Origin of the sequence: Paractinoplanes globisporus DSM 43857 (assembly GCF_000379645.1) — a bacterium.
GTDB classification, from domain to species: domain Bacteria; phylum Actinomycetota; class Actinomycetes; order Mycobacteriales; family Micromonosporaceae; genus Actinoplanes; species Actinoplanes globisporus.
In genome coordinates, this window is record NZ_KB903350.1 from 146734 (window position 1) to 203791 (window position 57058).

The window sequence follows — 57058 nt, forward strand, 5'->3', positions numbered from 1 at the left end:
CGCACCGACGCGTACGCGGTCACGCCCGCGACGAACAGGCCGCCGGCCCGGATCCAGTCGAGCGCGAGGGGTTTGCGGGTGAGGTGGTCGGCCGGCACCAGCACATAGTCGGCGTGCGAGGACCGCCAGTCGGACCAGCCGAGCACCTCGTCGTCGATGCCGAACTCGGTGACCGAGGCGCCGACCTCGACCACCCGGCCGGCGAAGTCGCTGCCCTGGCCCGAGGGGAAGGTCGCCGGCCAGCGGTCGTGCAGGAGCCCGGAGCGGATGGCCATCTCGCCGGGGTTGATGCCGGCCGCGACCACCTCGACGAGGATCTGGTCGGCGGCCGGCCGTGGACGCTCGACGTCCTCGATGCGAAGGACGTCCACGTCACCGTACTGATCGAAACGAACCGCGCGTGTCATGCCTTTCGTTGTATCCCGCTCGGGGCCGATCCAGGCCGTCTCGTCGGTCACAACTTCAAGCTTTGCGCACATTCAGCCCTTGAGCAGGGCCGCGACCTCGGCGGCGATCTCCTCGGGCTCGCGGCCGTCGGTCGCCACCGTGTGCGTGGCCACCTCGGCGTACAGCGGGCGGCGCTGGTCGAGCAGGTATTTCAGGGTGGCGCGCGGGTTGATGGCCAGCAGCGGGCGGCCCGCGCCCAGCCCGACCCGCTTCACCGCGTCGGAGAGCTCGACCGACAGGTAGACGACCGTGTGCCCCTTGAGCAGCTCGCGGGTGCCCTCGTGCAGGATCGCCCCGCCGCCGAGGGCGAGGATGCCGTCGTAGTCCTGAAGGGCCGCCGCGATCGTCTCCCGTTCGAGCAGGCGGAACGCGTCCTCGCCGTCGTCGAAGAAGATCTCGGGGATCGGCTTGCCGGCTTTAGCCTCGATGATCGTGTCGGCGTCCCGGAACGGCAGGCCGAGGAGCCCGGCGACCGCCTCGCCGATCGTCGACTTGCCGGCGCCGGGCGCGCCCACGAACACCGCCACCGGCGCCATCAGCGGATCACCAGCGAGTCGAGGTAACCGGCCAGGTTGCGGCGGATCTCGGCGACCGAGTCGCCGCCGAACTTCTCGACCGCGGCCTCGGCCAGCACCAGGGCGACCATCGCCTCGGCGACGACGGCGCCGGCCGGAACGGCGCAGACGTCCGAGCGCTGGTTGATCGCGGTGGCCGGCTCGCCGGTGACCACGTCGATCGTCTGCAGGGCCCGGTTGAGCGACGAGATCGGCTTGAGCGCGGCGCGGACCCGCAGCGGCTCGCCGTTGGTGATGCCACCCTCGAGTCCGCCGGCGCGGTCGGTGACCCGCCGGACGCCGTCGGCCGTCGGGATGATCTCGTCGTGGGCCACCGAGCCGCGCGAGCGGGCCTGGGTGAAGCCGTCGCCGATCTCCACGCCCTTGACCGACTGGATGCTCATCAGCGCGGCGGCGAGGCGGCCGTCGAGCTTGCGGTCCCACTGGACGTGCGACCCGAGGCCCGGCGGAACGCCGTAGGCCAGCACCTCGACGATGCCGCCCAGCGTGTCGGCGTCCTTCTTGGCCGCGTCGACCTCGGCCACCATCCGCGCGCTCGCCTCGGGGTCGAGGCAGCGCAGCGGGTCGGCGTCGATGCGCTCGGCGTCTTCCGGCGTGGGGATCAGGCCCGTTTTCGCCGCCACCGAGCCGAGCTCGATCACGTGCGACACGATCTCGATGCCGAGCGCCTGCTTGATCAGCGCTTTCGCCACCACGCCGACGGCGACGCGGGCCGCCGTCTCCCGCGCGCTGGCCCGCTCGAGAATCGGGCGCGCGTCGGTGTGCCCGTACTTCTGCATGCCGGCCAGATCGGCGTGGCCCGGGCGCGGCCGGGTCAGCGGCGCGTTGCGGGCCTGGGAGGCCAGTTCCTCGGGGTCGACCGGGTCGGCCGCCATCACCGTCTGCCATTTCGGCCACTCGGAGTTGGCGACCCGGATCGCCACCGGGCTACCGAGCGTCAGCCCATGGCGGAGACCGCCGATGATCTCGACCACGTCCTGCTCGAAGGACATGCGGGCGCCTCGGCCGTAGCCGAGCCGCCGCCGGGCGAGGTCGCGGCCGATCGCGGCACTCGTCACCTCGACGCCGGCGGGCACGCCCTCGAGCATCGCGACGAGCGCCGGTCCATGGGATTCACCTGCAGTAAGCCAGCGCAGCACGGCTCAAATTCTGGCACGCCGTCGCCGCCGCCCGTCGCGCCCCCGCCGCCGTCCCGCCCTCCGGACAGTGCGAGGCCCTCCGGCGCCGGGGTTTCACCTGGCGGAAGCGGACGCAGACAAGATCGAAAAAGCGACGGTACGGTCCCGGCGTGGCGGACGAGGGCACCCGGGAACGCGGCGGCGGGCCCCGACCCGGACCCTGCTGGTCGCGGCGCAGTGCGGGCAGGTTTTCGCGGGCCCGCGGTGCTGGCGCCGATGGCGGGCCTGGGCGCGATCGGAACGGGCGTGCCGATGGCGGTCGTGATCCTCGTGTGCGCGGCGGCCGGCCTGCTGACGGTCGCCCTGCTCACCGGCGGCCGGCGGCCTCGACTCACCGGCGGCCGGCGGCCTCGACTCACCGGCGGCCGGCGGCCTCGACTCACCGGCGGCTGGCGGCCTCGAACAGAGCCGACCGCATAGCCGCCTCGGGCGCCGGCGTAACGCCGGTGAACTGCTCGAACTGGCTCAGCGCCTGACTCAGGAGCAGGTCGAGGCCGGAGACGACGGGCACGCCGGCGGCGGTCGCGGACGCGGCCAGCGGCGTGGGCCACGGGTCGTAGATCGCGTCGAAGAGCACGGTGCCCGGACGCCAGACGACCACCTCGGCCAGGTGGTCGGCGGCGCCCTTCGGGACCGTGGAGATCACCGCGTCGGCTTCGAGGAGGGACGCCGCCTCGGACCAGTCGGCGCCGAGCAGCTTCAAACCGAGCGCGTCGGCCGCCGGGAGGAGCTCGTCGCGGGCCGAGGGCCGGCGGGTCACCACGGTCACCTCGGTCGTGCCCAGCGCGGCGGCCGCGCCGAGGGCCGCCCGGCAGGTTCCCCCGCCGCCGAGCACGGTGACCGACGGCGACGACCCGAGGCCGGCGTCGCTCAGGACACGGACCATGCCGGGAACATCCGTGTTGTCGGCATGCCACCCATCGTCACGGCGTACGAGAGTGTTGGCCGCACCCGTCGCCCGGGCGACGGGCGTCGCCGTCGTCGCGAGGCGCAGCGCCTCCTCCTTGAGGGGCATGGTCAGCGAGAGACCGGCCCACGAGGCGTCGAGGCCGTTCAGCCGGCCCGCGAGCTCGGCCGCCGCGCACTCGATCGCCACATAGCTCCACCCGTCGAGGCCGGCGGCCGCGAACCCGGCGTTGTGGATCACCGGGGAGAGCGAGTGCGCGATCGGTTTGCCGAGCACGGCGGCCCGGCGGCGAGGTGTGCCGGTGTCGGCGGCGGACGTCACCGACACACCCTAGCCGGTCGGGCTCAGCAGAGCGGAACGCCGTTCCTGCAGGCCTGCGCGATGTTCTTCTGGTGCTGCTGGTAGTCGTTCGTGAAGACCGAGTGGCCCTGCTTGTCGATCGCCACGAAGTAGAGCCAGTTGGCCGACGGGGGCTGCATCGCGCCCTTCAGCGCCGCCTCACCCGGGTTGTCGATCGGCCCGAGCGGCAGCCCCTTCTTGCTCTTGGTGTTGTACGGGTTCTTCGGGTCGTCGATCTCGGCGGCGGTGAGCGCACCGGAGTACTTGGCCGCCTTGCCGTTGAGCTCGAGCCAGTAGTTGGCGGTCACGTCGAACTCGAGCGGCATGTGCGCCTTGTACGCCCGGTTGTACGCGACCCGCGCGATCTTCGGATAGTCCTCGGGGACACCGGCCTCGGCCTGGGTCAGCGAGGCCACGATCAGCGCCTCGTACGGCGACACGGACAGGTTGTTCTGCACCGTGTCGGCGAAGTTCATGTCCCCGGTGACCGAGAGGAACCGGTTAACCATGACCTCGAGGATCTGCGCGGCGTTCAGCTTCGGGTCGAACTCGTACGTGTCGGGGAACAGGAAGCCCTCGATGCTCGCGGTCGCCGCCGGCTTGCCGTCGCGCCGCTTGAACCAGTAGTCGGGCACGCCCAGGTCGGTGGGCTTCTTCGCGGCGTCCTGGAAGTCCTTGACCGGGATGTTCGTCGCCTTCGACAGCGTGGCGTAGATCTGCAGGGCGGTCTGCCCCTCGGTGATGGTGACGCCCGAGGTGATCCGCGACTTCGGGTCGAGCAGCAGGTTCACCGCGTTCTCCGCGGACATCTGCTTCTTCAGCTTGTACGTCCCGGACTGGATGTTCTTGCCGCGGGGGTTGGCGTTGGCGGCGTTCACGAACGCTTTCGTGGACTTCACGACATCGGAGTCGACCAGGGTGTTGCCGATGTCCGTGAGCGTCGAGTTCTTGGCGATCGCCACCTGAACCGGTTCGGTGCCGGGGCCGCTGTAGTCGGCCGCGACGAAGAAGTCCTTGACCTTGCTGTAGCCGAAATAAACTCCGCCACCGAGCACGGCCAACAGGACGAAAGCCATCAAAAACGCGACGCCGGACTTACCCGAGCCCTTCTTTCCACCGCGGTTTCCCCGCCGGTGGCGAGGCCTACCGCGTTCGGCGTGCTCGTCGAACGCCAGGTCCAGCTCGTCGATCATCTCTGCCTCCGCTGCGCGTCCAGCCAGCTCTGCAGGATCTCCACCGCGGCCGCCTGGTCGACGACCGCCCGCTGCCGCTTTCCCCGGACGCCACGCTCGGCGAGCCGTCGAGTTGCGACCACGGTCGACATCCTTTCGTCCGCCAGGACGATCGGCACCGTGCCGACCGCCTCCGCCAGTCGCCCAGCGTACGCACGAATGTCGATGGCGGCAGGGCCCTCGGCGCCGTTGAGGCGCACGGGAAGCCCCACCACGATCCCGACCGCCTCGTGTTCCCCCACGAGACGAACGAGCTCGGCTATATCGCCAGGCACGGCGTTGGGTGCCGCGCCCATGTCACGGGACACCGTGACCAGGGGGGTGGCCAGGATCCCGTCAGGGTCACTTATGGCGACCCCGACGCGCACCTTACCTACATCAACGCCCAGCCGCCTACCCCGCGGCTCCGCGCTCATCCGGCCACCCCCTGTAGTCACCTCTCATCCAGCGGCGTCGATCACAGCCTTCTCCACCGCTGCGAGCAGCGCCGGAACCTGGTCGGCGGGCACCCCGCCACCCTGCGCGAGATCGGCGTTTCCGCCGCCTCGGCCGGAAAGTGCGCCCTTGACCAGATCGGCTGCGGACAGCCCCCGGCTCTTCGCCGAGCCGTTGATCGCCACGATCAGCGACGCCTTGCCGTTGGCCCGGGACGCGACCGCCACCACCGCCGGACGGGCGGAGTCGATCTTGCCGCGGATCTCCTGGGCCAGGGTACGCACGTCGTTGCCGGCCGCGCCCTCGGGTGCCTCGGTGCCGACGTACGCGACGCCGCGGAGGTCGCGGGCCTGGCCGGCGAGCGCGCCCGCCCCACCGAGCACCATCTGGGCCCGCATCTTCTCGAGCTCCTTCTCGGCGTCGCGCAGCGCGGTCACGGTCTGCTCGACCCGGTCGGCGACCTGGTCGCCGGGCACCCGGAACAGCTCGGCGAGCCGGGACACCAGCAGGTGCTCCTTGGCCAGGAAGCCGAACGCGTCGATGCCGACGAGCGCCTCGACCCGGCGCACGCCGGAGCCGATCGACGACTCGCTGAGGATCTTCACGAGGCCCAGCTGGCCGGAGCGGGCGACGTGCGTGCCGCCGCAGAGCTCACGCGCATAGTCGCCGACTTCAACCACACGGACCTCATCGCCGTACTTCTCCCCGAAGAGAGCCATCGCGCCCAGCCGGCGCGCTTCCTCCTGGGAGGTGATGAACGCGTGCACCTCGAGGTCGCGGAGCAGCACCTCGTTCACCTGCTGCTCGACGTCGTGCAGCACCGCCGGCGAGACGGCCCCCGGCGTGTTGAAGTCGAACCGCAGGCGGCCGGGCGCGTTGAGCGAGCCCGCCTGGGTCGCCGACTCGCCGAGGAAGTGCCGCATGGTCTGGTGGATCAGGTGGGTCGCGGTGTGCGAGCGCGAGATCGCCTTCCGCCGGGTCACGTCGATCTCGGCCTCGGCCGACTCCCCCGCGCGGATCTCGCCCCGGATGACCCGGGCCTTGTGCACGATCAGGCCGGGGAGCGGCTGCTGGACGTCGACGATCTCGAGCTGACCGCCGCCGACCCGGACGACGCCGCTGTCGGCCTGCTGGCCACCGCCCTCGGCGTAGAACGGGGTGGCGTCGAGGACCAGCTCGACGTAGTCGCCCTCGCCGGCCACCTCGAGCCGCGCACCGTCGCCGCCGAGCAGCGCCCGCACCCGCGACTCCCGGGAGATCTCCTGGTAGCCGGTGAACTCGACCGGGCCGCCCGCGTCCAGGGCGCCGCGGTAGGCGCTGAGGTCGGCGTGGCCGGTCTTGCGCGCGGCGGCGTCCGCCTTCGCGCGGGCCCGCTGGTCGGCCATGAGCCGCCGGAAGCCGTCCTGGTCGACGTCGAGGCCCTGCTCGGCCGCGATCTCCAGGGTCAGGTCGATCGGGAATCCGTAGGTGTCGTGCAGCTGGAACGCCTGCGCGCCCGGCAGCGCCTTCCCGCCCGCCTTCTTGACGTCGGTGATCGCCGTGTCGAGGATCGTCGTGCCCGCCCGCAGCGTGGAGAGGAACGAGTCCTCCTCCGCGTACGCGTACTCGGAGATGCGGCCGAACTCCTCGGCCAGCTCCGGGTAGGACGGCGCCATGCAGTCGCGGGCCACCGGCAGCAGCTCGGGCAGCGCCGGCGCCTGCCAGCCGAGGAGGCGGATCGACCGGATCGCCCGGCGCATGATCCGGCGAAGAACGTAGCCGCGCCCCTCGTTGCTCGGGGTGACGCCGTCGCCGATCAACATCAGCGCCGTGCGCACGTGGTCGGCGATCACCCGCAGGCGTACGTCGTCCGGGTGGCTTTCCGAGGCCGCGTGCCCGGAGTGGACGCCGTACTTCTTCCCGGTCATCTCCGCCGCGCGGGCGAGAATGGGGCGTACCTCGTCGATCTCGTAGAGGTTGTCGACACCCTGCAGGATCGACGCGATCCGCTCGAGGCCCATGCCGGTGTCGATGTTCTGTTTCGGGAGGTCACCGACGATCGTGAAGTCCTCCTTCGACTTCACGTCCGTGATCTCGTGCTGCATGAAGACCAGGTTCCAGAATTCGAGGTACCGGTCCTCGTCGACCTCGGGGCCGCCCTCCCGGCCGTACTCCGGTCCGCGGTCGTAGTACAGCTCCGAGCACGGGCCGGCCGGGCCGGGGATGCCCATCGACCAGAAGTTGTCCTTCTTCCCGCGCCGGACGATCCGCTCGGCGGGCAGGCCGGTCTGCTTCCAGATCTCGATGGCCTCGTCGTCGTCCAGGTAGACGGTCGCCCAGATCTTCTCCGGGTCGAGCCCGAAGCCACCCTCCGACTGCGGCTTGGTGGACAGCTCCCAGGCCAGCGGGATGGCGCCGGCCTTGAAGTAGTCGCCGAACGAGAAGTTGCCGTTCATCTGGAAGAACGTGCCGTGCCGGGACGTCTTGCCGACCTCGTCGATGTCCGGCGTCCGGATGCATTTCTGCACGCTGGCCGCACGTGAATACGGTGGGGTGCGCTGCCCGAGGAAGAACGGGACGAACTGCACCATGCCGGCGTTGATGAACAGCAGGTTGGGGTCGTCGATGGCCGGCAGCGGGGCACTCGGGACCACCGTGTGCCCGTTGGCCTCGAAATGCGCGAGAAAGCGCCGCTTGACTTCCGCCGTCTTCATCGGTTCCCCTCCTGGCCATCCTGATTTGATTCAGCATGCCCATCCTCGAACAGCTCACCCTCGGCGAACGCCTGGTGAATCTGCTCCTCCCGCTCGGTCATCCCCTCGCGGACGTCATCCACGAAGCTACGCACGGACTCGACCAGGCCGCCAGCGGATTGCGACAGCGAGGTGGCGATGCCCGACGGGGTGAACTCGTTCGCCTTCTTGGTCATCTTGCGAACGACGAGGGCGCCGACGGCCAGGCCGACGCCCAGCCACAGCAGGCGCTTCATTTTTTCCCCTTATGTGGTTAGCGCCGGGCCTTGCGGCGCTGCTTGATCGTCTCGCGGACCTCGCGGTCCTCCTCGGCGCGCCGCCGGTTGTTCACGGCCTTGCGCACGCCGTACCCGAACGAGGCCACCTTGACCAGCGGGCTCGCGGCGGCCGCGGCGACGACGGTGGACAGGTTCGCCACGTTCGCGGTGACGTGCGCCGCGTGCTCGGTGATCGTGTCGACCTTGGCGAGCTGAATGTTGACACCGTCCAATGAGACCTGCACCTGACCGAGCGTGGTGTTCACATTCTCCACCGTCTCGTTGACGTTGGAGAGCAGCGGTCCGGTGCGGTCGGTCAGGTCGTTGATCGCCCGGGTGGCGGCGTCGACGGTGCGGCCGAGCTTGAGGATCGGCACGGCGAGCACGATGACGAGCATCAGGAAGGCGCCCGCGGCGATCAGTCCAGCGATTTCCCCGGCGTCCATCTGGCGGCTCTCCTCTACGGGTGGCAGGTCAACGTGCAGACCTTACCGGCCGTGACCCTCGCCCGCTTCACGACGCCGCGGGTGTCGGCTCCAAGAGCGGATCGTTGGAGAGAACCGGGTCCGGCGTCTCACCGACCAGCGGCTTGCCCCGCTGCGGATCCGGCTTGCCGCGAGTGTCGGTGATGGCGTTCTGCACGTGGATGCTGACCGTCGAGCCCTCGCACTTCTTCGGCTCCGCGGTGGCCGCCGAGGACGGCAGCTGCGCCGTCGGATCCTGCGCCGCCACCTGGTCCACGGCGCACTCCGGCTGCCGCACCCACAGGTCCAGAGTGAACTCGTCCCGCTTCCAGCAGGTGTAGGTGCCCTGGTCCTTGGTGATCGGCGTCTCCGGGCACTCGCTGACCTTCCACGACTTCCAGCCGGCCGCCTGCAGCGCGGTGGTGTAGGTCGCGGTGGTGTCCTGGAACGACTTCGACGACTGCGCGATGCGCTCCCGGAACCGGCAGTCGAGGAAGCACCACCGGCTGCCGCTGCCGTTGTCGTGCACGTCCTGAGCCGCCCACGCGGGCACCCCGAGCGAGTCGAGCGAGCCGAACACGGGGTCCTTGCTGGCCGACCGCAACCCGAACAGCACCGGCATGACGACCAGCACGACGACGGCCAGGGAGACCAGCGTCACCATCCGCAGCCGCCGCTGCGTGCGCAACTTCTCGCGCAGCTCGTTGCCGGCGCCGCGCAAGCCCGCGACGTTCTCGCCGGCTGCGGCTTTCGCCGCGCCGGCCCTCGCACCGACTACTTCACCCCTTGGAGGTACGCCGGGAGCACCCGTCCGCGGGTCGCCGGGCCGATCCGGGCCGGGCGCGAGCGTTCCCTTACCGGCGGGCGCACCCAGGGCCGCGGCCCCGACCGAAACCGCGCCCACCGAGGCAGACCCCACGGAGGCAGCACCCACCGAAGCAGCGCCCACCGAAGCGGCACCGACCGAGGCGGAACCGACGGAAGCGGCACCAACTGAGGCGGAACCCACCGAGGCGGCGCCGACGGAAGCGGCACCGACCGAGGCGGAACCGACCGAGGCTGAGCCCACTGAGGCCGCGCCGATCGAGGCCGCACCGACCGAAGCGGCGCCGACGGAAGCCGCGCCCACCGAGGCAGCACCCTTCGCGGCGCTGCCCAGGGAAGAAGCGCCGGCCGGACCCGACCCGGGTCCCGACGCACCGTTACGCCCGGGTCCCGGCGGCGTGCCACGCCCACCGGGCGTCGGACCCGACTGCGCCGCACCGACCCGGCCCGGCAACGGCTGGCCGTGCTGCCCCGAGAGAGGCTGACCGGGAAGGGGCTGACTGTGCTGCCCGCCGCCCGGCTCGCCCGACACCGGACGTCCGGGGAGCGGCTGACTCGGCCCACCCGACACCGGCCGGCCCGGCAGGGGCTGACTGTGCTGCGGTCCCCCGAGCGGCGGACGCCCCGGCGAGACGGGCCCGGGCGGCATTCCACCAGGCGGCATCCCACCGGGCGGCATCCCACCAGGCGGAGTTGCACCGGGCCGCATTCCGACCGGACCGGAAGGCATGTCATCGAAGTCGGAACGCATCCCCGGCCGCATGCCGATCGGGCCGGAAGGCATGTCATCCACATCGGGACGCATCCCCGGCCGCATGCCGATCGGGCCCGAAGGCATGTCATCCACATCGGGACGCATCCCCGGGCGCATGCCAACCGGGCCCGAAGGCATGTCATCGACGTCGGGGCGCATCCCGGGGCGCATGCCAACCGGGCCGGAGGGCATGTCGTCCACGTCGGGGCGCATTCCGCCCGGACCGGGCCGGCCCTTGGGGCCGCGCCGCATGCCGTCGGGGCCCGGCGGCATGCCGGGCTCGCCGGGGCCGGGCTGCATCGCGCCCGTGGCCGGGCCGTTGCGCGGCCCACGCCCGCCGCGCTGGGCGTTGATCGGGCCGGTGCCCTCGCCGGGCCGCTGCGCCGCTCCGCCGGCCATGGCACCCGCTCGACCGGGGACCGCCGGGGTGCGAGCACCCTGCCGACCCGGCACCACCGGCGGAGTGACCTTGGCGGCCGCCCGCACCGGGCCCGTCGGCGCCGGACCGCCCACAACGGGGGCCGCGCCCATGCCCGGACCGCCTACGGCGCCGGGTCCGCCCGAGCGTCCGGATCCACCGGCGCCGCGAGCACCACCGGGACCGCCCGGGCCACCGGGGCCACCGGCGTCGCCCTGTGCGGGCACGTTGCGGCCGCCGCGGCCGCGTGGGCCTCGGGTGTTACCGCCGTCGGCGAGATCCTGCGGGCGGCGACGGCCGGTCGAGCCGCCGTCGTCGGGCGAGCCGTGGCGGCCCGTGCCCTCGCCCGCGGGGTCGCCGCCGCGCCGGCCGGTGCCGTCGCCGCGACGGCCCTGGGCGCTGCCGTGCCGGCCCGTCGTCTCGCTGTCCTGATATCCCGGAGTACCGGGGAAGTCACCCGCGACGCCGCCATGCCGACCGGTGGACTCGCCACCGTTCGTAAAATCCGGCCCACCGCCTGGGCCGTCGGCTGCGCGCCGTCCAAGGGGGTCGCCACCGTGCCGCCCGGTGTTGTCAAAGCCGGAACCATCGCCGCCGTGCCGCCCGGTCGAGTCCCCACCCGGGTAGTCGCCGCCATGCCGCCCCGTCGACTCGCCGCCCGAATAGGCGGGAGCATCGCCGCGCCGCCCATTGACGTCGCCACCGTGCCGCCCGCTGACATCCCCGGGCCGCCCATTGCCCTCGCCGCCGAACCGCCCGCCGGAATCCCCGCCAAGCCGACGACTGGGATCGCCGTCGAACCGCCCGCCGGAATCTCCGCCGAGCCGGCCACTGGGATCGCTGCCGGGCCGTCCGTTGGGATCGCCGCCGGGCCGTCCGTTGGCGTCGCCGCCGTGACGGCCAGTGGACTCGCCACCGTGGCGGCCGGTGGATTCGCCGCCACCCGGGTAGCCCGGGCCGCCGCCGGGGAAGCTGGGGCTCGGGCCGCCGAAACGCCCGCCCGCGGGCGGGCCGGAAGGCAAGCCGGACGGGGGTCCGGCCGGTGGCCCGGCGGGCGAGGCAGGCATCGGCGCACCAGGCCCCGCCGGCCGGCCGCCGGTCGTCGGGCCGTCGGTGCGGAAGCGGTCACGCGGCCCCGCCGACGACGTGGGCCGGGAGGCCGGAGACACCGGCCGCGACGCCGGGGAGACCGGGCGCGACATCGGCACCTCGGGCGCGTTGCCGGAGAGCGGCACCGGCGGGATAGGCCCGGAGGTCATCGGGTCGAGCGGGCGGCGTCCGTCGTCCTCGGCGCCGGCGCCGTGCCGGGTCGAGTAGGCGGCCTGGTCACCCCGCCCGCGTGCCTGCGTCGGGATCTGCGGCGGCCCGGCCGGACCGCCACGGCGCGACCCCGGCGACACGGGCGCGGCGCCCATCGGCCCGGGCTGCTGCGGGTACTGCCCAGGGGACACCGGCGCGGACTGCGGGTAATCGCCGGCGGCACCCGCCGGCCTGCCCTGCGGGTACTGGCCGGGTGAAACGGGCGCGGCACCCGTCGGGCCCTGACCCATCCGTCCCGGCGGAGGCTGCTGCGCGGGCGACACCGGCGACGTTGCCTGCCGCGGCACGGGGTTGGTGCGTCCGGTGCGTCCGCCGGGCGCGCTCACCGGCCCGGGAGCGGGCCGGGAATCGTCCCAGCCGCCCTCCTGGCGGCCGGGTGCGACGCGCGGCTCGTCCCAGCCGCCCGCGGACCCGCCGTCTTGCCGGCCGGGTGCGGGCCGGGAATCGTCGAATCGTCCCGCCGGCGGCTGCACCGGGCCGGACCGGGCCGCCGGGTGCGCTCCGCTCGGAGACTGCCAGCCGGGCTGGGCGGCGTCGCGACGACCGGGCGCGGGGTGCGTACCGCTCGGCGACTGCCAACCGGGCTGGGCGGCATCACGGCGACCGGGCGCCGGCTGAGCGGCGTGACCACCGGGCGCGGCGTCGCGACGGCCGGGCGCCGGCTGCGCGCCGCTCGGGGCCTGCCAGCCGGGGGCGGGGTGTGCCCCACTCGGCGACTGCCAGCCGGGCTGGGCGGCGTCACGGCGACCGGTCGCGGGCTGGGCGCCGCTCGGGTCCTGCCAGCCGGGCGCGCCGCCGCCGATCGGCATCTCCTCGTCGGGGAAGTCGTCGGGGCCGGGCGCCACCCGGCCGCTCTTGCTGGGGCGGGTCTCGCCGGCGAGGGTGCCGGGGCCGATCGCGGCGCGCTGCTCCTTCGCGGTGCGCAGGTCGTCGAGCCAGCCGGTCTCCTCCTGCGGGACCTCCTCGGGCGCCGCCGCGGCCGCCGGCTCCGGGCGGCCTCGACCGAACCGGCGGCCCTTGCGGGCTCCGGTGTCGCTGCGCAGGTCGGCCTCGTCGTCGGGCCGTTCGGCACCGCGCGATTTCACGGCTGTTCCTCTCCGGCGGTCTCGCCGCTGTCGACTGCACTGCCCTCGGCCTTGTCGGCCGTCCCGCTTCCGGGCCCCACCGGTGGCGCGTCCGGCGAAGCGTCGTTGTCTGCCGAAGCCGTCGGCGCCGGCGACGAATCCGGGGCGTCCGGCTGCGGGTCATCACCGACCGCAGCCGGTGCGTCACCTGCTGAAACCGCTGGCTGCGGCGTTGGGCCGGTGCTAACCGAAGAGCGTGACGCATCGGCGCCAGATGCACCACCCGCCGCGCGGTCGGGTATCGGCGGCGGAGGTTCGGCGGGGGTAGCGGGCCGCGCCGGGGCCGGCAGCCCGCGCACTATCCGGCGCAGGCGCGGGACCCGCTCGCTTACTGCGCGTTCGGCGCCGTGATCGGTGGGCTGGTAGTAGTCGGCGCCGGTCAGGTCGTCGGGAATGTACTGCTGCGTGACGACGCCGCGCGGGTCGTCATGGGGGTATTTGTACCCGCGACCGTGACCAAGACCACGCGCGCCGGGGTAGTGCGCATCGCGCAAATGGGCAGGGACCGATCCCCCACGGCCGGCCCGCACGTCGGCCATCGCCGCGCCGAGCGCCGTCGTGACCGCGTTGGATTTGGGCGCGGTGGCCATGTGCACCACGGCCTGGGCGAGGTTGAGCTGGCACTCGGGCAGGCCGATGAGCTGCACCGCCTGCGCCGCGGCGCTCGCCACCACCAGGGCCTGCGGGTCGGCCATGCCGACGTCCTCGCTCGCGAAGATGACGATCCGCCGGGCGATGAACCGCGGGTCTTCCCCGGCGACCAGCATGCGGGCCAGCCAATGCAGCGCCGCGTCGGGGTCGCTGCCGCGCATGCTCTTGATGAAGGCGCTGATCACGTCGTAGTGCGCGTCGCCGTCCCGGTCGTAGCGCACGGCCGCCACGTCGACCGCCTTTTCCGCGGTCGCCAGGTCGATCTCGGCGTTTCCCTGCGCCTGTGCGGACGACGCCGCGGCCTCGAGGGCGGTCAGCGCTTTGCGGACGTCGCCGGACGCGAGGCGTACGAGATGGTCCTCGGCCTCGGCGGAAAGCGTGACGGCACCGCCCAGCCCTCGCTCGTCGATAAGTGCGCGGCGCACCAGGCGCCGGACGTCGTCGTCACCGAGCGCCTGCAGCGTGAGCAGCACACAGCGCGAGAGCAGCGGTGAGATGACCGAGAAGTACGGATTTTCGGTGGTCGCGGCGAGCAGCGTGACCGTGCGGTCCTCGACGGCGGCGAGAAGCGAGTCCTGCTGGGTCTTGCTGAAGCGGTGAACCTCGTCGATGAACAGGACCGTCGGCGGGCCGCCGTGACGACGCTCGCGCCGGGCCGTGTCGATGACCGCGCGGACGTCCTTGACCCCGGCCGAGAGGGCGGACATGGCGACGAACTTGCGGTCGGTGGCGGCGGCGACCAGGTGCGCGATGGTGGTCTTGCCGGTGCCGGGCGGGCCCCACAGGATCACCGACATCGGGCTCGAGCCGGTGACCAGCTGGCGCAGCGGGCTGCCGGGCGCGAGCAGATGCTCCTGGCCGACCAGCTCGTCGAGGCTGGCGGGACGCATGCGGACGGGCAACGGCGAATCGGCGGCCGGCGGGGTGAAACCCGAGGCCGGCGACGCGGCGTGCACGCCACCGGGCTGAGCCAGCGAGAAGAGCCCGTCCGTTTCCATCGGCAACGACAGTACCGGCCCGCCCAGCGATGCCCGAAATGCACCGAAGGACGGGCCGAAACGGTCAGCCCCGGCCGGGGCGACGGCCGTAGAAGCGGCGGCCCGAACCCGTGCCGGTACGCGGGCCACTGCCGATCCCGGCCAGGTAGAGCGCGATGAGCAGCAGGCCGAGCAGCGTCAGGGTCTGGAAGTTGAGCAGGTCGTGCGCGCCCAGGTCGGTGTCGAACAGGTCCAGCAGAAGCGCGATACCGAAAACGATCGCGGCGGCAATTGCGAGCATCAGATCCTCCGGGGGTGAGAGCCATCTGACGTGCAGTTACCCCGGAACAGGGCAACGTCAAACTCCACCGTGGAGCTACGCGAGAGCGTTTACCGCCTTGGCGACCACCAGCGCCGCGGTCACGAGCGAGATCGCCGACTCGAGCGCCATGATCACCTTGGCCAGGCGGGTCATGGGCAGCGTGTCCGTCGGGCTGAACGCGGTCGCGTTCGTGAACGCCACGTACAGGTAATCGGTGAAGTTCGGCTCCCAGTCCTTGGGCGCCAGGTCCGGCGAGGTCATCGGCGGGAAGAGGAAGTCCGGGTACGGGTCGGTGCCGTGCGCCCGGGCGACCGGCCCCCCGCGATCCAGCTCCCAGAACCAGATCGCGAAGGTCAGCACGTTCATCAGGTAGATACCGGAGCCCACGCCGAGCAACTGGGCGGCGTTGCCGGTGTCGTAGCCGGTGACGATGTCGCGGATGAGCATCGCCACCGACCACGCCGTGCCCAGGCTGATCACGGCGATCTGGCCGAGCGCCACCATCCGCAGCACCCCGGTGTCCCGCTTCATCCGGCCCGGATCGGCCGCGACCAGCACGGCGATGAGCAGGAACTCGATGGCCGGGAGCAGCCAGCGCGGGCCGAAGGTGAGCCGGTCGGGCAGGAACCACTGCAGCGCGATCAGCGCGGCGACGGCCAGCGCGACCGGCAGGCGGCGTTCGGCTTCGGTGTGCCGCCGCCAGGCCGGTCGCTTGTCCTCGTTTTGCTGGCCCTCGCTGATCTCGGGTGCTCTTAGTTCGAGTGCTCGACGGGAGCGGCCTGGCCGCCGGTGCCGGCGGGGCCCGCCGTGGCCTTGGGCTTGGCGTCGATGCCGGCCTCGAGCCGCTGCTGGGCGGTGATCGGGGTGGGCGCGGTGGTCAGCGGGTCGTAGCCGCCGCGGGTCTTCGGGAACGCGATGACCTCGCGGATCGAGTCGTTGCCCGACAGCAGCATGCAGGTGCGGTCCCAGCCGAGCGCGATGCCGGCGTGCGGCGGCGGGCCGTACTTGAATGCCTCGAGCAGGAAGCCGAACTTGTCCTGCGCCTCCTCGGGCGTGATGCCGAGCAGGTCGAAGACGCGGCTCTGCACGTCGGCGCGGTGGATACGGACGCTGCCGCCGCCGATCTCGTTGCCGTTGCAGACGATGTCGTACGCGTAGGCGAGGGCCTCGTCGGGCGCGGACTCGAAGTTGTCGATCCAGTCCGCGTTCGGCGAGGTGAAGGGGTGGTGGACCGCCGTCCAGCCGCCCTCCTCCGTCTTTTCGAACATGGGCGCGTCGACGACCCAGCAGAAGGCCCAGGCGCTCTCGTCGATCAGGCCGGACCGCTTGGCGATCTCGATGCGGGCGGCGCCGAGCAGCTCCTGCGCCTCACGACGCTCGGATGCCGCCGCGAAGAAGATCGCGTCGCCCGGCTTGGCCCCGACCGCGTCGGCCAATCCCGACAAATGCTCATTTGACAGGTTCTTCGCGACCGGCCCGCGCGGCTCGCCAGTCTCGGAGTCGAGCACGACGTAGGCCAGACCGCGGGCGCCCCGAGCCTTGGCCCAGTCCTGCCAGCCGTCCAGCTCCTTGCGGGTCTGCGACGCGCCGCCCGGCATGACCACGGCGCCGACGTAGCCACCGGCGTCGATCGCGCCCGCGAAGACGCGGAACTCGGTGCCCGCAAGGTATGACGTCAACTCGACCAGCTCGACGCCGTACCGCAAATCGGGTTTGTCGGATCCGTACCGGTTCATTGCGTCGTGCCAGGTGATCCGCGGGATGGGCCGGGGAATCTCGTGGCCGGCCAGCTCGCCCCAGAGCCGGGAGACGATCTCCTCGCCGAGCGCGATGATGTCGTCCTGGGTCACGAACGACATCTCGATGTCGAGCTGGGTGAACTCCGGCTGGCGGTCGGCGCGGAAGTCCTCGTCCCGGTAGCAGCGGGCGATCTGGTAGTACCGCTCCATGCCCGCCACCATCAGCAGCTGCTTGAACAGCTGCGGCGACTGGGGCAACGCGTACCACGTGCCGGGCTGCAGCCGGACCGGGACCAGGAAGTCGCGGGCGCCCTCGGGCGTCGACCGGGTCAGCGTCGGCGTCTCGATCTCGTTGAAGTCGCGGGCGTGCAGCACCTCGCGGGCGATCTGGTTGGCGCGGCTGCGCAGGCGCAGGGCGCTCGCCGGGCCGGAGCGCCGCAGGTCGAGATAGCGGTACTTGAGCCGGAGGTCGTCGGACGCGGTGATCGTGTCGTCGACCGGCAGCGGCAGCGGCGCGGACTCGCTGAGCACGGTCAGGTTGCTTGCGACGACCTCGATGGCGCCGGTGGCGAGGTCGGGGTTCTCGTTGCCCTCGGGACGCGCGGACACCTCGCCGGTGACCAGCACGCAGAACTCGTTGCGCAGGGCGTGCGCGTCCTCCTCGCGGAAGACCACCTGGACCACGCCGGACGCGTCACGGAGATCGACGAAGATGACCCCGCCGTGGTCGCGCCGGCGGGCCACCCACCCGGCGAGCGTCACCGTCGTGCCGGCGTCGCTCGCGCGGAGGCTGCCGGCGTCATGGGTACGGATCACGGGAACTCGTCTCCTCACAGGTGTTCACGGGCGCAGCCCATTCTGTCAGGAGTCAACCCGCTACTTTCCAGGAGGTGGCCCGCATGCCGGCGGTGCCGGTGGTGCCCACGTCGGTGACCTCGACCAGCGACATCGAGGCCGGGATGGCGGCGGTCAGCACGCACAGTGTCGCGCCCTTGCGCACCTCGACGCTGCCGCCGGGACCGATCGGGCTGGTCCGGATCGCCCGCTGGCAGCCGTCCGCGTCGGTGTCGGAGTCCCTGACCTGCGCGCCGGCCGCCGCGCCCGGGCCGAGCGTGAGCCGCGGCGGCTCCTGCCCGCAGCGGCTGTCGTAGCGCAGATCGCTGACCTTCTCGTCGGCGTTGGCGCGGGGCTCGTCGAGGTCGAGGAAGAGGACCGCCGAGCAGCCCACCTGCACCCGGAGCGGCTCCTGGGCGTACGTGACGGCGAAGCCCTCGGCATGCGGAGAGGGAGCGGGAGTCCCGGCGATCGCGACCAGGCGGGCCAGATTCATCGCTCGCCAGGCCGCCAGCACCGCGATCGACGAGGTGATCAGCGCGAAGACCGCGACCAGCACCCCCAGCCAGGCCAGACGGTCGCGGCGGACCCGGTTCCGGCGCTCGGCGATGCGCTCGGTGGGCCCGTCCGGAACGGCGGCGTCGTCCCGGGGCCGGTTGATCAGGTACGGGTCGTGAGGCGGCTTGTTGACATTGTTGGCGGCACGGAAGACCGACATGTGCGACTCCGGCGTTTTGTCCGAGCAAAAGGCGTAAAGGGGACCTTAGGCAGGTCCATCCGTCGATCCCATCCCCCTCCGAGGGGACTCACCTCCCCGGGCTACCCCGCCGTACGCTGGGCAAATGGCGACCGAATCCCGCGCCGTCGACCACGTCGACCGCCAGATCCTCCACGCGCTGCAGCTCGCCCCGCGTGCGCCGTTCGCCCGCGTCGCCACCGTGCTCTGCATCTCCGAGCAGACGGTCGCCCGGCGATTCCAGCGGATGCGCGGCGACGGCGTCGTGCGGATCCTGGCCCGCCCCGAGCCGATCCAGCGAGCGACGTCGTCGTACTGGACGCTGCGGATCGGCTGCCGGCCCGGGACCGCGCCGGCGCTCGCCGACGCGCTGGCCCGCCGGGACGACACCTCGTGGATCAGCATCGGCGCGGCCGGGGCCGAGATCACCTGCCAGGTGGAGGTGAGGGACGGCCAGCCCGGCCTGCTGACCCACCTGCCCCGGGCGTCCAACGTGCTGACCTTCAACGCGCACCAGATCCTGCACCGGTTCCCCGGGCGCGGCGAGACCGACTGGATCCTGCCCGACCACGACCTGACCGCGGAGCAGCAGCGGTACCTGGCGGACGGTGCGGCGCCGCGATCCACCGACGCGCGGCTGGTGGCGGACGACCTGCCGCTGCTCGCCGCGCTCGGGCGGGACGGTCGGGCGAGCTGGGCGGCGCTCGCCTCGGCCACCGGGTGGACCCAGCGGCAGGTCGCGCACCGGGTCGGCGAGCTCACCGCGAGCGGGCAGATCTACTTCCACCTGGACGTGGCCGACGCGCTGGTCGGCATGCGCTCGGTGGCCAACCTCTGGCTGACCGTGGCCCCCGCCCACCTGGCCGGCGTCGGAACGCGGCTGGCCGACCATCCCGAGCTGGCCTTCGTCGCCGCGGTGACCGGCGGCGCCAACCTCGTGGCCTCGGCCCGCGCCGCGAACGCCGGGGCGCTGTACCGCTACATCACCACGAAGCTCGCCGACATCGAGGGCATCCACAACGTGGAGATCGTGCCGCTGCTGGTCCGCGTCAAACAGTCCCACTCGGTGATGGTCGACGGCCTCGTGCGCTAGACCGCCCGCCGGGCGTACACCTCGATCTCGATCTTCATCCGCGGATCGGCCAGCCCGCAAACCATCATCGTCGCCGCCGGCCGAACCTCCCCGAACGTCCGGCGCAGAACCGGCCAGCAGGGCTCAAAATCCTCCCGATCCGGCAGCAAATACCGAACCCGCACCACATCGGCGAACCCACACCCCGCCTGCGCGAGCGCATCCGCCACATTGACCAGACATTGTTCCGCCTGCTCAACCACGTCGTCCGAGATCGTCATCGTCCGATAGTCGAACCCCGTGGTCCCCGAAACGTGCACCCAGTCCCCGTCGACCACGGCCCGCGCATACCCGATCTGCTCCTCGAACGTGGACCCGCTGAGAATCGCCCGTCGCTCATTCACCACCGCATTTTCCCGTACGCCCGGACAACGCCCCAACCGCAATACAACCCGTCCCGCCGATCACCGCGACGCAACTGCCACTCAGCGCCGTAGCGCGCCTCTCGCGCGAGGCGGTAGTCACGGCACCACCGGGGCTGCGTGGGTCGGCGCGGCAGCTCTTGTCGGGCCTCACGACCTGGTGTGGCGTCGGCTCGCGCGGAGGAGGACGGCCGTTACCGCCGCGCCGGCGAGTGCGGTGGCGGCGCCGATCGCGATGAGGTGGTTGAGAGCGTCGGCGAAGCCGGCGGCGGTCGGCGGGAATGTGCCGAGGACGGCGCCGTAGACGGCGATGCTTACGGCGAGGCCGAACTGCAGTGCGGTGTTGTTCACGCCGGAGGCGATGCCGACCTGCGCGGGTGGGACATCGACGGCGAGGGAGCCGAGCGCCGGCAGCCCGATGCCGCAGCCGATCCCGGTGAGGATCATGCCAGTGATCAGGTGGTGGAGCCCGGTGTGCGTAGTGACGCCGAGCATGAGCAACAGCCCGGCGCCGATGAGCGTGAGCGCCGCCCCGACGGCCAGCCGCGGCGAAATCCGGTCGAGGAACGGGCCGACGGCCGCACCAGCGACCATGATCGGGATGACGATCGGCAGGAACGACAGGCCGGCCTCGATCACGCTGTCGCCGAGTTGGTCCTGGAAGTACACCGAGAAGTAGACGAGCAGACCGAAGATGCTGGCCTGGACGGTGAAGGACCCGATCTGGGTGCCGACGAACCGCCGGCTGCGGAACATGCGCAGGTCGAGCATCGGTGCGGCGAGGTGGCGTTCGATGACCAGGAACAGGACGGCGGTGACGGCGCCGACCGCCAGGCTCCCGAGGACATAGGGGTCGGTCCACCCCCGGGCGGTGCTGCCGAGCAGCCCGTACACGATCCCCACCAGGGCGGTGCCCCACAGGATCGGGCCGGCGACGTCGATGCGGCGGCCGCGCTCGAGGCGTTCGCGCCGCGGCAGCGCGGCCCGGCCGATCAAGATCGCGGCCGCCGCGACGGGCAGGTTGAGGAAGAAGATCCATCGCCAGCCGAGGCTGTCGGTGAGTACGCCGCCGACGACGGGGCCGAGCACGACGGCGATGCCGGCGGTGGTGCCACGGACGGCGAATGCCGTGCCTCGGGCCGCGCCGGTGTAGCACTGGGCGATGAGCGCGAGGGTGGTCGCGAAGATCGCGGCGCCGGCCAGCCCCTGGGCGACGCGGGCGGCGACCAGAACGGCGACCGTGGGGGCAAGTCCGCAGGCCAGCGACGCGACGGCGAACCCGGCGACCGCTATCAGGAACAGTCGGCGCCGGCCGTACCGGTCAGCGAGCGCGCCCGCGGTCAGCTGGACCGCGGCCATCGCGATCGTGTACGCGTTGACCACCCATTGCAGGTCGGCGAGATCGCCACCGAGGTCGCGGCCCATCGCTGGTAAGGCCACGGTCACCACCGTCGCGTCGAGCATCAGCATGAACACCGCCAGAACGATCCCGGCAAGGGGAAGCCAGCCCGTCTTCTGCCGGCTCTCGGCTTCTTCGGAATGCGCTAAGACCATGACCGACTCTCCCTATCGCTGGTAGGGGCAAACTAGCAGTGATAGGCAGTCTCTTGCAATGGTAGGGTGGCTGCCACCGGACGAGGGAGGCCGATGGCCGGGCAGGACTGGGGCTATCCGTGGCCCGACGCAAACGACGGCGAGACGCGGCTGGACCGCGCCGAGATCGTGCGCGTGTGCCTCGAGATGCTCGACGAGGACGGGGTCGAGCAGTTCAGCACCAGGAAACTGGCGGCGCGGCTGGGCATCAAGTCGCCATCGCTGTACTGGCACGTCAAGGGCAAGGACCAGCTGTTCGCCCTGGTGCTCGACCACGTCGTCGGCCAGTGCGAACTGCCGTCACGGCAGGCGGGCTGGCGAGAGCAACTCGACACCATCGGCCACGGCCTGCGCCAGGCGCTCATCGCGCATCCCGCCGCCCCGCAGCTCCTCCTCGGCCGGCCGATCTTCGGGCCTAACGGCCTGCGCCTGACCGACCACGTCATCGGAGCACTGCGCGACCACGAGTTCGGCGACAAGCTGGCAAGCTACGGCTACATCGTCTTCATCAACTACGTCATCGGCTTCGCGAGCCAGGAGACCGCATTCGGCAAGGGCCCGCGCCAACAGCTCGACAAGGTCGAAACCTTCCTGGCAGCCCTACCCGAACAGCAGTACCCCGACCTCACCGCGGTTGCCGGCGAGTTTCTGGCCGGCCACTTCACCGCGCGTTTTGACCTGGGCTTGAGCGCCATTCTCGACCGCCTGGCTGTGGAGAAGACTCAACACCGATAAGGCACCCTCCTGGCACGCGCCACAACAGAGATCGTCATTGGCGGTCTTTCCTACAGTCGAATCCGTGGACATCGCAGCGAGGATCATCACTCTGTACCCCGTCGACCCTCGGCCGGTTTCCCCGAGCGGGCACGACGAGTCCGCCTCGCTGTTCGGCGTCACACCGCGCGACGGCAAGTCCGAGTTCGCCGATTCGCCGTGGCGGCCGATCATCACCGGCGTCCGGTCGTGGGACCCGGACGAGTACGGCGCGCCGCACGCCGGAACCGCCTACCGGGTGACCGCGGTGACCACGGCAGTGGCGCGAATGGCGGGCGACGTCGAGGTGCTTCTGCTGGACCTCACGGTGACCGCGCCGCTCGACGGCATCATCCTGGCCGAGCGCGACGCCTACGACCCCGCCGTCGAGATCAAGATCGGGACGTCGACGCTGGCGCCCGCGGTGCTCGGCGACGACGCCCGGCTCGAGGCCGCGGCGGCCCGCCAGCAGATCCTGCTGCTGCCCGGCGGCCCCGGCGCGCTGTTCGCCTCCGGCGACCCCGACGACCTGCCGGTCTCTCGCGCCGGCGAGCTGCGCAAGCTGCTCATCAAGGACACCGCGATCGGGTACCGCCCGGCCCAGATGGCCGTCCGCGTCCCGCCCGACATCAACGGTCCCGATCGTCAGGCCGTCTACGTCTGGGCCACGAACACGGTCGCCGAAGGCCTCGACCAATACGGTGAGCTCGGCCGGCTGCGGGTGCTCGGCATGGTGCTGTCGAACTGCCAGACGATCGCCGCGACCATGGCCGCCCGCACCACCCGCGCGGCGGCCCTCGAGGAGCTGGACGCCCCGGCCCCGGCCGAGGACGAGGACGCCGAGACCCTGCGCGACCGGGCCGAACTCCGGATCCGCCGGGTGGCCCGGCTCCGGCACGACCTCAACCGCAACGCCGAGACCCACGCCCGCGGCACCGCCGTCGTCGGTGGACGGCCGATGCTCAGCTACCACCAGGCGGTGGTCGCGGAGTCCGACCTGCCGACGTTGCTGGCCGCTACCCAGCACCTGCTGGAGCAACTGAGCGCGTCGCTGGCCGTCGAGCAGCAGCTGCGCAGCGTGCAGGAGGCCCGGGAGACCGCCGACCAGCAGCTGGCGGTGGCCCGCTCCACGCAGGGCCTGCTCAACCAGAGCGAGGCTCTCAAGGCCGCCAGCGTCATCTTCGCCTCGGTGGCGGCGGTCCTGGCCCTGGCCGGCCTGTTCGCCCAGGCCGCGGCCATCCCCGGCGCGCAGGACGGCACCTACTTCCGTTCGCTTCCCGGCAGCGTCGTCTTCGTCCTGGCGGTCGCCCTGTTCGCGGTCATCGTCGGCGTGGCTGTCCGGATGGCCTCCCGGCGGTCGGTCCCGCCGCGCCTCCGGCCCGCCGCCCGCATCGGCCGCTGGTCGCTGATCGCCATCACGTCCCTGGGCATCATCGCCTCCGCCGCCGGCGTGCTGGTGCCCGTCGGCGTCGCGGTGGCCGGGACGGGCGCCGTGCTGCTGATTCTTTTGGTGGCGGCCGAATTCGAATACGAGAAGGCCTGACGCCCACTCACGCGAGAGTCGCGCTGCGGCCCTGAGTGGCACACGAGCGCGGGGATCGGCGGGGGCGGCCGTCGGAAAGCTGAAGTGGGGCCGAAACCGCCCAGGCGGTGGGGGGTGCGGTCGCGCTTGCCGGCGAGGTGGACGCGCTTGATGACGGCGGTGGCGCCCTGGCCCCCGTCGCGCTCGATCACGAGGAAGCGGTTGTAGTCGACGGCGATGGCGGCGCCGGTGAGGACGCGGCCCGGGTCCATTGCGGACCCGGGCCGGGCGGTCAGGCGGCCACCGACTCGCGGGCCGGCTCGCCGGGGGCCGGCGCGGTGGGACGGACCATGAGGAACACCAGCAGGGCGCAGACCAGGCCGACCACGCCGCTGATCAGGAAGCCGGCGTCGAGGCCCGCGGCGGCCGCGCCCCGGATCGCCGCCTCGGGCACCGTGCCGGCCAGGCGCGCGGCCTGCCCGCCGGCCACCGCGTGCGCGGCCTCGGACGAGCCCAGGTGGTCGGTGGCGCGGGCGGCGAAGACCGTGCCGAGGACCGCGACGCCGATCGCGAAGCCCAGCTGGCGGGCGGTGGTCAGCGAGCCGGCCGCCATGCCGCCGCGGCGCGTGGGCACGGCCGCCATCGCCGACGACGCGAGCGTGGGCATGACCAGGCCGACGCCGAGACCGATCACGATGTAGCCGGGGATGAGCGCCGCCCAGGTCGAGTCGGCGCCGACGAACAGGGCGAGCAGCAGGCCGCCGACGCCGATCAGCAGCATGCCGCCGCCGATGATCAGGCGCGGCGAGCGGCCGTGCAGGCGGGCGCCGGCCACTCCGGAGGCCAGCATCGCGCAGACCGACATCGGCAGGCCGACCAGACCGGCTCGCAGCGGGGACAGGCCGGTCACCGACTGCAGCCAGATCGACGTGTACGTGAAGGCCGCGAACGCCGAGAAGTTGACCAGCAGGCTCGCGATGAGGATGCCGGTGAACGAGCGGTTGCGCAGCAGGCGCAGATCGAACATCGCGTGGTCGGTGCGCCACTCGATGAGGACGAACGCGGCGAGCGCGACGGCCGAGACCGCGATCAGTCCCCAGGTCTTGACCGACGACCAGCCCTCGTCGTTGGCGCGGATCACGGCGAAGGTCAGCGTGCCGGCGGCGATCGTGAAGGTCAGCGTGCCCCACAGGTCGAACCGGCCGGGCCGGCGTTCGCCGTCGTGACGCAGCGTCGTGAAGCACATGATCACGGCGGCCACGCAGATCGGCAGGTTGACCAGGAAGATCCAGCGCCAGCTGAGCCCCTCGGTGAGCAGCCCGCCGAGGACCGGGCCGACGGCCGTCGCGGCGCCCGAGACACCACCCCAGATGCCGTACGCGACGCCGCGCTCGCGCCCCTGGTAGGAGCTGTTGAGCAGGGCGAACGTGGTGGTGAACATCGCCGCGGCGCCCGCGCCCTGCACCACCCGGGCGGTGACCAGCAGCGCCGGGCCGGCGGCCAGACCGCAGGCCAGCGAGGCGAGGGCGAAGACGATCAGCCCGCCGACGTAGAACCGGCGGTGCCCGTGCATGTCGCTGAGGGCGCCGGCGCCGAGCAGCAGCACCCCGAGGGCCAGCGCGTACCCGTCGACGACCCACTGCAGCGCGTTGAACGAGGTGCTCAGGTCGGTGGCCATCTGCGGCAGTGCCACGTTCACGATGGTCACGTCGATCAGCAGCATGAAGGTGCCGAGACACACGGTCACCAGCGGCCACCATTTACGCATGGGGGTTACTTCCTTCGCGAGAACTCCTGTTGGCGACTCCCACGATCGGGCAGCCGCTCACCAAACACTCAGCCACCGAGCGAAAGTGGCGCTTTTCCGCCAGCGGAAGCCCTCCACCGGCGGAATCCGCCACACCCGTCAGACCACGGCGAGCGATCCTCCATCGACGAACCACCCGTCCCGCAGCACCGGCACGACGTCGCACACGCCCACCGCCGAGGCCACCGCGACGTCGCCCTCGAAGCCGAAGGCACGCAGCTCACGCGCGCTGACCGAGGCCCAGAGCGCGTCGCCCAGACCCTCGGCGACCCCACGATAGGCCCACATGGCCGCCTCCGCCTCCGGCGAGAAGCCCGCCTGCGTGGAGCCGGCCGCCGTGGAGCCGGCCGCCGCCGTGGAGCCGGCCGCCGCCGAGCCGGCCGCCACCGAGCCGGCCGCCGTGGAGCCGGCCGCCGCCGAGCCCGCCGGCGCGGCGGGCTCGGTCAGGCCGTGCAGGAAGGCGCCGGCGCCGAGCAGGTCCTCGATCGCGGGGCGCAGCGAGCCGTCCGGCCACCGCTCCCCCGACGCGATCACCCCGATCGGCCGGTCGCCGGCCCGCTCCCGCACCCAGGTCGCGGCGGCCGCCGCGTTGCGCAGCGACACCCCGATCACGGTCACCCCGGCGTCGGCGAGCCGCACCGAGATGGCCGACCCGTTCGGCGAGGGCAGGACCAGCCGGTCGATGCCCTCGGCGCGCAGGTTGGCGTGCAGGATGCTCTCGGGCGACAGCGTGACCTGGCCCGGGCCGGCCTCCTTGCGGAGCACCGCGAGCATCGCGCCGTGCCGCCGGGCCACGTCGACCGCCGAGTCGTCGCGCCAGCGATAGGGCAGCACGTGCAGCCCCTGCTCGACCGCCACGGTCAGCGTCGTGGTGAACGAGAGAACGTCGACCACGGCGACGAACGCGGCGCCCGGCGCGACCGCGTCGGCACCGACCGGACCCCAGTCGAAACGCACGCGGTACCCGCCTTGCCCGTCAGCGAGGCTCATGGCCTCACTCTGCCAGCCGGGAGGGAACGTGGGCCAGCCGCGAGGCAACGTGGGCCAGCCGGGAGGCATCGTCGCGAATGAATCTTTACGGCGGGCCGCCGACCTCTTTCAGATCGAATCGCCAGTCGTTGCAGCGGATCGGATTTCCTTTCGGGTACTCGAAATCCGACTCGCCGAGCAGCTCGAAGCCGGCCTTGCGGCAGACCGCGTTGGACGCCGTGTTGTCGGTACGCGGGTACGCGTGGGCGAAGCGATGCCGGCCCTCGGCGGCGGCCAGCCCGATCGCGGCGAGGGTGGAGCCGACCGCGAGGCCGCGGCCCTGGAAACCGGGCAGCACCTTCCATCCCATCTCGTAGACGGTCTGGCCGAGCCACTCCTTCTCCCAGTACCCCACGGAGCCGATCGGGTCGGGATCGTCGGCGACCATGAGCAGGAACATGCTGGTGGTGCCGGCTCGCACCCCGTCGAGGATGCGTTTGTGGCGCGACGCGATCGATTCCTCCGACTCGACACCACCGAGATAGGTCTGCATCTCGGGGGTATTCGCCCGCCGCTCGAGGATCGGACCCCGCTCGTCCCACGGCTCCAACCAGAAGTTCGTCATGGCGTCATCGTGCTCCGGGGGTACGACAAATTTCAGAAGTACGTCGCCAGCACGTCCACGACCTGGCGTTCCTCGTCGATCACGGGGATGTGCCGCCACTTGTCGAAGGCGGTGCACGGGTGCGAGATGCCGAACCGGATCAGGTCGCCCACCGCCAGGCCGTCGGCCGCCACGTAGGTGTGGTGATCGTTCAACTTGGTCACCGAGGCGGCCGGATCGAACGTCTTGCCGTCCCGCCGCGCCTCCATCGGCACGGGCAGGCCCTCGTCGAAAGGCGCGTCCCGCTTGCCCATCCCGACGATCGCCAGCCCCGGTTCCGGCGTGGAGAGGACCTGCGCCCAGATCTCCAGCGCGGCGGTGAGCGGCCCCTCCGCCGGAACGCGGCGGAACGGCGTACGCAATCGATAGAAACCGTCGTCGTGGGTGACGGAGGCTCCGCTGCGCAGAATGAGGCGCATGTCGCGCGGCAGCGCGGCGAGCCGAGCCACCACCCGGTCGAACCAGGCACTCCCACCGGCCGAGACCAGGGAGAACTCGATTCCCGCGGCCCTCAGCCGATCGACCCCGGCCACGAGCAGATCGAGGAAATCGTCCACCTCGGCCTCGTCGGCCAGTTGACCCTCATACGCGGTCACCCCGACGAGTTCCAGCCGTTGCGCGCCTTGCGCCGCGCGCGCCACGGCCTCCAGATCTTCGAGCGTGCGTACGCCCGTCCGCCCACCCGCATGACCGAGCTCGACGAAGACGCGCAGACGGCCGCTCCCGATCGCGTCGGCCGCTGCCACGCCGGCGAGCGAGTCCACCTGGAAGTAGATGTCCTGCTGTCCGGCCAGCCAGCGCAGCGCGGTCGGGTCGAGCACCTCGTTCGCGATGAAGATCCGGGCGACGCCGAGCTTGCGCAGGATCAGCGCCTGGTTGGGCGTCGCGACCGTCATCCCCCACGCGCCGGCGTCGAACTGCGCGGCGATCAGTCCGGGCGCCATCGTGGTCTTGGCGTGCGGGGCGAAGTCGAGATCGTGCCGCGCGCTGTAGGCGGCCATGGTCGCGATGTTCGCCATGGCCGCCTCGCGGCGCAGCGCCAGCACGGGCCAGGTGAAGCCGCCGCCGAAGAGGCTGGGCTTCTCTTTCGCGTAGTCGGCGGCGGTGCGCTCCCCCTCGGGCAGGAAGAACCCCTTGCTGCGCCAGTCGACCCGCGGCTCCGGCACGTCCACGCGTTGCCTCCTCAGCTTGCCCGTCCCAGCTCGTTCAGCAGTGCGGTGAGCCGCTTCTCCTCCCCGGTGAAGTGCGTCTCGAGCACCGCGGCGAGCGCCTCCCGGTCATCCTCCCCGTTCTTCAGCAGTTGCGCGATGATCAGGTGGTCGCGCCGCAGCTCGTCGAGGAACTCCCGCAACTGCGGGTGACGGGCGGCGAGCCGGGGGAACAGATTGTCGTCCTCATCGGTGTGATGCTCGGTGAGCAGCGTGCAGAACTCGAGGCAGGGCAGTCCGTCGCGGAGGTCGTCGAGCATGTCGCGCAGGCGGGCGTGCGTGATGATCATCTGGGTGCCGAGAAGGGTGTATTCGTCCATCGCCCCTCAGGGTTGCACGACCAGGCGCTTCCCGTGCAGATCGGTGCGCTGCCAGGCCGCCTCGATGTCGCTGAGCGGCACCCTCTCCAGCGCGAAGGTCAGCTCGCCGTTCGTCGCCCACTCGAGGACCTGGCCGTACGCCTCACCCATCGTCTCGGGGCCGAGTCCCTTGGCGGCGCCGTAGATCTCGACGCCCGACGTACGCAGGCTGTCGGCCCGGATTGTCAGCTCCGAGCCCGCCACCTCGCCGATCTGCACGAGCCGCAGCGGCTTCGGAAAGGCGAAGCTCTCCGGGACCATCGCGTGCAGCAGGATCTCGGTAGGGCGGCCCCACAGAAAATCGACAACGACGTCGGTACGCGTGTCGGCGTACGCAATCTTGAGGTCTTCGTCGTTGAGCGTCGTGTTGATCACCTGGTCGGCGCCGAGCTCGCGTAGTTGCCCGTCGTCACGCCCGGTGGCGACGACGCGGCCGGCCCCGAGCAGCCGGGCCACCTGGACGGCGAGCCTGCCCGCTACTCCCGTCGCGCCCTGCACCAACACCGACTCGCCCGGCTGGAGGCCGGCCGCGACCTTCATGGACATGCCGCTGATCGCGCTGGGCAGCACGGTCGCGACCGCCGGGTCGAGTCCCTCCGGGATCGGGGCGAACGCACCGGCCGAGACGACCGTGCGCTCGGCGAGGGCACCGTACGGCGGGCGGGGGTTGCCGAAGCCGACGAGCCGCCCGTCGGCGAGCGTGCCGATGCCGTCGAAGCACGGGATGGCCGGCAACTCGGGCATCATCGCCCGCCCCGCGTAGTGCGTGCCGGCCGCGACGGCCTTGTCGACGTTCTCCACGGCGACCGCCCTGACCTCGATGATCACCTCACCCTCGCCGGCCACCGGGTCGGGAAAGTCCTCGTAGCGCGGGACCCCGTCGCGCTCGTGCAGAACCGCTGCCTTCATCTCCGGCCTCCCTCTCTCTTACAGTGTTAGAGACTCTAACACTGATAGAGTGCCGCGTGTGGCCCTGGATCGGACACGGATCGTCACCGAGGCGGTGGCCCTGCTCGACGCCGAGGGACTCGACAACGTCACGCTGCGCAAGCTCGCGGCCCGGCTGGGCGTGCAGGCGCCCACCCTCTACTGGCACATCCCGAACAAGGCGGCGCTGATCACCGCCATCGCCGAGGAGATCCTCACGCCGCTGCCCGCCGTGCCGATCGCGGACGGCGAGCGCTGGCAGGACTGGCTGGTCGGCCTCTCCTCGCGGTTGCGGCAGGCCCTGCTGGCCCACCCCGACGGCGCCCGGATCATCTCGATCGCCCAGATGTCGCGGAACATGGCCGCCCTGTCCGAGCTGGCGATGAGCACCCTGGTGGCGCGAGGATTGCCCCTGCATCAGGCCCGCGTGATCGTCCTGACCGCCGAGCGGGTGACGATCGGCTTCGCCCTGGAGGAGCAGGCCCCCCGCCCCGACGAGGAGGCGTTGAAGGACTTCGACCTGGACGCCTACCGCGCCACGTACCCCACGGTGATCGCCGGCATCACGGAGTACTTCGCCCCCGGCCGCACGGTCGACGACCTGTTCCGCGAGTGCGTGACGCTGGTCGTCGAGGGCCCTACAGTTCCGCCATCCGCCGCCTGACGCTGAGCGCCGCCAGCCCCGCGACCGTCCCGCACCGTGGTCCCGGCTTTCCGCATTCCGGACCCACCCCGGGCATTCCGCGCTGCCGACATCGGCTGCATATTCACCCACCGAGACAGGCGGGTCGCTGGGCGGAGGATGCCGGGACCTGGAGTCCGAGAGTTCCTAGCGTCGCAGGTCGGCGGTCATTTTGTGCAGTTCGGCGAGGCGGTCGGGGAGGGTGCGTGGGTGGCCCGGAGCGCCGGGGCGGGCATCCGACGGGCGCGGGCCGGACAGGGGGCGGTAGTTGACGCCGAGTTCGTCCAGGCGGGGCAGGTGGGCCTCCAGCCGGGTGAGGAAGGACGGGAAATCCCTGGTTGCGGAGCCCCAGACGGTCTCGGCGAAGGCGCAGAGCCTCGGATAGGTCATGTAGTCGACTCGGCGGGCCGACTCCATGTGCTCGGTCCAGACGTTGGCCTGGCCGCCGATGATGTGGGCGGCCTCGGACTCGGTCAGCCCGGGCGGGACCGGGTCGAAGGCGTAGACGTCCTCGAGCGACAGCAGCGTGCCGACCGGCGTGGGCTCGCCGGGGTCGTCCGACTGCCGGTAATCCAGATAACACGAAATATCGGGACAGGAGACCACGTCGAAGCCGGCCCGTGCCGCGGCCAGGGTGGGGAAAGGACCTCGCCAGGCGGCGATCACCGCGTCGGGGGGCGCGCCGCGGGAGAGCAGCTCGTCCCAGCCGTAGACGCGCCGGCCGCGGGTGGCCAGGAACGCCGCCATCTGGCCGGTGAACCACGGCTGCACCGCCGACGGGCCGGGCAGGCCGCGCAGGGCTGCCGCGTCCGTCCACTCGTCGGGCGGGCACTCGTCGCCGCCGATGCCGATCAGCTCGGAGGGAAAGATGTCGCAGACGTGCCCGAGAACATCGCGGCAGAAATCCAGGGCCTGGTCGGTCACGTTCAGCACGTGCGTGGAGATTCCCCACGATTGCCGTACGCCCCCGGCATAGCCGTTGCCGAGCGAGGGATAGGCCGCGATCGCCGCCTGCATGTGCCCGGGCATGTCCACCTCGGGCACCACGGTCACGAAGCGTTCCGCCGCGTACGCCACGATGCGTCGCAGGTCGTCGGCCGTGTAGAACCCACCGTGCGGACGTCCGTCGTACAGTCCGTGAACCCGCGACCCGAGCATCGTCGACGGCCGCCACGCCCCGACCTCGGTGAGCCGCGGCCGGCCGGGCACCTCGATCCGCCAGCCCTGGTCGTCGGTCAGGTGCAGGTGGAGCACATTGAGCTTGTGGAACGCGGCCAGGTCGATGAACCGCAGCACCTCGGGGACGGGCATGAAGTGCCGCGCGACGTCGAGCATCACGCCCCGCCACCGGAACCGGGGCGCGTCGACGATCCGTCCATACGGGACGCGATCGCCGGAGACCCACTGGCGCAGGCTCTGCAGACCGTAGAAGACGCCCGCCTCGGAGCCACCGACGATCTCGATGCCGTCGGGTGCGGCGCTCAGCGCGTACCCCTCAAGTGGTTGATTTTGATCGATGCGAATGCGCGGCGCGAGGGGCAGGGAGATCGCGCCGGTGCCGCCGGACAGGTCGATCGACGCGGGCTGCGGGATCACGCGCACCTCCGAGGCGAACTGGTTCGGATATAGTTCGTTGGTCCGGGCGGGATGTCAACGGGAGACGGGCGCATGGTCATCGGCCTCGTCGTGCACGCCAGGCATCGGCGGCGATTCGCCGAGGCCGCGGCGGCGCTCTCGGGCGTCGAGCTGGCCTGGGCGGTCTACGAACGGGACGAGGAGATCCGCGAGCTGGTCGGCGGGCTGCTGCGCGAGACGCGGCTCGAGGGGCTGCTGCTGGGCCTCCTGCCGTACGCGAAAAGCCGTGATCTTCTTCCGCCGTCGCTGCCGGTGGCGGTCACCCGGTCGGCCGCGCTCGATCTCGCCATCGCCTGGGCGCAGGCCCGCGGCAACGGATGGGCGGCCACGCCGGTCTCGGTCGACACCTTCGATCGCGAGACGGTCGACGAGGTGGCGGGCGAGCTGGGCCTGCCGCTGGACGAGATCGCCGTCCTGCCGTTCGATCCCGGCCAGGCCACGGACGAGATCGTCGCCTTCCACCGCGAGCACGCGACGCCGTACCTGATCACGGCTCGCACGGCGGTGGCGGCGGCCCTCGAGGGCAACGTCCTGCATGCCGCCCCGACGGCCACGACCATCCGCGCGAGCCTGCACGAGCTGGTCCTCCGCGCCCACGACCGCCAACGCTTCATCTCCGGGCTTTTCATGATAAATCATGAAAAGGAGCGCGGGGCGCTGCAGCGGCTCCTCCAGCAGACGCCCGAGTTCGCCGACGCCTGGATCGATCAGCGCGGGCACCGGGCGTTGCTGGTCTTCGGGCCGGCCGGGGTCTTCGAGGCCGCCACCCGCCAGTGGATCAGCCTCCCGGTCCTGGCCGAGGCCCGCGAAACCCTCGGCCTGCGGGTCGTCGCCGGCTTCGGCATCGCCGCCTCGGCCCGGCGCAGCGTCACCCTCGCCGAGCAGGCCGCCGCTCGGGCCGGTCACGAGGAGGGCTCGACCGCGTTCCTGTTCACCGAGGACGGCGTCACGATCGGCCCGATGGGCGCGACCGCCGCCCCGCTCACCTACCAGCACCGCGACCACGGCGCGCTGGAGACGCTCGCCGCGCAGGCCGGACTCAGCCCGGCGACCCTCTCCCGGCTGGCCGCGGTCGAGCGCAGTCTGGGCGGGCGGCTGGTCTCCCCCGGCGAGCTCGCCCGCACGCTCGGCATCACCGACCCGAGCGGTCGCCGGCTGATCCGCAAGCTGAGCGACGCCCGGCTGGTGATCGGCGGCGGCAGCGAGCAGATCGCCCGCAAGGGGCGTCCGGCCCGCCTCTACCGCCTGACGATCACCAGTGCACTCCAGGAGGCCGAATGTCCTGGGACCTGCTCCTGACCGGCGGCGAGCCGTTCGACGTGGCCGTCGCGAACGGCGTGATCGCCGCGACCGGCCGCGACCTGCCCCGCGACGCGCACACGATCGCCGACGTCACGGGCCATCTGGTCACCCCCGGCCTCATCGACCTGCACACGCACGTCGGCCCCGGCTACTGGGGCATCGAGCCCGACCCGATCGCGTGGTACACCGGCGTCACCACGTGGGTCGACGCCGGAACGACCGGGGCGTACACCTTCGATGTGTTGCGGCGGAAGCGGACCGACGTGCGGATCGCCGCGCTCCTCAACATCTCGGCGACCGGCCTCGCGGGACGCACCGGGGAGTGCCGCGACCTCGCCAACTGCGACGTGCCGCTCGCGGTCGACACCATCCAGCGGCACCGCGACCTCATTCGCGGCATCAAGGTGCGCATGGACCGCGAGGCGGTCGGCGACAACGGGCTCGAGCCGCTGCGGCGGGCGCTCGAGGCGGGCGAACGAGCGGGCGTGCCCGTCATGGTCCACATCGGGCCGCCTCCCCCGCGGGTCGACGACGTGCTCGACCTGCTGCGTCCCGGGGACATCGTCACGCACTGCTCGAGCGGCCTGGCGTCACCCCTCGGCCCGGCGCTGACCAGCGCCGTCGAGCGGGGCGTGCTGCTCGATCTCGGACACGGCTCGGGCGGTTTCGCCTTCGACATCCTCGAACGCCAGCTCGACCTCGGCGTCCGCCCGACCACGATCTCGACCGACCTGCATGCCCGGTCGCTGCACGGTCCCGCCTTCGATCTGCCGACCACGATGGCGAAGCTGCTCGCCTGCGGCCTGTCACTCTCCGAGGTCGTGGACGCCGTCACGGTCCGTCCGGCGCGGGCTCTCGGCCTACTCGGCGGGACCATGGAGCCGGGCGCGCCGGCCGATCTCGCGGTCTTCGAGGTACGCCACGAAGAGTTCGAGGTCACCGATGCGCACCTGCGGACGAGACGGTCTCCCCTTCGGTTGATCAACGTGGCCACGTACGCGCAAGGAAGTCTTCTCCCCCCGAGGCTGCCGGCGCCCGTGCCCGCGTGGATCCCGCTCACCGACGCGCAACGCGCGGCTCTTGATCGCCGCGACCGCGACGTCCGCGCCCTGCTCAGCACCCCGCTGGTCGGACCGGACGGCCTGCAAGACCAGTTCCCGAGAGACCGGAGACCCTGACATGCCCAAGCGCGCGATCATGACCGACAAGGCGGCGCCGGTCGGCGGCCCCTACTCCCACGCGGTGGTTGCCGGCGACACCATCTACCTGGCCGGGTCGGTGCCCGCGCTTCCGGACGGAACGTGGGTCACCGGAAGCTTCGCCGAGCAGGCGCACGCGGCCTTCCGCAACCTGGCCGCCTGCGCCGAGGCGGCCGGCGCGAGCCTCGACGACGCCGTGCGCATCGGCGTCTACCTGCGCGATTTCGACAACTTCGGCGAGCTCAACGAGATCTACCCGCAGTACATCAAGGGGGACAACCTCCCGGTTCGCACCACTTTGCCGGTTCCGCTGGGCGGCTTCGACATCGAGATCGACGCGGTCCTCTACATCGGATAAAAACCACTATTTCGTACGGGGGGAGCCCACGTGCTGCAGGTGACGCCGAACGGCCCGTGGGGCAAGGACCGCCATCCGACCATGCCGGTGACGCTCGACGAGGTGCTCGCGGATCTGCGTGAGTGCTTCCGGGCGGGCGCCACCGGCGTACACCTGCACGTGCGCGACGAGACCGGCGCCGAGACCCTGCGGCCGGAGGTGGTCAACGAGACCTGCCGCCGCGTCCGCGACCTGGCCGCCGAGGAGGGCGTCGCCGCCGAGATCGGCCTGACCACCGGCGAGTGGATCGTCCCCGACCTGGCCTCGCGGGTCGCCATGATCCGGGAGTGGGAGGGCGTCGACTGCGCCACGGTCAACCTCTCGGAGAAGGGCTTCGAGACCGTGATGACCACGATGCTCGAAGTCGGCATCGGCATCGACGTGGGACTGTGGGCACCGGTCGAGATGGCACCCCTGGTCGCGTCGGGCCTGCTCGCCCGCGCGATGCGGGTCAGCATCGAGCTGGATTCCGGCGAGCCCTACTTCCTGACCGGCGAGCCCTCGGCGGTCGCACAACAGCTGAACGACGCCCTGGACGCGGCCGGCTCGGACTGCCCCCGCCTGACCCACGGCATGAACGACTGGACGTGGCCGCTGATCGCCGACGCGTTTCGCCGGGGGCACGACACCCGCGTCGGCTTCGAGGACTCGGTCCTGCTCCCGGACGGAACGCCGGCGCTCACCAACGCCGACCTGGTCCGGGCCGCCCGCGCACTGCGCCCCTGACGGTCCGGACCGACTTGCGCCAGGCGGCTTCTGGCATCCTTTCGCCGTGCCCATGCATACCGGACGATCGAAGCGTGGCGGTGTCGTCGCGACGGCCGCCCGCATCATCGGTGCCGTTGCCGTTGCCGCCGCGATGGGCTCGGGCATGGCCGGCCGAAGAGGATGGGTGCTCGGACTTCTCGCTTTCCTGGTCTACGGGTCGCTCCTTGGTGTGGCCGCGTTGTCCTTCGCCCGCCTGCGGCAGTGGTCAGCCCGCCACGTCGTTATGGACTCCCTCGTATTCCTGCCCTTGGCGTTCTTCGCCCTCCTTTTGATACCGACGCTGCAGTGGTGGGGCGCAGTGTTGATCTCCCTGGTAGCTGGCATGATCTTTGTGCCGTTCGCAGTACGCCGGCAAAACGCACAAGGATGATCTGCCCGCTAGGCGTTGCACCGTCGACGTCGACGTTTGCCCCGGACCGGCAGGGACATCTTCGTGCGTGGTCGACGGCAGGCCCGCGCGGACAACGTAGCCTCGACGGACTCGGCACCGAAGCCGGTCAGTACTCGCGCCACTCGGGTTCCACCCCGGTTATGTCGAGGCGGACGTCGGCGTCTCGGTAGCGGGCCTCGATGGCGGCGGCGGCCTTGCGGTAGACGCCGTCGCAGACCAGCCAGCGCAGGGCGGGCAGGTCGGGCAGGGTGTGGTCGTCGACGCCGAAGGCGCCCAGGAGCCTGATGTCGGCGAGGTGGGCCAGGGAGGCCAGGGCCACGGGATCGCTCAGCGTGCCCGGGGCCGATCGCCAGGTCAGGCGCAGGCGGCGCAGGTCGCAGAGGTCATGCAGGACGGTGGCCGAGATGGTGCCCTCGCCGGTCAGCTCGAGGTCCTGCACGCCGGTCAGGCCGCGGGGGACCTCGGCGTGGTCGGCGATCACGCGCAGCCAGCGGCCGTCGTCGGCGGCGGTCACCGAGGCGACCCGGGCGTCGTCGTCGAGCTTGAGCGTTGCCATGCCGGGCGGGAGGCGCAGGTCGGTCACCGCGCCGCCGGAGATGCGCAGGCGGGTGAGGTAGGTGCCCGAGAGGTCTACGCGCTCGGGCGGGTCGACCCAGGTCAGGTCGCTGATGATCGGGTGGGCGACCAGGGCGGCGCGCAGGCCGCGGTCGGGGCCCGACCAGGCCACCGACGTGCAGCGGGGCAGGTCGTCCAGCTCCGACCAGGACGAACCGTCCGCGGTCAGGTCGAGCAGCCTGGTCGCCTTGCCGGTGCCGTCGCGGTAGGCCCGCTTGGCCGCGGCGGGCAGGTCGTGGTCCCAGCGGCGCTGGGCGGCGATCTGGGTGGTCAGCCACGACCAGCCGGCGTGATCGTCGACGCGGTCGGCCAGGCCCGGCGGGAGGTCGCGGCGGCCCAGCCAGGTCCACCAGGGCGGGGGCGGTTCGTCGCCGACGATGTTGATCTCGGTAGGCTGGCCGCGCAGGGCGTGATGGTCGAGGACGAGCGGCGGGCACGCGCCGAGCCGGGTGAGGTCGGGCAGCTCGGCCGAGAACCAGTCGAGCGCGCAGGCCGTCGGGCCCAGGCCGGTGACCTGGCAGGCACCGAATCCCCCCGGCAGTGGGATCGCCGCCACGTCCCCCACATTGGGCATACGATCCGTCACTGCAGCAGGTTACCGCGATATCCCATAGACGGAGAGCCATGACGAACTCATGATCTCGGCGCTGTCCGGGTTCGTGCTCATCGGTGTCATCGTGGCCGTCGGCTGGGTCGCGCGGCGGTGGGCCGGGCTGCCCGAGAACGCCGAGGCCGTGGCCGGCCGGATCGTGTACGCGGTGCTGAATCCGTGCCTGCTGTTCACCGGGGTCGCCGGCGCCGACCTGCGGGTGCTGTTCAGCGAGCCGCTGGTGATTTCGACCGCCGCCGCGTGCGCCTGCTTCGCGCTGCATCTGCTGTTCACGCGCGGGCGCGACCGCGGCACCCGCATCATGGGGATGCTCGCCGCCGGCTACGTCAACGCCAACTACATCGGCATCCCGATCGCCACGTACGTGCTGGGCAACGCCGCCCTCGTGGTGCCGATCATCATGCTGCAGCTGCTCGTCATCACGCCGCTCGCGCTGGCCGCCCTGGAGATCGCCGCGACCGGTCACGCCTCCTGGCGCAGCACCGTGATCGCGACGCTGCGGAACCCGATGATCGTCGCGGTGCTCATCGGGGCGTTCTTCTCCGTGACCGATCTTCGGCTACCAACCGTCATCGCCGACCCGATCACCACGATGGGTCACGCCGCCGTTCCGATGGTGCTCCTCGCCTTCGGCATGTCGCTCTCCGGCCGCCGCGTGCTCGCCGCCGGCCCCGATCGCGTCGCCACCGTCGCCGCCGTCGTTCTCAAGACCGCCGGCATGCCGGCGATCGCTTTCCTCCTGGCCGTCGTGCTCGGGCTCGGCCGCGATGAGACGTACGCGGTGAGCGTGCTCGCCGCCCTGCCGACCGCCCAGAACGTCTTCCTGTACGGACAGCGCTTCACGGTCGGGCTCGTCCTGGCCCGCGACGCGATCTTCCTGTCCACGGTGCTGTGCGCGCCCGTACTCCTGGTAATCGCTTTCCTCAACGCCGTCCTCAGCCGGTAGCGTCGGGGCAACGGGGAGAGGGGGCCAGGGGTGACGCCGGACGTCGCGCCGCGCCGGGCCTGGGCGGCTCTGATCGTACTGTCGCTGGCCGCGTTCTCCTTCGTCGCCACCGAGCTGCTGCCGATCGGACTGCTCACCCTCATCGCCGACGACCTCGGCCGGTCCCGCTCGCAGATCGGCCTGCTCGTCGGCGGGTACGCGATCGTCGTCGTGCTCGCCTCGGTCCCGCTCACCCTGCTCACCAAGAACGTCCCGCGCCGCCGGGTGCTCGGCGCGACGCTGCTGCTGTTCGCGGCGGCCAACCTGGCCGGTGCGCTCGCCCCGACGTACGAAATCCTGGCCTTTGCCCGGCTTGTCACCGCCCTCACCCAGGCGCTGTTCTGGTCGATCGCCGCGCCGGTCGTCACCGGGCTGTTCCCGGTCACGATGCGTGGGCGGGTGGTCGCGCTCTTCGGGACCGGCGCGGCGCTGGCCCCGGTCCTCGGCGTGCCGCTGTGCACCTGGCTCGGGCAGCACGCGGGGTGGCGGGCCGCGTTCGCCGTGATGGCCGTGGCCGGCGTCGTCGCGGCGGTCGCCACGATCGCGCTGCTCCCGTCCTACCCGCCGACCGCCGGCGGCGCGGCCCGGGGGACGGCGCCGAACCGGAGCTCCTTCATCGTGCTGCTGGCTGCCACCGCGGTCGGCATTACCGGGTTCCTGGTCTTCACCACGTACGTCACGCCGTTCCTGCTGGATGTGAGCGGTTTCCCCGCGTCCGCGCTGCCGGCGCTGCTGTTCGTCTCGGGCGTGGCCGGAATCGCCGGGACGATCTCGGTCGGTCGCACGCTCGACAGCCACCCGATCGGCTCGCTGCTCACGCCCCTGAGCATCGGCTCGATCGCGCTGCTCGGGCTGTATGTGGCCGGCGCGGTCAAGCCGGCGACGGTGGTGCTGCTGGCGGGGATCGGTCTTGCCTATGCGGCCTTCGCGACCGCGCTGCAGAGCCGGATGCTGCAGCTCGCCCCCGGGAGCACGGATCTGGCGTCGGCGGGGATCAGCACGGCGTTCAACCTGGGGATCGCGGCGGGGTCGCTGGTCGGAGGGGCCATGCTGCCGGGGTGGGGGTCGCGGCCGCTCGCCCTCGTCGGTGCGCTGCTCGTGGCGGTCGCCCTGCTGACGGTGGCGGCCGACGCGCGGCGTGGTCCCGGCGACCGGGTCGGCGATTCGGCCGCGAAAGGCCGTCAAGTCGCCTGACGACGGATTGGCGAGGTGACGGGGCATGCGCGTGGTTTGATCGACGCGGGGTAACACGCGGGAAACTTCGGGCTGCGAGCATCGCGAGGATCCAGAGGAGGTTCGGGTTGTTCCTCAGCCAGCACGAACAGGAACGCCTGCTCATTCATGTCGCGGCTGACGTCGCGCGCCGGCGGCAGGAGCGGGGGTTGAAGCTCAATCACCCGGAGGCCACGGCGATCATCACGGCGTTCCTGCTGGAGGGGGCGCGCGACGGGCGGACCGTGGCCGAGCTGATGGATGCGGGGCGGCGGGTGCTCACTCGTGACGACGTCATGGAGGGCGTGCCCGAGATGCTGGGCGAGGTGCAGGTCGAGGCCACGTTTCCGGACGGGACGAAGCTCGTCACCGTGCACGGGCCGATCTCATGAACCGGATCGGGGCCGATCACATGATCCGGGAAGGGTCGATCACATGATTCCGGGCGAGGTCGTTCCGGGTGACGGGGAGATCGAGATCAACCCGGGGCGTGACGTCGTGATGCTGACCGTGCGTAATACCGGGGATCGGCCGGTTCAGGTCGGGTCGCATTTTCACTTCGCCGAGTGCAACGCGGCGCTCGAGTTCGATCGGGATGCGGCCTGGGGACGGCGGCTTGCCGTGCCGGCGGGGACGTCGGTGCGGTTCGAGCCGGGGATGCCCCGGGACGTGTCGCTGGTGGCGCTGGCCGGGCGGCGAGTGGTGCCGGGCCTGCGCGGGCTAGCCGCCGGCCCTCTCGACCCGCCCGCGGCGACACCGGTCGACGGCCCGGCGGCTGTGCCGGAGCCGGCCCGCGTCGAGCCGGAGAACGGGAGCCCGCGATGAGCCGGGCCGCGAATCGGCGGTTGTCGGAGCACTCGCGGACGGCGTATGCATCGGCGACGGGAGTGACGGCGTGACGACTCTGGATCGGGGGCGGTATGCCGCTCTCTACGGGCCGACCGCGGGCGATCGGATCCGGCTGGCCGACACCAACCTGCTGATCGAGGTCGAGGAGGACCGGAGCGCCGGGCCGCGGCCGGGCGACGAGGTCGTCTTCGGGGGCGGCAAGGTCATCCGCGAGTCGATGGGGCAGTCCCGGGCCACCCGGGCCGAGGGCACGCCCGACACGGTGATCACCGGTGCGGTCGTGGTCGACCACTGGGGCATCGTCAAGGCGGACATCGGGATCCGGGACGGGCGGATCGTCGCGCTCGGCAAGGCCGGCAACCCGGACACGATGGACGGGGTGCACCCCGACCTGGTGATCGGGCCGGGGACCGAGGTGATCGCCGGGAACGGGAAGATCCTCACGGCGGGGGCGATCGACAGCCACGTGCACCTGATCAGCCCGACCATTCTGGACACGGCCCTGGCCTCCGGGATCACGACGATCATCGGAGGCGGCACGGGACCGGCCGAGGGCACCAAGGCCACGACCGTGACGCCCAACCAGTGGCATCTGGCGCGGATGCTCGAGGCGATCGACACATTCCCGGTCAACGTGCTGCTGCTCGGCAAGGGGAACACCACGTCCGAGGAGTCGATGTGGGAGCAGCTCCGGGGCGGTGCGGGCGGTTTCAAGCTGCACGAGGACTGGGGTACGACGCCGGCCGTCATCGACGCCTGCCTGCGGGTGGCGGACGCGTCGGGCGTACAGGTCGCGATCCACACCGACACGCTGAACGAGGCCGGGTTCGTCGAGGAGACGTTGCGGGCGATCGCGGGGCGCTCGATCCACGCGTATCACACCGAGGGGGCCGGGGGCGGCCACGCGCCCGACATCATCACGGTCGCCTCGCACCCGAACGTGCTGCCGTCGTCGACGAACCCCACCCGGCCGTACACGCGCAACACGCTCAGCGAGCACCTCGACATGCTTATGGTCTGCCACCACCTGAACTCGGCCGTGCCGGAGGACCTCGCGTTCGCGGAGAGCCGGATCCGGCCCTCGACGATGGCGGCCGAGGATCTGCTGCACGATCTCGGGGCGATCTCGATGATCGGGTCGGACTCGCAGGCCATGGGCCGGGTCGGCGAGGTCATCATGCGGACGTGGCAGACCGCGCACGTCATGAAGGCCCGGCGCGGCGCCCTCCCCGGCGACGGCGCGGCCGACAACTTCCGCGTGCGGCGGTACGTCGCCAAGTACACGATCTGCCCGGCGGTGACGCACGGGATGGCCTCGCAGGTCGGCTCGGTGGAACCGGGGAAGCTCGCCGATCTAGTGCTGTGGGACCCGGCGTTCTTCGGGGTACGGCCGGCACTCGTGATCAAGGGCGGCATGATCGCGTACGCCCAGATGGGTGACGCCAACGCCTCGATCCCCACGCCCCAGCCGGTGCTGCCGCGGCCGATGTTCGGCGCGTACGGCTCCGTCCCGGCCCAGACGTCGCTCGCGTTCGTCGCACCGGCGGCGATCAACGCCCTGCTGGCCGACCGCATCGGGGTGAAGCGGGCGCTGTCGCCGGTCGCGGACACCCGGCGGGTCGGCAAGGCGGACCTGCCGCTGAACGACGCGCTGCCTCGCATCGAGGTGGAGCCGGACACGTTCACAGTCCGCATCGACGGCGAGGTCATCGACCCCGAGCCGGTGACGGAACTGCCCATGGCCCAGCGCTACTTCCTCTTCTGACCATGAGCCTCGCGACGCTGCTGGTGCTGGCCGATGGGCGGCTCCCCGCCGGTGGGCACGCGCACTCGGGCGGGCTCGAGGCGCAGGTCTCGGCCGGGCGGGTGCGCGACCTCGACGACGTGGCCGCCTTTCTGCGCGGGAAGCTGGCCACGTCCGGGCTGGTCGCGGCGGCCTTCGCGGCGGCGGCCTGCCGCCGGCCCGGGCGGTGGGCCGAGCTCGACGGCGGGCTCGACGCCCGGACGCCCTCCCCCGCGCTGCGGAAGGCTTCGCGAGCTCAGGGGCGTGCACTGCTGCGGGCCGGGCGGGCGATGTGGGCACTGCCCCCGATCGGGCGCGAACCGCACCAGCCCACGGCTCTCGGCGTCCTCGCGCACGCGGCCGGGCTCGGTCCCGAGGAGGCCGCCGTCGCGGCGGCCCACGGCACGACCACCGGCGCGGCGAGCGCGGCCGTGCGGTTGCTGGCTCTTGATCCGTACGCGGTCCACGCCCTGCTCGCCCGGCTGGCGCCCGCCTGCGACCGGATAGCCGGCGAGGCCGCGCGCCACGCCGACGATGCGGTCAACGACCTGCCGGCCGCGGGCGCTCCCCTGCTCGACATCGGCGCCGAACATCACGCCACCTGGGAGGTGCGTCTCTTTGCATCCTGACCACGCGACACCGGCCGGCGGGGCCTGGCCGCGGCCCTCGGAGAACTACGTCCCGCACGCGCACGGCCCCGACGAGCCGCCGCACACCCACCCGGACCCGGGCGTCGACCCGCATCAGGCGCTCGCCGCCGGGCCCCGGGCGCTGCGGGTCGGCATCGGCGGACCGGTCGGGTCCGGCAAGACGGCGCTGGTCGCGGCGCTGTGCCGGGCGCTCGGCGAGGAGCTGCGGCTCGCGGTCGTGACCAACGACATCTACACCACCGAGGACGCCGACTTCCTGCTCCGCAACGGCGTGCTGCCGGCCGAGCGGATCCGGGCGGTGGAGACCGGCTGCTGCCCGCACACCGCGATCCGCGACGACATCTCCGCCAACCTGGACGCGGTCGAGGACCTCGAGGCCACGCTCGGGCCGCTCGACCTCGTCCTGGTCGAGAGCGGCGGCGACAACCTGACCGCGACGTTCAGCAAGGGGCTCATCGACCGCCAGATCTTCGTGGTCGACGTGGCCGGCGGCGACAAGGTGCCCCGCAAGGGCGGTCCCGGCGTCACCGCGGCCGACCTGCTGGTCATCAACAAGACCGATCTGGCCCCGCTGGTCGGCGCCGACCTCGCGGTGATGGACCGCGACGCGAAGGAGCGCCGCGGCGAGCTGCCGACCGTCTTCCTCTCCCTGGTCGAGGACCGCGCCGCCACCCCGGTCGCCGAGTGGATCCGCATCCTGGTGGGCGTTCGCGGGCCGGCGGGCTGATGCGGGCCGTCGCGCGGATCGTGGCCGAGGCCGACGGGCGCGGCGGGACCCGGCTGGCGGTCCTGCGCGGCGAGTCGCCCCTGCTGCCGCGCCGCACCGGCGGGAGCTCCGGGGCGGGCGTGACGGTGCATCTCGTCGGTGGTGCGGCCGGGCCGCTGCGCGGTGACGATCTTCGCGTGGAGGTCACGGTGGGTGCGGGCGCTCATTTGACCGTACGCAGTGTGGCCGCGCAACTGGCGCTCCCCGGTCGCGCGGGCCTGCCGCCGTCCCGCCTGGTCGTCCACGCCGAGGTGGCCGGGGAGCTCCGCTGGCTGCCCGAGCCCCTGATCGCGGCGGCCGGCTGTGATCATCACGCCCGGACCCACGTCGAGGTGGCCGAGGGCGGCACGCTGCTCTGGCGGGAAGACCTGGTCTGCGGCCGCCACGCCGAGCCCACCGGCACCGTCAGTCTCTCCACGACGATCCGGTACGCGGGGGCCACCCTCTACCGCCACGAGCTCGCGGTCGCTCCGGACACCGGCTCCCCCGCGGTCCTGGGCCGCTACCGGGCGCTGGGCACCCTGGTCGCGGCCCCGGCGCTGCCGGCCACGGTGCTGCCCGCCACCTTCCGCACGACGTCCAGCGCCGCGATCATGCCCCTGGCCGGCCAGGGGTTCCTGGCCACCGCGGTGGGCGAGGACATACGCGAGGTCCGCGCCGCCCTCGACCCGATGTGCGGCGCCGCGGAAGGCGCCCCGGGCGGCGCCCCGCAGGCAAGGGACGGTTTTCTTGCGGTGGGGGACGGGTCACACCGCGTACATGCGCCGGCGAAGCCGTTTGCGGAGCGTGAGATTGCGACGTAGCGCAACCGACCACGATGCCTAGGCGGCCACGGCGATGGGGACGCCGTGGCTGTCGGTGAGTGCCAGGCGCGTGTGGAGGTTGCCCTGCTGCGCGACGCGGGCGAAATACTCGGAGCGGCGGCGTTGCAGGCAGCCCTTGCGGGTCCTGGGGCCGCCGGCCGCGACCGTGAGGAGCTCGGGGGCCAGCGAGCTGTTGAGGCCCTCGCGGAGCAGCTGCAGCGCCTCCGTGCGCAGCTGGGAGATGCGCGACTCGGTCACGCCCAGGCGGGCCGCGACGTCGCTGAGGGGTTGCTCCTGCAGGAACGACTCGGTGACCACCATGCGCAGGCGTTCGGGCAGCGCCTGGATGGCCTGGTGCAGATAGCCGAGGCGCTCGCGCTTGAGCAGGAGATCCTCGGGGCCCTCGGACAGTTCGGGGACCATCTCCTCGGCGGCGCCGGTGGGGAAGCCCTGGAGGCTGAGCAGGGCCGCCTTCTGCACGTCGTCCTCGACCGTGGCCAGCTCGGCCACCCCGATGCCGAGCAGCTCCGCCACCTCGGCGTCGGTGGGGGTACGGCCCAGGGCAGCCGTCAGCTCCTGGCGGGCGGCGGCGGTCCGCCTCGCGCGGGCCCGCACCGAGCGGCTCGCCCAGTCCTGGCCGCGCAGCTCGTCCAGGAGCGCACCGCGGATGCGGACGGCGGCGAAGCGGTGGAAGGGTATGCCCCGGGTCACGTCGAACGAACGGGCCGCGCCCAGCAGGGCGGCGAAACCGGCCGAGGACAGGTCATCTGCGTGTACATGGCCCGGTACCCGGTTGAGCAGTTCCCGGACCAGATGGCCAACCATCGGCATGTGTTCGCGGACGAGGTCCTCGATATCACGCGCGGACGGCGCGTCGTGGGTCGTGCCGATGGTGGCGGGGAGTTCGGTCGTGTGCGTCACGTGGTCCTCCTCGCTCATACGACCGGTCGGTGAAAACCGGCTGACGAGGAAGACCTTTGCCGCCGAAAGGAGCAGCGGCGGCCGAACTCGGTTGCTTTTGGGGTGCTTTTTGCGAGAAAGGCTCAGGTTCTAGGCGACGGCTTCAGGCCACGGTTTCAAGCCACGGCGGCCGGTGCTACGACGCCCGTGAGCTCGTCGTGCACCCAGTGCATGCGGCGAACGGCCATCTCGGGATGGTCACCGAACTCGGTGGCCACCTCGGCCGCGCACCCGTCGCTCCCGTGCAGCAGAAGCATGGCGGTGACCGCCCGCTCCACCGCTTGCCGGCTGGGGCACTCGGACGGCTGCAGGCTGGAGACGAACAGCGCCTCCGCCGCCAGATCCTTCACGATGCTGATCATTTTGCTCGGACTCCCCGATGTACGACGTATCGGTCCCGCTGGAGCGATTCTTGCCCGCGCGAGGCGTGCCCGGTGGCAGCCACGCCGTGTGCGGTCGTCTCATCGGTCGCCAGGCACGCGGATCTCGGCGGATCGCTCCAGAAAGTGCCTGCTCACATCGCTTTCACCCTAACGCGGTGATCGGCCGCCCGGCTCGTGCTTTCCGGGCGGCCGATCATCGAATCGCGTGGGTTACGGGCAGCCGCCCGGGTCGGTGGGGTCGCACGCCTCAGTATTCGTCGGGACCGGCGGCGGCGCCGGGGAACTCGTCGTCGGCTCGACGACGGGATCCGTGGTCGTCTGCGAGGGGGTCGGCGAAGCCTCGCTCGTCAACGGATCCGGCGCCGGCGTGGTCGTCGTCTGTGTGGGCGAGGGCGTGGTCTGCGTCGGGGTAGGCGTGCCGGTGGTACCGCCGCCCGGCGGCGGCGTCGTCGGCGCCGTGGTCGGCGTGATGTGCACGACGCCCTGCGGGTCGATCGAGATGCCCGGCACCGGGGTGGCGCTGGCGCTGCTCGCCGTCGGCCCGAGACGCACGCCCCCGTCGGACAGATGCTCGACCTGCCGCGACGGCTCGCCGGGCTTGGACGACACGAACGTCTCGCAGGTGTGGTCGTTGAGCATGAACGCCAGCGGCGGCGTGTTGTTCACCTGGTAGGTCCCGGTGATCGGCACCGTCAGCGTGGTCCGCGGCTGGAGCGGGACCGAGGATTGCACGGTCACCCCGTTGGATTTCTGGGTGAGCTGGGTCTTGCCGTTGCCGGAGACCACCTGGTCGCCGGGCATGATGAACCACAGCTTCCACGCGCCGATCGCCGAGTCGTTCCGGTTGGCCAGCGTCACCTGGGCCTTGAACTGCCCGTTCGCGTCCGACCAGACGGCGTAGCTCACCACGCACTTGCCCGTCGCCGGCACCACGCTCGGCTGCGGCGTGCCGCGGGGGTGCGCCTCGGTGCCGGTGATCGAGCTGGTGAGGCTCCACGCGTAGGTGCCTATGCCGAGCAGCAGGACCGCGCCCGCCACCACCATGACCCGCCGTGTGTGCTTGCTGGCGCCGTCGTTGTTCTTCTTGTCGCCGGACGAGTCGCCCACGGCCTTGCGCAGCGCCGGGCCCGCCGCCGCGGCCAACATGATCGGGCCGGACTTCAGGGCCGCGAACCGGCTGTTGCGCGCGGGCGGCTCCGAGCCCTCGCCGGACGCCTCGGCCGGCTCCGGTTCCCGGCGGATGACGTCCGGGTACGACCGCTGAGCCGGCAGGATCGTGGTGTCCTCGCCGCTGCCCGCCCATTCCGGGACGTAGCCGCGGGCCCCCACCGGGGCGCCGGCCGCGATCTGGGCCAGCACGTGCGCGAGCTCGGCGCTGGACGGCCGGTCGGCCGGGTTCTTCTCCAGGCAGCGACGAACCAGCGCGTCGACCGAGGGCGGGAGGCCCTCGACCGGCGGGAGCGGGTCGGGCTCCACGTACTGGTGTGCACGCAGCAGCGCGGTGGTGGTGCCGACGTCCCACGGCAGCTGGCCGATCAGCGTGCGGTAGATCAGCAGGCCCACCGCGTACACGTCGGTGGCCGGGCTGACCTGGCCGCCCTCGAGCCGCTCGGGCGCGAGGTAGGCCGGCGTGCCGAGCAGGCTGCCGTCGGGGTCTATGTCGTTCTCGCCGATCAGGGCGGAGATGCCGAAGTCGACAACCTTGGCCCCGGTGCCGGTGAGCATGACGTTGGCCGGAGTGACGTCGCGGTGCACGATGCCGCGCGAGTGCGCGGCCGCGAGCGCCGCGGCGACCTCGGCGGTTATCCCGACCGCGTGCTGCCAGGGCAGCCGGCGCGTCCGGGCGAGGACGGCGGCGAGAGACTCGCCGTCGATCAATTCCATGACGACGTACGGGACGGGCTCACCATCGACTGTGGTGGCCTCGCCGTAGTCGTAGACATTAGTGATGTTGGGGTGGCTTAGCCGGGCGGCGGCCTGGGCCTCAGCCCGCAGCCGGCGCCGGAAGGCCGGATCGACACTGGTCGACGGCGGCAGAACTTTGACCGCGACCTGCCGCCCGAGGACCTCATCGAACCCTCGCCACACCACTGACATCCCGCCGGCACCGAGCCGCTCCACCAGCCGGTATCTACCGGCTAGCAGGCTCGATCCGGGCAGGTCCGTCGTGCTCATGTGCCCCCACATGCGCGCTCCGAAGAAACGCCGGGTCGCACCGCCATGCCACCCGACGCTGGGGTCCGTCCGGTCCGGGGCGGGCCGGGCGTTCCCCATCGACGGCGAGGATGTTAGCCCACCTGGGGCTTTACCACGAGACGCGCATACCGGGCTCTACCTGCGGATCGTTACGGACCGTTTCCCGCCATATGCCGCCTGTCGGTGCCCTCCGGGCCGGGCCGAAAGTCGGATCAAGGACGCTTTACGCCGTCGTTTTGCCTACTAGATACCGGTTTTTTGGGATAAGGCCGAATGATCGGTAGTTCAGATTCCTGAATGTCCACGCGGGAGTCATGCACCGATTGTCGTCAACATGTCACGCACCGAGACGATACCGGTCACACACTGATGATCTTTAATTACTGGCCCTATGACAAATGTTGAAGGATCTAGCTGTGCAACCCCATCTGATCGGGTGATCCCCTCGGCTGATCAGCCATTTCCTCATGCCAACGTGCACACGCGGCGTGTTCGGACATGAAAAGCCGGACCATCGGCCGTTATCCGAGCAGAACGCCCCTGGCCAGCTCGTGTGCGGGCGGCTTCATGGCGCCCGGCGCCGGGGTCGTCGGCAGCGCCATCCCGGACGGCACCGGCACGTCCGACCCGCGTACCGCGCCCAGTTCGGCCAGCAGCGCGAGCAGCGGCGCGAGGTCCTCGTAGAGCACCAGCACGACGTCGCCGGGACCGGCCAGGCGCAGCGCCTCGGTGACCGCCTCCCGGTAACCGTCGGCCCGCAGCGCCAGCAGCTTCGGCCGGCGCGCCCGCATCTCCCGCTCGACGAGCGCCGACACCTCCCCCGGTTCCCGGCCGCGCGGATCCTCGTCGTCGTAGAGCACGGCCCGGCCGACCCCGTCCGCCACGATCTGCGCGCACGCCGCCAGGAGGTCGTCGCGGCGGTCGCCGGGCAGGGTCACCGCGGCCACGCACCGATCGACCCCCCACAGCCGGTGCAGGGTCCGCAGGGTGGCGGCCAGCGCGGCCGGGTTGTGCGCGTAGTCGACGAAGACCGAGACGTCGCCGATCCGCAGCAGCGTGGCCCGACCCGGGTTGTCCACCGCCGGATCGAAGTCGGCCAGCCGGCTCGCCACCGACTCCTGACCGGCGCCGAGCGCGCGGGCCGCCGCCACTGCCGCGAGCGCGTTCGCGGCCGCGTGCGGCGCCGCCCCGCCGTACGCGCCGGGCAGGTCCGCCACCCGCAGCAGCGGCGTCCGGCGGGCCCCCGTCGCCTGCACCAGCCACCCGTCCTGCAGCAGATAGGCCGTCGCACCCTTGGCCAGGTGCTCGACCACCACCGGCTGCCGCGGGTCGAGCCCGAACCAGACCAGCCGCTTGCGGTCGGCCCGCACCCGCGGCCGGTCCACCAGCGTGCGCACCCACGGGTCGTCCGCGTTGAGCACGAGCGTCCCGCCGTCGCGCACCCGCTCGGCCACCAGCGCCTTCACGTGCGCCAGGTCCTCGACCGTGTCGAGCCCGTCCTGCCCGAGGTGGTCGGCGGTGATGTTGGTGATCACGCCGACGTCCGACCAGTCGTAGCCGAGCCCGCGCCGCAGCAGCCCGCCGCGCGCCGTCTCCAGCACCGCCGCCTGCACATCCGGGTCGCCGAGCACCATCTGCGCCGACAACGGTCCGGTCGCGTCCGCCTTGAAGATCGTGCGCCCGTCCACCGCGACCCCGTCGGTGGTGGTCAGCCCGATCCGCAGGCCGGTGTCGGCGAGCAGGTGCGCGGTCAGCCGGGCCACGGTCGTCTTGCCATTCGTCCCGGTCACCGCCGCGGTCGGGATCCGGCCGTCCGAGCCGGCCGGGAACATCGCCCGCACGATCGCGTCGCCCACGTCGCGGGAGCGGCCGCGCACCGGGGCCAGGTGCATGCGCAGGCCGGGGACCGCGTTCACCTCGATCACCCCGGCCGTGGCCTCGCTGCCGTCGGCGGCCGGCGGCAGCGGTTCGGCGATGTCCGGCAACCGCAGGTCGATGCCGCAGATGTCGAGCCCGACCAGCGCGGCGACCCGCAGGCAGAGCCGGGCCACGTCGGGGTGCACCCGGTCGGTGACGTCGTGGCTGGTGCCGCCGGTGGAGAGGTTCGTGGTCTCACGGAGCCAGACCTTCTCCCCCGTCGCCGGCACGTCGCCGAGCGTGCAGCCCTGCCGCTCCAGCACCCGCATCGACGCGTCGTCCACGGTGATCCGGGTCAGCACCCGGGAGTGGCCGGCGCCCCGGCGGGGGTCGGTGTTGGTGCGGTCGACCAGCTCGGCGACCGTGCTGCGGCCGTCGCCGACGACGTTCGCGGCGATCCGCTCGGCCGCGGCGACGACCTCGCCGGCCACCACGAGCACCCGGTAGTCCCGGCCGCCCAGCTGCCGCTCGACGATCACGTCCTGGCCGGCGGCGGCGAACGCGTACGCGGTCTCGGCTCCCGTCGTCACGCTGAGCGTGACGCGATCGCCCTGCCGGCCCTGGCGGGGTTTGATCACGACCGGCGCGCCCAGCCGGGCGAACAGGCGCGCGGCCTCGGCGGCGGTGCGGGCGGCCCCGCCCACCGGGATCGGCACGCCGGCGTCGCTCAGCAGCCGCCGGGTGATCTCCTTGTCGCCGGCGATGTCGATGCCGACGCCGCTGGTGCGGTCGCTCATCGCGGCCCAGGCCAGCCGCCGCCGGTTGCCCCAGCCGAGCCGCACGAGGCTGAGGTCGGCGCAGCGCTCGACCGGGATGCCCCGCCGGCGCGCCGACGCGACGATCGCCCGGGTGCTCGGGCCGAGGGCCTCCCGCTCGGCGATCGCGGCCAGCGTGGCTATGCCGGGCATTTCCGCGATGTCCGACACTCCGGCGCCGGCCGACGCCAGCGCCACGCTCGAGTACGTCGCCCCGTTCACGATCTCGATGACCAGCTCCATGGCCGCGGTGAGGAGGCCCTCCGGCACGGACGACGACGCCGGCTCGTCCACCGGGCACTCGATGATCAGGTGGTAGAGGCCCGGCTCGCCCGTCGAGACGGTACGGCCGAAGCTCACGTCCCGCCCGATCAGCTGGGACAGCTCGAGGCAGACGTGCTCGGTGACGTGGCCGAAGTAGGTGCCGCCCCGCAGCCGGCTCACGAAGCCGCCGGGCGCGCCGGCCGCGCAGTGGTGCTCGGTCAGCCCGGGCAGGGCGCGCAGCAGCCGCTCGGCGAAGCCGGTGACGTCCGAGGTCTCCCGGCCAGTCAGCTCCTCGAGACGCAGGCCGGCCACGATCGCCGGCCGGGACAGATAGACGTTGGGTCCGCGCAGGCGGCGGAGGCTTTCGATCTTCATGCGGCTTCCCGTTCGACGGCGGGTGCGTCGACGACCGGCCGGCGTCCCGTGAGATGGAAGGTGTGCCCGGCGGCGAGCACGTGGATCCGCGCGCCGGCCAGGGTGATCGGGCCATGGGACGGGACCCGGATGTCGGTGGCGGCGCCGGCGTCGACCACGGTGACCGCGCCCGACCCGAGCACCTCGAACCGGTCGCCGTCGGTGAGGATCGCGGTGTCCTCGTCGATGCCGAGGCCGAGCTCGTGCGGGTAGAGCGCGACGGCGCTGAGCAGCCGGTTGACCCGGCCCCGCTCGGCGAAATGCTGGTCGATGAGCACGCCGGGGAGCAGCTCGAGGCCGGGACCGGTGCGCACGCTGGCGCGGGTGATACCGAGCGCGTCGCCCTCGACGATCATGGTGCCGGACATGGCGGCCGCGCCGGCGCTGGTCCCCGCGATGATCACGCTGGTCGGCAGCTCCTGCAGGAGCGAGTCGGTGACGGTGCCGCCCAGCACCGTGACGATCCGTTCCTGGTCGCCGCCGGTGAAGAACACTCCGGTCGCCCGGCGCAGCAGCGGCTGGTCGTCGTTGGCGTCGCAGCGGGTGTCCAGCCGCAGCGCGCACACCTCGCCGGCGCCCAGCGCGGTGAACGCCTCCACAAAAGAGGACGACGCCTCGGCGGGCGCGGAGCTTGCGGTGGCGATCACGACGATGCGGGCCGCGGGGCCGCCGGCCAGCGCGACAAAACGGCCGAGCAGGCCAGGTCCGGCCGCGCCGCCGATGATCAGTAGCCGGCGACTCGACACAGCTTCAGGTTAATCGGAACAAATCCGAAACATCCGGCTAATGCTCGTAGTCCGCGGGGAGCAGATGGGTCACCTCGGCCGGCCCGCGGGCCAGCGCGGTCGCCCGCTGCTCGACCTCCTCGTCGCTCACGGTCAGCCGGCCCTCGTGCTGGCGCAGGTGCTCGGCCCAGGTCGGCACCTGGTAGACCTCGACGAAGCGGGCCGGGTCCTCGCCGTCGCGGAACAGCCCCCAGCGGGTCGCGCCGGTGCGCTGGCGGGAGCCGCGCAGGGCCTCCATCGCCTCGCGGAAGGCGGCCACGTTCGCCTCGTCCACCAGGTAGACGGAGGTGATCAGCACCGGACCCTCGTCGAGGTGGGGCTCGAGCATGAGGTGGGGCTCGGCCCAGTAGATCGCGGGGCTGCGGTCGGCGCCGTCCTGCTCGTACACCGGCCACCAGGCGACCGTGACGGTGCCGGCGAACATGACCACCGCGGCGGCCAGATAGGCGGTCTCGAGACCGGAGAACGAGGCGACCTGACCCCACACGAGCGCGCCGACGGCCTGGCCACCGGCGAAGACGACCTGGTAGATGCCGAAGCCACGAGCGCGGACCCAGTTCGGGAGGAACAGCTGGAGGGTCGCGTTCATCCGGGAGACGAGGGTCATCCAGGCCAGGCCGGCCGCGATCAAAACACCCACGATGGCGTACGAGTTGGGCACGAGGCCGATGACGACGAGGGCGAGGCCGTAGACGACGCCGGCCAGGACGATCAGGCGGCTCGGGCTCAGGAGGTCGCGGATTCGCGGCATGAGGAGGGCACCGGCGATCGCGCCGACGCCGAGGGCGGCGAGGAGGATGCCGTATCCGCTCGCTCCCATGCCCAGCTCCTGATGCGCCACCAGGGGAAGTAGGCCCCAGACGACGCTGCCCGGCACGACAAAAAGGACAACCCGGCCGAGGAGGCGGCGGACCACCGGCGAGTAGCGGACATATCGCCCACCGGCCCGGAGGGCGGATCCGAGCTGCTCGGGGTGGGAGGCCGGCCTTTGCGGCTTCCGCCGCCAGAAGAACAGGGCGAGAGCGAAGGCCCCGAAGGAAAGGGCATTTATCCCGAAGACAGCGGCGGAGCCGACCTGCGCGACGATCAAGCCGGCCACGGCCGGCCCGGCCGAGCGAGCCAGGTTGGTGTTGACGGCACCGAGCGCCGAGGCGGCCGGCAGCTCGTCCCGGGGTACGACCTCGGGAATCACCGCCTGCCAGGACGGCAGCGTCAACGCCTGACCGACCCCCAGCAGGAAGGTGAAGACCAGCAGCAACGACGGCGGCATCAGGTCCAGCGCCGTCAAGACGGTCAGAACCGACCCGACGGCAAAGAGCCCCAGCTGCACGGCCAGCAGCAGCCGCCGGCGGTCGAAGCGATCCGCGAGCGCCCCCGACGGCAGCGCGAGCAGCAGCACCGGCAGCGTCGTCGCGGCCTGCACCGAGCTCACCCAGGTCGCCGCGTGCGGCTCGCGCACCACCAGCCACTGCGCGCCGACGGTCTGCATCCAGGTGCCGACGTTGCTGGCGAGCACGGCGATCCACAGGTTCCGGAACACGGTCTGGCGCAGCGGCGCCCACGGCGAGGCGGTCGTGGTCACGGCACGAATTTAGCGACGGCGGGCTCCCGGACCCGGCCTCGGCACGACGTCACGCGGATCCTCCAACCGATGCCCGGCCGCGCAGTGGATTTCGGCATGCACCTCTGCCCCGCAGTCGCGGTGCTCAAACCGCAGCGGCGGCCCGCCCGGATCGGCCAGATACCGGTTGCCCCATGCCAGCAGGGTGATCAGCACCGGATAGATGTCGAGCCCCTTGGGCGTGAGCCGGTATTCGTGCCGTTCCCGCGAACCCGGCTCCCGGTAAGGCTCCCGCCGCAGCACCCCCTGCTCGACGAGCATGGCGAGCCGGTTCGTCAGCACCTGCCGCGGCACTCCCGTGCGCACCCGCATGTCGTCGAAGCGCCGGATCCCGTTGAACACCTCCCGCAACACCACGAGGGTCCATTTCTCGCCGAGCACCTCCATGGCCCGCCCGATCGTGCACCCGTCGATCGACCATTCCAGCGGGTCGAAGGCCGTTGTGGGATTCATGACAGCCAGGCTAAGTCCACTTGACAGACCCAGCAAGCGCGGAAACCCTGAGTTCATGACGCAGACCCAGGAGCGCACCCGCACCTTCGGCTGGACCGACCCCGCCGCGCACGCCGCCATGATCGGCCGGCGCAGCGGCCTGGAACTCCTCCAGGCCATCGGCAAGGGCGAAATCCCGGCGCCGCCCATCATGCGGCTGATCGACGTGGCCTCGCTCGAAGCGGAAGAGGGCAGCGTCACGCTCCGGCTGGACCCCCAGGAATTCCACTACAACCCCCTGGGCTCCATGCACGGCGGCGTCATCTCCACCCTGCTCGACACCGCCGCGGCCTGCTCGGTGCACACCACCCTGCCCGCCGGAATCGGCTACACGAGCCTCGATCTCTCGGTCAAGTTCCTCCGCCCCATCACCCTCGCCACCGGCCGCATCACCTGCACCGGCGCGGTCCTGCAGAAAGGCCGCCGGACGGCGCTGGCCGAGGCCCGGCTCACCGACACCAGCGATCGGCTCCTGGCCCACGCCACCAGCTCCTGCCTACTCTTCGAAATGCCTTGACCCCCATGGCGCAACCCGTCATCCGGGAGCGAACCGCGAACGATCTGCCGGGCTGCGTGGAGGGACTCCGGGCCGTTCACGTGGCCGACGGTTATCCCCTGAACTGGCCGTCAGACCCGGCGGGCTGGCTTTCGCCGGAGCTTCTGGTCCGGGCGTGGATTGCCTCGCTGCCGGAGATCGGGCCGGCGGGCCACGTGGCCCTCCAAGGCGTTCCCGGCTCCCCCGAGCTCGTGGAGGTCTCGCGGCTGTTCGTGGTGCCGACGGCCCGACGGCGCGGCGTAGCCGAAGCGCTGGTGCGGCAGGCCACGGAATGGTCGCGCGCCGCCGGCCTCCAGCCCGTCCTCAACGTCGTCGACGAAGCCCGATCCGCCGCGATGTCCTTCTACGAGGCGAGCGGCTGGCTCTACACGCACACCACCACCGCCGACTGGAAGGGCCACGACGGTTCGCCCGTGCGCCTTCGCCACTACCGCCTGAGCAGCTAGGGCCCGTCCTGCCGACCACGCGGGGCCGGCGTCCGGCCGGCCCTAGGCGCGCAGGTGGTGGACTGCGCGGCGGGCCAGGTCGGCCAGGGCCACGGCGGTCACCACGCCGGCCAGCACGCGCAGCCACAGAGCCTGAGGCGCGGCGATCAGGCCCGAGCCGATCACCAGCGCGCACAGGTCGGCGATGAGGCCGCGCCGCGCGGGCTCGGCGGGCGGCGCGGTCGCCGGGTCGAAGGGATCGCGGCCGATGGCGGCCGTGAAGGCGGCGCCCAGATCCACCGGGCCGGTGTCGGGAATGGACCCCAGCACGCCGTCGACGGCATCCATCTCGTCGACGGCGAACGTGGCCACATGCCGCCGCGGTCCCTCGACCACGACGATCTCGATCAGCCCGTCCCCGCCCGGCCGGATCTCCAGCTCGACGCCGGCCTTCCCCGCGATCACCACACTCACGGCGACACGGTAGCCGACCAGGGCCCCGCCTAGGCCTTCTGAGCCAGGCGCTGCCGGCGGGCCTCGCGCTTCTCCTCGAAGCGGGTGGCCTGGACGTCGAGGTTGTCCATGTGGGCCGCCAGCTGGTCGCGGGCCTTCTCGCCGTCGGCGGTCAGGTCGGTGCGCCCGAAGACGTTCCACTGGCGCAGCACCGGGAGGAGGACCTCGTCGCGGTGCTGCCGCAGGTCGTAGATGCCGGCCAGGGCGATCGACAGGGCCTTGCGCTGGAAGCCCTCGATGTTCGCCCCGGGCATCTCGAACGCCTCCACCACGTCGACGACCGCCCGCATCGCGTGGTCGGGGTCCAGGTCGAAGGCCGCGGCCAGCAGGTTGCGGTAGAAGACCATGTGCAGGTTCTCGTCGGCCGCGACCCGGGCCAGCAGCTGCTCCGCGATCGGGTCGCCGGTGGCCCGGCCCGTGTTGCGGTGGGAGATGCGGGTCGCGAGCTCCTGGAAAGCCACGTACGCGATCGAGTGCATCATCTCTTCCGGGTGCGCGTTGGCGTACCCGGCCTGCATGTGGCTCATCCGGGCGCGCTCCAGCGCCGTCGGGTCGACGGCCCGCGTCACGGTCAGGTAGTCGCGCAGGGCGATGCCGTGCCGGCCCTCCTCGGCCGTCCAGCGGTGCACCCACGTACCCCAGGCGCCGTCCCGGCCGAAGAGCGTGGCGATCTCGTGGTGGTACGAGGGCAGGTTGTCCTCGGTCAGCAGATTGACGATCAGCGCCGTGCGCGCCACATCGGGGATCGCGGAGTCCTTGTCCCGCCAGGCCTCGCCGCCGAGGAGGCCGTCGAAGGTGCGCCCCTCGCTCCACGGCACGTACTCGTGCGGAAACCACTCCTTGGCCAGCGACAGGTGCCGGTCGAGGTTGGCGGCCACCACGGGCTCCAGCTCGATGAGCAGGGCGGTCTGGTCCACGATCACTCCCTACGGTTGCGTAACCTACGCAACCGTAGCCTCTTACCCGCCGGTTCACCCAGAGGGGCACCACATTCACAGCGGACTCGCGGGTGGCACGCGTCGACCACCATGGATGGCTCAAGCGACCCGGGAGGCAGCAGTGTTGCGACGCGCCCTGAGCGTTCTGGCCATCGGCACCATCCTGATCACACCCGCCGCACCGGCCGCGGCCGCGCGAGACGCGGGCCAGGACGGCTTCGGCCGGCTCCTGCAGGAACAGCTCGACGCCGTGCACGCGGCCGGCATGCCCGGCGCGTTCGCCGAGGTGCGGGACGGTCGCCGCACCTGGACCCCGACCACGGGTTACGCCGACATCGCGACCGGCGAGCCCGTGCGGGACGGGATGCGGCACCGGATCGGCAGCATCACCAAGACCTTCGTCGCCACCACGATGCTGCAACTGGCCGGCGAGCACCGGGTGACGCTGGACGCCCCGATCGGCCGATACCTGCACCGCGATCTCGTGCCCGCCGCCCTGGCCCGGCAGGTGACCGTGCGGATGCTGCTCAATCACACGAGTGGGATCGGCGATTACGACACCGAGGTCATCAAGACGCCCGAGGACCTGATCACCCTCGGCCGAACGACGTACACCCCCGAGCAGCTGGT

54 protein-coding genes (2 of these 54 running past the window's edge) are annotated in these 57058 nt (G+C 71.9%); 20 read left to right on the plus strand and 34 right to left on the minus strand.

Going from position 1 to position 57058, the window contains the following annotated elements:
- The 15 genes from A3CQ_RS0145130 to A3CQ_RS0145210 all read right to left on the minus strand — a co-directional run.
- Positions 1–407 carry the 5' end (the start) of an NADP-dependent oxidoreductase gene (locus A3CQ_RS0145130; protein WP_020517569.1) on the minus strand. It extends 550 nt beyond the left edge of the window, so only the first 407 of its 957 coding nucleotides appear in the window; its start codon is at positions 405–407; the stop codon falls past the left edge of the window.
- Positions 408–479: 72 nt separating this feature from the next.
- Entirely contained in the window at positions 480–983 is a 504-nt protein-coding gene (locus A3CQ_RS0145135) for a shikimate kinase (protein ID WP_020517570.1), read from the minus strand.
- Positions 983–2161: a chorismate synthase gene (aroC, locus tag A3CQ_RS0145140; RefSeq protein ID WP_026206907.1), complete on the minus strand. Its 1179-nt coding sequence runs from the start codon at positions 2159–2161 to the stop codon at positions 983–985. Before aroC ends, A3CQ_RS0145135 begins: the two co-directional genes overlap by 1 nt.
- A 418-nt stretch (positions 2162–2579) precedes the next feature.
- Entirely contained in the window at positions 2580–3434 is an 855-nt protein-coding gene (locus tag A3CQ_RS0145150) for a shikimate dehydrogenase (protein ID WP_020517572.1), read from the minus strand.
- 17 nt (positions 3435–3451) lie between these two features.
- Complete coding sequence (gene mltG / locus A3CQ_RS0145155; RefSeq protein WP_020517573.1) at positions 3452–4639, minus strand: endolytic transglycosylase MltG; 1188 nt, start codon at positions 4637–4639, stop codon at positions 3452–3454.
- Positions 4636–5094: a Holliday junction resolvase RuvX gene (gene ruvX / locus A3CQ_RS0145160; RefSeq protein ID WP_020517574.1), complete on the minus strand. Its 459-nt coding sequence runs from the start codon at positions 5092–5094 to the stop codon at positions 4636–4638. The genes mltG and ruvX overlap by 4 nt, the downstream gene beginning before the upstream one ends.
- Positions 5095–5118: 24 nt before the next feature.
- Positions 5119–7806: an alanine--tRNA ligase gene (alaS, locus tag A3CQ_RS0145165; RefSeq protein WP_020517575.1), complete on the minus strand. Its 2688-nt coding sequence runs from the start codon at positions 7804–7806 to the stop codon at positions 5119–5121.
- Complete coding sequence (locus tag A3CQ_RS0145170) at positions 7803–8081, minus strand: hypothetical protein (RefSeq protein ID WP_020517576.1); 279 nt, start codon at positions 8079–8081, stop codon at positions 7803–7805. The genes alaS and A3CQ_RS0145170 overlap by 4 nt, the downstream gene beginning before the upstream one ends.
- Before the next feature lie 17 nt (positions 8082–8098).
- Positions 8099–8548 carry a DUF948 domain-containing protein gene (locus A3CQ_RS0145175; RefSeq protein ID WP_020517577.1) on the minus strand — a complete coding sequence of 150 codons (450 nt, stop codon included), beginning with the start codon at positions 8546–8548 and terminating at the stop codon, positions 8099–8101.
- Between the two features lie 67 nt (positions 8549–8615).
- Positions 8616–12968, minus strand: a complete 4353-nt coding sequence (locus tag A3CQ_RS63450; RefSeq protein ID WP_245577654.1) for a hypothetical protein — start codon at positions 12966–12968, stop codon at positions 8616–8618.
- Positions 12965–14656 (minus strand): AAA family ATPase, encoded by a 1692-nt coding sequence (locus A3CQ_RS0145190; RefSeq protein WP_020517580.1) that lies wholly within the window; start codon positions 14654–14656, stop codon positions 12965–12967. The genes A3CQ_RS63450 and A3CQ_RS0145190 overlap by 4 nt, the downstream gene beginning before the upstream one ends.
- A gap of 64 nt (positions 14657–14720) precedes the next feature.
- Complete coding sequence (locus A3CQ_RS0145195) at positions 14721–14936, minus strand: hypothetical protein (RefSeq protein WP_020517581.1); 216 nt, start codon at positions 14934–14936, stop codon at positions 14721–14723.
- A gap of 75 nt (positions 14937–15011) precedes the next feature.
- Positions 15012–15515 carry a hypothetical protein gene (locus tag A3CQ_RS0145200; protein ID WP_020517582.1) on the minus strand — a complete coding sequence of 168 codons (504 nt, stop codon included), beginning with the start codon at positions 15513–15515 and terminating at the stop codon, positions 15012–15014.
- A gap of 194 nt (positions 15516–15709) precedes the next feature.
- On the minus strand, positions 15710–17512 hold the full coding sequence (gene aspS, locus A3CQ_RS0145205) for an aspartate--tRNA ligase (RefSeq protein WP_020517583.1): 1803 nt from the start codon (positions 17510–17512) through the stop codon (positions 15710–15712).
- 52 nt (positions 17513–17564) lie between these two features.
- Positions 17565–18248: a hypothetical protein gene (locus A3CQ_RS0145210; RefSeq protein WP_020517584.1), complete on the minus strand. Its 684-nt coding sequence runs from the start codon at positions 18246–18248 to the stop codon at positions 17565–17567.
- Positions 18249–18372: 124 nt separating this feature from the next.
- On the opposite strand from A3CQ_RS0145210, the gene A3CQ_RS0145215 reads away from it, so the two are divergent.
- Positions 18373–19359 (plus strand): Lrp/AsnC family transcriptional regulator, encoded by a 987-nt coding sequence (locus A3CQ_RS0145215; protein WP_020517585.1) that lies wholly within the window; start codon positions 18373–18375, stop codon positions 19357–19359.
- On the opposite strand, the gene A3CQ_RS0145220 is transcribed toward A3CQ_RS0145215, so the two are convergent.
- Together A3CQ_RS0145220 and A3CQ_RS56305 are read right to left on the minus strand one after the other, a co-directional pair.
- Positions 19356–19745, minus strand: a complete 390-nt coding sequence (locus A3CQ_RS0145220) for a Rid family hydrolase (protein WP_020517586.1) — start codon at positions 19743–19745, stop codon at positions 19356–19358. The two genes, A3CQ_RS0145215 and A3CQ_RS0145220, sit on opposite strands and share 4 nt — an antisense overlap.
- Positions 19746–19910: 165 nt before the next feature.
- Positions 19911–21314 carry an MFS transporter gene (locus tag A3CQ_RS56305; RefSeq protein WP_063713677.1) on the minus strand — a complete coding sequence of 468 codons (1404 nt, stop codon included), beginning with the start codon at positions 21312–21314 and terminating at the stop codon, positions 19911–19913.
- Positions 21315–21407: 93 nt separating this feature from the next.
- Between A3CQ_RS56305 and A3CQ_RS58295 the strand changes: the two genes are divergently transcribed.
- Positions 21408–22088, plus strand: coding sequence for a TetR/AcrR family transcriptional regulator C-terminal domain-containing protein (locus A3CQ_RS58295; protein ID WP_020517588.1), 681 nt, complete (start codon positions 21408–21410; stop codon positions 22086–22088).
- A gap of 64 nt (positions 22089–22152) precedes the next feature.
- A complete protein-coding gene (locus A3CQ_RS0145235) occupies positions 22153–23649 on the plus strand; it encodes a hypothetical protein (RefSeq protein ID WP_020517589.1) in 1497 nt (498 codons plus the stop codon).
- Between the two features lie 271 nt (positions 23650–23920).
- On the opposite strand, the gene A3CQ_RS0145240 is transcribed toward A3CQ_RS0145235, so the two are convergent.
- The 6 genes from A3CQ_RS0145240 to A3CQ_RS0145265 all read right to left on the minus strand — a co-directional run bounded on the left by A3CQ_RS0145240 (position 23921) and on the right by A3CQ_RS0145265 (position 29544).
- Positions 23921–25396, minus strand: coding sequence for a DHA2 family efflux MFS transporter permease subunit (locus A3CQ_RS0145240; protein WP_020517590.1), 1476 nt, complete (start codon positions 25394–25396; stop codon positions 23921–23923).
- A gap of 138 nt (positions 25397–25534) precedes the next feature.
- On the minus strand, positions 25535–26425 hold the full coding sequence (locus A3CQ_RS0145245) for a 2-phosphosulfolactate phosphatase (RefSeq protein ID WP_040434130.1): 891 nt from the start codon (positions 26423–26425) through the stop codon (positions 25535–25537).
- Positions 26426–26510: 85 nt separating this feature from the next.
- Positions 26511–27029, minus strand: coding sequence for a GNAT family N-acetyltransferase (locus A3CQ_RS0145250; RefSeq protein WP_020517592.1), 519 nt, complete (start codon positions 27027–27029; stop codon positions 26511–26513).
- Between the two features lie 32 nt (positions 27030–27061).
- Positions 27062–28240: an alanine racemase gene (locus tag A3CQ_RS0145255; RefSeq protein WP_020517593.1), complete on the minus strand. Its 1179-nt coding sequence runs from the start codon at positions 28238–28240 to the stop codon at positions 27062–27064.
- An 11-nt stretch (positions 28241–28251) separates the two neighbouring features.
- A complete protein-coding gene (locus A3CQ_RS56315; RefSeq protein ID WP_020517594.1) occupies positions 28252–28596 on the minus strand; it encodes a hemerythrin domain-containing protein in 345 nt (114 codons plus the stop codon).
- Positions 28597–28602: 6 nt separating this feature from the next.
- On the minus strand, positions 28603–29544 hold the full coding sequence (locus tag A3CQ_RS0145265; RefSeq protein ID WP_020517595.1) for a quinone oxidoreductase family protein: 942 nt from the start codon (positions 29542–29544) through the stop codon (positions 28603–28605).
- Between the two features lie 58 nt (positions 29545–29602).
- On the opposite strand from A3CQ_RS0145265, the gene A3CQ_RS0145270 reads away from it, so the two are divergent.
- Entirely contained in the window at positions 29603–30226 is a 624-nt protein-coding gene (locus A3CQ_RS0145270) for a TetR/AcrR family transcriptional regulator C-terminal domain-containing protein (RefSeq protein ID WP_020517596.1), read from the plus strand.
- Positions 30227–30391: 165 nt separating this feature from the next.
- On the opposite strand, the gene A3CQ_RS0145275 is transcribed toward A3CQ_RS0145270, so the two are convergent.
- Positions 30392–31840, minus strand: a complete 1449-nt coding sequence (locus A3CQ_RS0145275; protein ID WP_211216807.1) for a beta-N-acetylhexosaminidase — start codon at positions 31838–31840, stop codon at positions 30392–30394.
- 72 nt (positions 31841–31912) lie between these two features.
- On the opposite strand from A3CQ_RS0145275, the gene A3CQ_RS0145280 reads away from it, so the two are divergent.
- From A3CQ_RS0145280 to A3CQ_RS0145300, 5 genes are read left to right on the plus strand one after another with little or no spacing between them, the layout of a single operon-like run.
- Positions 31913–33178 (plus strand): MarR family transcriptional regulator, encoded by a 1266-nt coding sequence (locus A3CQ_RS0145280; protein ID WP_020517598.1) that lies wholly within the window; start codon positions 31913–31915, stop codon positions 33176–33178.
- Positions 33157–34359 (plus strand): amidohydrolase family protein, encoded by a 1203-nt coding sequence (locus A3CQ_RS0145285; RefSeq protein WP_020517599.1) that lies wholly within the window; start codon positions 33157–33159, stop codon positions 34357–34359. The genes A3CQ_RS0145280 and A3CQ_RS0145285 overlap by 22 nt, the downstream gene beginning before the upstream one ends.
- 1 nt (position 34360) lies before the next feature.
- Complete coding sequence (locus tag A3CQ_RS0145290; RefSeq protein WP_020517600.1) at positions 34361–34738, plus strand: RidA family protein; 378 nt, start codon at positions 34361–34363, stop codon at positions 34736–34738.
- A 30-nt stretch (positions 34739–34768) separates the two neighbouring features.
- Positions 34769–35503, plus strand: coding sequence for a 3-keto-5-aminohexanoate cleavage protein (locus A3CQ_RS0145295; protein WP_020517601.1), 735 nt, complete (start codon positions 34769–34771; stop codon positions 35501–35503).
- A gap of 46 nt (positions 35504–35549) precedes the next feature.
- On the plus strand, positions 35550–35915 hold the full coding sequence (locus tag A3CQ_RS0145300; RefSeq protein WP_157297118.1) for a hypothetical protein: 366 nt from the start codon (positions 35550–35552) through the stop codon (positions 35913–35915).
- A gap of 127 nt (positions 35916–36042) precedes the next feature.
- Here A3CQ_RS0145300 and A3CQ_RS58300 read toward each other — a convergent pair whose 3' ends face one another.
- Positions 36043–37137 carry a hypothetical protein gene (locus A3CQ_RS58300; RefSeq protein ID WP_157297120.1) on the minus strand — a complete coding sequence of 365 codons (1095 nt, stop codon included), beginning with the start codon at positions 37135–37137 and terminating at the stop codon, positions 36043–36045.
- Positions 37138–37186: 49 nt separating this feature from the next.
- On the opposite strand from A3CQ_RS58300, the gene A3CQ_RS0145310 reads away from it, so the two are divergent.
- From A3CQ_RS0145310 to A3CQ_RS56325, 8 genes are all read left to right on the plus strand, one after another.
- On the plus strand, positions 37187–38107 hold the full coding sequence (locus tag A3CQ_RS0145310) for an AEC family transporter (RefSeq protein WP_020517604.1): 921 nt from the start codon (positions 37187–37189) through the stop codon (positions 38105–38107).
- A 30-nt stretch (positions 38108–38137) separates the two neighbouring features.
- On the plus strand, positions 38138–39340 hold the full coding sequence (locus A3CQ_RS0145315) for an MFS transporter (protein WP_020517605.1): 1203 nt from the start codon (positions 38138–38140) through the stop codon (positions 39338–39340).
- Positions 39341–39447: 107 nt separating this feature from the next.
- A complete protein-coding gene (locus A3CQ_RS0145320; RefSeq protein WP_020517606.1) occupies positions 39448–39750 on the plus strand; it encodes an urease subunit gamma in 303 nt (100 codons plus the stop codon).
- 43 nt (positions 39751–39793) lie between these two features.
- Entirely contained in the window at positions 39794–40183 is a 390-nt protein-coding gene (locus A3CQ_RS0145325) for an urease subunit beta (RefSeq protein ID WP_020517607.1), read from the plus strand.
- 70 nt (positions 40184–40253) lie between these two features.
- A complete protein-coding gene (locus tag A3CQ_RS0145330) occupies positions 40254–41972 on the plus strand; it encodes an urease subunit alpha (RefSeq protein ID WP_020517608.1) in 1719 nt (572 codons plus the stop codon).
- Between the two features lie 2 nt (positions 41973–41974).
- Complete coding sequence (locus A3CQ_RS0145335; RefSeq protein WP_020517609.1) at positions 41975–42619, plus strand: urease accessory protein UreF; 645 nt, start codon at positions 41975–41977, stop codon at positions 42617–42619.
- Complete coding sequence (gene ureG / locus A3CQ_RS0145340) at positions 42609–43367, plus strand: urease accessory protein UreG (protein WP_020517610.1); 759 nt, start codon at positions 42609–42611, stop codon at positions 43365–43367. The genes A3CQ_RS0145335 and ureG overlap by 11 nt, the downstream gene beginning before the upstream one ends.
- Positions 43325–44209 carry an urease accessory protein UreD gene (locus tag A3CQ_RS56325; protein ID WP_245577655.1) on the plus strand — a complete coding sequence of 295 codons (885 nt, stop codon included), beginning with the start codon at positions 43325–43327 and terminating at the stop codon, positions 44207–44209. The genes ureG and A3CQ_RS56325 overlap by 43 nt, the downstream gene beginning before the upstream one ends.
- Before the next feature lie 18 nt (positions 44210–44227).
- Here the strand turns inward: A3CQ_RS56325 and A3CQ_RS0145350 are convergent, their stop codons facing one another.
- The 7 genes from A3CQ_RS0145350 to A3CQ_RS0145380 all read right to left on the minus strand — a co-directional run bounded on the left by A3CQ_RS0145350 (position 44228) and on the right by A3CQ_RS0145380 (position 53957).
- Positions 44228–45130, minus strand: a complete 903-nt coding sequence (locus A3CQ_RS0145350; protein WP_040434162.1) for a sigma-70 family RNA polymerase sigma factor — start codon at positions 45128–45130, stop codon at positions 44228–44230.
- Positions 45131–45285: 155 nt separating this feature from the next.
- A complete protein-coding gene (locus A3CQ_RS0145355) occupies positions 45286–45531 on the minus strand; it encodes a hypothetical protein (protein ID WP_020517613.1) in 246 nt (81 codons plus the stop codon).
- A gap of 231 nt (positions 45532–45762) precedes the next feature.
- On the minus strand, positions 45763–47727 hold the full coding sequence (locus A3CQ_RS56335) for a serine/threonine-protein kinase (protein ID WP_063713678.1): 1965 nt from the start codon (positions 47725–47727) through the stop codon (positions 45763–45765).
- Positions 47728–48269: 542 nt separating this feature from the next.
- Positions 48270–51059, minus strand: coding sequence for a cyanophycin synthetase (cphA, locus tag A3CQ_RS0145365; protein ID WP_020517615.1), 2790 nt, complete (start codon positions 51057–51059; stop codon positions 48270–48272).
- On the minus strand, positions 51056–51844 hold the full coding sequence (locus A3CQ_RS0145370; RefSeq protein WP_020517616.1) for a cyanophycinase: 789 nt from the start codon (positions 51842–51844) through the stop codon (positions 51056–51058). The genes cphA and A3CQ_RS0145370 overlap by 4 nt, the downstream gene beginning before the upstream one ends.
- A 37-nt stretch (positions 51845–51881) precedes the next feature.
- Complete coding sequence (locus A3CQ_RS0145375) at positions 51882–53465, minus strand: MFS transporter (protein ID WP_020517617.1); 1584 nt, start codon at positions 53463–53465, stop codon at positions 51882–51884.
- Between the two features lie 9 nt (positions 53466–53474).
- Entirely contained in the window at positions 53475–53957 is a 483-nt protein-coding gene (locus tag A3CQ_RS0145380; RefSeq protein ID WP_020517618.1) for a winged helix-turn-helix transcriptional regulator, read from the minus strand.
- Positions 53958–54012: 55 nt separating this feature from the next.
- Between A3CQ_RS0145380 and A3CQ_RS0145385 the strand changes: the two genes are divergently transcribed.
- Entirely contained in the window at positions 54013–54513 is a 501-nt protein-coding gene (locus A3CQ_RS0145385; protein WP_020517619.1) for a PaaI family thioesterase, read from the plus strand.
- 5 nt (positions 54514–54518) lie between these two features.
- Positions 54519–54998, plus strand: a complete 480-nt coding sequence (locus tag A3CQ_RS0145390) for a GNAT family N-acetyltransferase (protein WP_020517620.1) — start codon at positions 54519–54521, stop codon at positions 54996–54998.
- 42 nt (positions 54999–55040) lie between these two features.
- Here A3CQ_RS0145390 and A3CQ_RS0145395 read toward each other — a convergent pair whose 3' ends face one another.
- On the minus strand, positions 55041–55451 hold the full coding sequence (locus A3CQ_RS0145395) for a hypothetical protein (protein ID WP_020517621.1): 411 nt from the start codon (positions 55449–55451) through the stop codon (positions 55041–55043).
- A gap of 29 nt (positions 55452–55480) precedes the next feature.
- Positions 55481–56413, minus strand: a complete 933-nt coding sequence (locus A3CQ_RS0145400; protein WP_020517622.1) for an acyl-ACP desaturase — start codon at positions 56411–56413, stop codon at positions 55481–55483.
- A gap of 136 nt (positions 56414–56549) precedes the next feature.
- Here A3CQ_RS0145400 and A3CQ_RS56340 point away from each other — a divergent pair, with 136 nt between their 5' ends.
- On the plus strand, positions 56550–57058 hold the 5' portion of the coding sequence (locus A3CQ_RS56340; RefSeq protein WP_020517623.1) for a serine hydrolase domain-containing protein. The gene runs 697 nt beyond the window's last position; only the first 509 of its 1206 coding nucleotides appear in the window; its start codon is at positions 56550–56552; its stop codon lies off the right edge, out of view.

What these genes read in the sequence shown, in the direction of transcription:
- A3CQ_RS0145210 (WP_020517584.1), bottom strand. Translation starts at nt 18,248, where the DNA reads ATGTCGGTCTTCCGTGCCGCCAACAATGTCAACAAGCCGCCTCACGAC.
- ruvX (WP_020517574.1), bottom strand. Translation starts at nt 5,094, where the DNA reads ATGAGCGCGGAGCCGCGGGGTAGGCGGCTGGGCGTTGATGTAGGTAAG.
- A3CQ_RS0145385 (WP_020517619.1), top strand. Translation starts at nt 54,013, where the DNA reads ATGACGCAGACCCAGGAGCGCACCCGCACCTTCGGCTGGACCGACCCC.
- A3CQ_RS0145215 (WP_020517585.1), top strand. Translation starts at nt 18,373, where the DNA reads ATGGCGACCGAATCCCGCGCCGTCGACCACGTCGACCGCCAGATCCTC.
- A3CQ_RS0145265 (WP_020517595.1), bottom strand. Translation starts at nt 29,544, where the DNA reads ATGAAGGCAGCGGTTCTGCACGAGCGCGACGGGGTCCCGCGCTACGAG.
- A3CQ_RS0145310 (WP_020517604.1), top strand. Translation starts at nt 37,187, where the DNA reads ATGATCTCGGCGCTGTCCGGGTTCGTGCTCATCGGTGTCATCGTGGCC.
- A3CQ_RS58295 (WP_020517588.1), top strand. Translation starts at nt 21,408, where the DNA reads ATGGCCGGGCAGGACTGGGGCTATCCGTGGCCCGACGCAAACGACGGC.
- A3CQ_RS0145240 (WP_020517590.1), bottom strand. Translation starts at nt 25,396, where the DNA reads ATGCGTAAATGGTGGCCGCTGGTGACCGTGTGTCTCGGCACCTTCATG.
- A3CQ_RS0145245 (WP_040434130.1), bottom strand. Translation starts at nt 26,425, where the DNA reads ATGAGCCTCGCTGACGGGCAAGGCGGGTACCGCGTGCGTTTCGACTGG.
- alaS (WP_020517575.1), bottom strand. Translation starts at nt 7,806, where the DNA reads ATGAAGACGGCGGAAGTCAAGCGGCGCTTTCTCGCGCATTTCGAGGCC.
- A3CQ_RS56305 (WP_063713677.1), bottom strand. Translation starts at nt 21,314, where the DNA reads ATGGTCTTAGCGCATTCCGAAGAAGCCGAGAGCCGGCAGAAGACGGGC.
- A3CQ_RS0145335 (WP_020517609.1), top strand. Translation starts at nt 41,975, where the DNA reads ATGAGCCTCGCGACGCTGCTGGTGCTGGCCGATGGGCGGCTCCCCGCC.
- A3CQ_RS0145195 (WP_020517581.1), bottom strand. Translation starts at nt 14,936, where the DNA reads ATGCTCGCAATTGCCGCCGCGATCGTTTTCGGTATCGCGCTTCTGCTG.
- A3CQ_RS0145175 (WP_020517577.1), bottom strand. Translation starts at nt 8,548, where the DNA reads ATGGACGCCGGGGAAATCGCTGGACTGATCGCCGCGGGCGCCTTCCTG.
- A3CQ_RS0145250 (WP_020517592.1), bottom strand. Translation starts at nt 27,029, where the DNA reads ATGACGAACTTCTGGTTGGAGCCGTGGGACGAGCGGGGTCCGATCCTC.
- A3CQ_RS0145280 (WP_020517598.1), top strand. Translation starts at nt 31,913, where the DNA reads ATGGTCATCGGCCTCGTCGTGCACGCCAGGCATCGGCGGCGATTCGCC.
- mltG (WP_020517573.1), bottom strand. Translation starts at nt 4,639, where the DNA reads ATGATCGACGAGCTGGACCTGGCGTTCGACGAGCACGCCGAACGCGGT.
- A3CQ_RS0145325 (WP_020517607.1), top strand. Translation starts at nt 39,794, where the DNA reads ATGATTCCGGGCGAGGTCGTTCCGGGTGACGGGGAGATCGAGATCAAC.
- A3CQ_RS0145285 (WP_020517599.1), top strand. Translation starts at nt 33,157, where the DNA reads ATGTCCTGGGACCTGCTCCTGACCGGCGGCGAGCCGTTCGACGTGGCC.
- A3CQ_RS0145190 (WP_020517580.1), bottom strand. Translation starts at nt 14,656, where the DNA reads ATGGAAACGGACGGGCTCTTCTCGCTGGCTCAGCCCGGTGGCGTGCAC.
- A3CQ_RS56315 (WP_020517594.1), bottom strand. Translation starts at nt 28,596, where the DNA reads ATGGACGAATACACCCTTCTCGGCACCCAGATGATCATCACGCACGCC.
- A3CQ_RS0145390 (WP_020517620.1), top strand. Translation starts at nt 54,519, where the DNA reads ATGGCGCAACCCGTCATCCGGGAGCGAACCGCGAACGATCTGCCGGGC.
- A3CQ_RS0145290 (WP_020517600.1), top strand. Translation starts at nt 34,361, where the DNA reads ATGCCCAAGCGCGCGATCATGACCGACAAGGCGGCGCCGGTCGGCGGC.
- A3CQ_RS0145135 (WP_020517570.1), bottom strand. Translation starts at nt 983, where the DNA reads ATGGCGCCGGTGGCGGTGTTCGTGGGCGCGCCCGGCGCCGGCAAGTCG.
- A3CQ_RS0145380 (WP_020517618.1), bottom strand. Translation starts at nt 53,957, where the DNA reads ATGAATCCCACAACGGCCTTCGACCCGCTGGAATGGTCGATCGACGGG.
- cphA (WP_020517615.1), bottom strand. Translation starts at nt 51,059, where the DNA reads ATGAAGATCGAAAGCCTCCGCCGCCTGCGCGGACCCAACGTCTATCTG.
- A3CQ_RS0145170 (WP_020517576.1), bottom strand. Translation starts at nt 8,081, where the DNA reads ATGAAGCGCCTGCTGTGGCTGGGCGTCGGCCTGGCCGTCGGCGCCCTC.
- A3CQ_RS56335 (WP_063713678.1), bottom strand. Translation starts at nt 47,727, where the DNA reads ATGAGCACGACGGACCTGCCCGGATCGAGCCTGCTAGCCGGTAGATAC.
- A3CQ_RS0145355 (WP_020517613.1), bottom strand. Translation starts at nt 45,531, where the DNA reads ATGATCAGCATCGTGAAGGATCTGGCGGCGGAGGCGCTGTTCGTCTCC.